Source organism: Mycolicibacterium komossense (assembly GCF_025822605.1).
Lineage (GTDB): Bacteria > Actinomycetota > Actinomycetes > Mycobacteriales > Mycobacteriaceae > Mycobacterium > Mycobacterium komossense.
The window spans coordinates 1-46,779 of sequence record NZ_JACKTY010000016.1; the positions used below are offsets into that span (position 1 = coordinate 1).

Annotated in this window: 44 protein-coding genes and 1 pseudogene; 24 read left to right on the top strand and 21 right to left on the bottom strand. The window is 66.4% G+C overall.

Going from position 1 to position 46,779, the window contains the following annotated elements; all coding sequences use genetic code 11:
• Both H7J73_RS06025 and H7J73_RS06030 read right to left on the bottom strand, forming a co-directional pair.
• Positions 1-2,655 (bottom strand): hypothetical protein (locus tag H7J73_RS06025; protein ID WP_264066359.1); only part of this gene is annotated, 2,655 nt, incomplete at its 3' end.
• Positions 2,656-3,040: 385 nt separating this feature from the next.
• Entirely contained in the window at positions 3,041-3,604 is a 564-nt protein-coding gene (locus H7J73_RS06030) for a hypothetical protein (protein ID WP_264066360.1), read from the bottom strand.
• A gap of 130 nt (positions 3,605-3,734) precedes the next feature.
• On the opposite strand from H7J73_RS06030, the gene H7J73_RS06035 reads away from it, so the two are divergent.
• The gene (locus H7J73_RS06035; RefSeq protein WP_264066397.1) at positions 3,735-4,469 is read left to right on the top strand and encodes a helix-turn-helix transcriptional regulator; all 735 of its coding nucleotides are present in this window, start codon (positions 3,735-3,737) and stop codon (positions 4,467-4,469) included.
• Between the two features lie 5 nt (positions 4,470-4,474).
• Complete coding sequence (locus H7J73_RS06040; protein ID WP_264066361.1) at positions 4,475-4,882, top strand: acyl-CoA thioesterase; 408 nt, start codon at positions 4,475-4,477, stop codon at positions 4,880-4,882.
• On the opposite strand, the gene H7J73_RS06045 is transcribed toward H7J73_RS06040, so the two are convergent.
• Positions 4,879-5,823, bottom strand: a complete 945-nt coding sequence (locus H7J73_RS06045) for a D-2-hydroxyacid dehydrogenase family protein (RefSeq protein ID WP_264066362.1) — start codon at positions 5,821-5,823, stop codon at positions 4,879-4,881. The genes H7J73_RS06040 and H7J73_RS06045 overlap by 4 nt on opposite strands.
• A complete protein-coding gene (locus H7J73_RS06050; protein WP_264066364.1) occupies positions 5,771-6,127 on the bottom strand; it encodes a hypothetical protein in 357 nt (118 codons plus the stop codon). The genes H7J73_RS06045 and H7J73_RS06050 overlap by 53 nt, the downstream gene beginning before the upstream one ends.
• A 170-nt stretch (positions 6,128-6,297) precedes the next feature.
• Here H7J73_RS06050 and speB point away from each other — a divergent pair, with 170 nt between their 5' ends.
• Both speB and H7J73_RS06060 read left to right on the top strand, forming a co-directional pair.
• Positions 6,298-7,296, top strand: coding sequence for an agmatinase (gene speB, locus H7J73_RS06055; protein ID WP_264066398.1), 999 nt, complete (start codon positions 6,298-6,300; stop codon positions 7,294-7,296).
• Entirely contained in the window at positions 7,293-8,069 is a 777-nt protein-coding gene (locus H7J73_RS06060; protein ID WP_264066365.1) for an SDR family NAD(P)-dependent oxidoreductase, read from the top strand. The genes speB and H7J73_RS06060 overlap by 4 nt, the downstream gene beginning before the upstream one ends.
• Here the strand turns inward: H7J73_RS06060 and H7J73_RS06065 are convergent.
• The gene (locus H7J73_RS06065; protein WP_264066366.1) at positions 8,058-9,452 is read right to left on the bottom strand and encodes a purine-cytosine permease family protein; all 1,395 of its coding nucleotides are present in this window, start codon (positions 9,450-9,452) and stop codon (positions 8,058-8,060) included. The two genes, H7J73_RS06060 and H7J73_RS06065, sit on opposite strands and share 12 nt — an antisense overlap.
• Before the next feature lie 175 nt (positions 9,453-9,627).
• Here H7J73_RS06065 and H7J73_RS06070 point away from each other — a divergent pair, with 175 nt between their 5' ends.
• Positions 9,628-11,070: an MFS transporter gene (locus H7J73_RS06070; protein ID WP_264066367.1), complete on the top strand. Its 1,443-nt coding sequence runs from the start codon at positions 9,628-9,630 to the stop codon at positions 11,068-11,070.
• Between the two features lie 323 nt (positions 11,071-11,393).
• A complete protein-coding gene (locus H7J73_RS06075) occupies positions 11,394-12,134 on the top strand; it encodes a tyrosine-protein phosphatase (RefSeq protein ID WP_264066368.1) in 741 nt (246 codons plus the stop codon).
• Positions 12,135-12,149: 15 nt separating this feature from the next.
• Here H7J73_RS06075 and H7J73_RS06080 read toward each other — a convergent pair whose 3' ends face one another.
• The 4 genes from H7J73_RS06080 to H7J73_RS06095 form a co-directional block, all read right to left on the bottom strand.
• Entirely contained in the window at positions 12,150-12,503 is a 354-nt protein-coding gene (locus H7J73_RS06080; protein ID WP_264066399.1) for a VOC family protein, read from the bottom strand.
• 45 nt (positions 12,504-12,548) lie between these two features.
• Positions 12,549-13,388 (bottom strand): acyl-CoA thioesterase domain-containing protein, encoded by an 840-nt coding sequence (locus H7J73_RS06085; RefSeq protein WP_264066369.1) that lies wholly within the window; start codon positions 13,386-13,388, stop codon positions 12,549-12,551.
• Between the two features lie 24 nt (positions 13,389-13,412).
• Complete coding sequence (locus tag H7J73_RS06090) at positions 13,413-14,258, bottom strand: EamA family transporter (RefSeq protein ID WP_264066400.1); 846 nt, start codon at positions 14,256-14,258, stop codon at positions 13,413-13,415.
• Between the two features lie 217 nt (positions 14,259-14,475).
• On the bottom strand, positions 14,476-15,960 hold the full coding sequence (locus H7J73_RS06095; protein ID WP_264066370.1) for a protein adenylyltransferase SelO: 1,485 nt from the start codon (positions 15,958-15,960) through the stop codon (positions 14,476-14,478).
• A gap of 216 nt (positions 15,961-16,176) precedes the next feature.
• Here H7J73_RS06095 and H7J73_RS06100 point away from each other — a divergent pair, with 216 nt between their 5' ends.
• Positions 16,177-16,344: a hypothetical protein gene (locus H7J73_RS06100; protein WP_264066371.1), complete on the top strand. Its 168-nt coding sequence runs from the start codon at positions 16,177-16,179 to the stop codon at positions 16,342-16,344.
• A 60-nt stretch (positions 16,345-16,404) separates the two neighbouring features.
• Here the strand turns inward: H7J73_RS06100 and H7J73_RS06105 are convergent, their stop codons facing one another.
• On the bottom strand, positions 16,405-16,812 hold the full coding sequence (locus tag H7J73_RS06105; RefSeq protein WP_264066372.1) for a VOC family protein: 408 nt from the start codon (positions 16,810-16,812) through the stop codon (positions 16,405-16,407).
• A 77-nt stretch (positions 16,813-16,889) separates the two neighbouring features.
• On the opposite strand from H7J73_RS06105, the gene H7J73_RS06110 reads away from it, so the two are divergent.
• From H7J73_RS06110 to H7J73_RS06135, 6 genes are all read left to right on the top strand, one after another.
• Positions 16,890-17,804 carry a LysR family transcriptional regulator gene (locus H7J73_RS06110; protein WP_264066373.1) on the top strand — a complete coding sequence of 305 codons (915 nt, stop codon included), beginning with the start codon at positions 16,890-16,892 and terminating at the stop codon, positions 17,802-17,804.
• A gap of 273 nt (positions 17,805-18,077) precedes the next feature.
• On the top strand, positions 18,078-19,199 hold the full coding sequence (locus H7J73_RS06115) for an ABC transporter ATP-binding protein (RefSeq protein ID WP_264066401.1): 1,122 nt from the start codon (positions 18,078-18,080) through the stop codon (positions 19,197-19,199).
• 66 nt (positions 19,200-19,265) lie between these two features.
• A complete protein-coding gene (locus H7J73_RS06120) occupies positions 19,266-20,486 on the top strand; it encodes a polyamine ABC transporter substrate-binding protein (RefSeq protein WP_264066374.1) in 1,221 nt (406 codons plus the stop codon).
• 1 nt (position 20,487) lies between these two features.
• Entirely contained in the window at positions 20,488-21,363 is an 876-nt protein-coding gene (locus H7J73_RS06125; RefSeq protein WP_264066375.1) for an ABC transporter permease, read from the top strand.
• Positions 21,360-22,220 carry an ABC transporter permease gene (locus tag H7J73_RS06130; RefSeq protein WP_264066376.1) on the top strand — a complete coding sequence of 287 codons (861 nt, stop codon included), beginning with the start codon at positions 21,360-21,362 and terminating at the stop codon, positions 22,218-22,220. The genes H7J73_RS06125 and H7J73_RS06130 overlap by 4 nt, the downstream gene beginning before the upstream one ends.
• A 105-nt stretch (positions 22,221-22,325) precedes the next feature.
• Positions 22,326-23,144 carry a DUF1206 domain-containing protein gene (locus H7J73_RS06135; RefSeq protein WP_264066377.1) on the top strand — a complete coding sequence of 273 codons (819 nt, stop codon included), beginning with the start codon at positions 22,326-22,328 and terminating at the stop codon, positions 23,142-23,144.
• A 20-nt stretch (positions 23,145-23,164) separates the two neighbouring features.
• Here the strand turns inward: H7J73_RS06135 and H7J73_RS06140 are convergent, their stop codons facing one another.
• Together H7J73_RS06140 and H7J73_RS06145 are read right to left on the bottom strand one after the other, a co-directional pair.
• Positions 23,165-23,953, bottom strand: coding sequence for a nuclear transport factor 2 family protein (locus tag H7J73_RS06140; RefSeq protein ID WP_264066378.1), 789 nt, complete (start codon positions 23,951-23,953; stop codon positions 23,165-23,167).
• An 8-nt stretch (positions 23,954-23,961) separates the two neighbouring features.
• Positions 23,962-24,534 (bottom strand): isochorismatase family protein, encoded by a 573-nt coding sequence (locus tag H7J73_RS06145; protein WP_264066379.1) that lies wholly within the window; start codon positions 24,532-24,534, stop codon positions 23,962-23,964.
• Positions 24,535-24,583: 49 nt separating this feature from the next.
• Between H7J73_RS06145 and H7J73_RS06150 the strand changes: the two genes are divergently transcribed.
• The gene (locus tag H7J73_RS06150; RefSeq protein ID WP_264066380.1) at positions 24,584-27,529 is read left to right on the top strand and encodes an aminotransferase; all 2,946 of its coding nucleotides are present in this window, start codon (positions 24,584-24,586) and stop codon (positions 27,527-27,529) included.
• 27 nt (positions 27,530-27,556) lie between these two features.
• On the opposite strand, the gene H7J73_RS06155 is transcribed toward H7J73_RS06150, so the two are convergent.
• Positions 27,557-28,258 (bottom strand): MBL fold metallo-hydrolase, encoded by a 702-nt coding sequence (locus H7J73_RS06155; protein WP_264066381.1) that lies wholly within the window; start codon positions 28,256-28,258, stop codon positions 27,557-27,559.
• 162 nt (positions 28,259-28,420) lie between these two features.
• Here H7J73_RS06155 and manT point away from each other — a divergent pair, with 162 nt between their 5' ends.
• Genes manT through mmpH form a run of 3 tightly spaced genes read left to right on the top strand, consistent with a single transcriptional unit; the run spans position 28,421 to position 31,471 of the window.
• Complete coding sequence (gene manT, locus H7J73_RS06160; RefSeq protein ID WP_264066382.1) at positions 28,421-29,659, top strand: MMP alpha-(1->4)-mannosyltransferase; 1,239 nt, start codon at positions 28,421-28,423, stop codon at positions 29,657-29,659.
• Entirely contained in the window at positions 29,653-30,414 is a 762-nt protein-coding gene (locus tag H7J73_RS06165) for a class I SAM-dependent methyltransferase (RefSeq protein ID WP_264066383.1), read from the top strand. The genes manT and H7J73_RS06165 overlap by 7 nt, the downstream gene beginning before the upstream one ends.
• On the top strand, positions 30,401-31,471 hold the full coding sequence (gene mmpH, locus H7J73_RS06170) for an MMP endo-(1,4)-3-O-methyl-alpha-D-mannosidase (RefSeq protein WP_264066384.1): 1,071 nt from the start codon (positions 30,401-30,403) through the stop codon (positions 31,469-31,471). Before H7J73_RS06165 ends, mmpH begins: the two co-directional genes overlap by 14 nt.
• A 1-nt stretch (position 31,472) precedes the next feature.
• On the opposite strand, the gene H7J73_RS06175 is transcribed toward mmpH, so the two are convergent.
• On the bottom strand, positions 31,473-32,153 hold the full coding sequence (locus tag H7J73_RS06175; protein ID WP_264066385.1) for a class I SAM-dependent methyltransferase: 681 nt from the start codon (positions 32,151-32,153) through the stop codon (positions 31,473-31,475).
• 83 nt (positions 32,154-32,236) lie between these two features.
• Here H7J73_RS06175 and H7J73_RS06180 point away from each other — a divergent pair, with 83 nt between their 5' ends.
• From H7J73_RS06180 to H7J73_RS06195, 4 genes are all read left to right on the top strand, one after another.
• Positions 32,237-32,809: a TetR/AcrR family transcriptional regulator gene (locus tag H7J73_RS06180; RefSeq protein WP_264066386.1), complete on the top strand. Its 573-nt coding sequence runs from the start codon at positions 32,237-32,239 to the stop codon at positions 32,807-32,809.
• Between the two features lie 9 nt (positions 32,810-32,818).
• Positions 32,819-33,661 (top strand): serine hydrolase, encoded by an 843-nt coding sequence (locus H7J73_RS06185; RefSeq protein ID WP_435405430.1) that lies wholly within the window; start codon positions 32,819-32,821, stop codon positions 33,659-33,661.
• A gap of 65 nt (positions 33,662-33,726) precedes the next feature.
• Positions 33,727-34,647 carry a DoxX family protein gene (locus H7J73_RS06190; protein WP_264066387.1) on the top strand — a complete coding sequence of 307 codons (921 nt, stop codon included), beginning with the start codon at positions 33,727-33,729 and terminating at the stop codon, positions 34,645-34,647.
• 174 nt (positions 34,648-34,821) lie between these two features.
• Positions 34,822-35,475, top strand: coding sequence for an RDD family protein (locus H7J73_RS06195; protein ID WP_264066388.1), 654 nt, complete (start codon positions 34,822-34,824; stop codon positions 35,473-35,475).
• 60 nt (positions 35,476-35,535) lie between these two features.
• Here H7J73_RS06195 and H7J73_RS06200 read toward each other — a convergent pair whose 3' ends face one another.
• Complete coding sequence (locus H7J73_RS06200) at positions 35,536-36,939, bottom strand: GntP family permease (RefSeq protein ID WP_264066389.1); 1,404 nt, start codon at positions 36,937-36,939, stop codon at positions 35,536-35,538.
• Positions 36,940-37,437, bottom strand: a complete 498-nt coding sequence (locus H7J73_RS06205; protein ID WP_264066390.1) for a gluconokinase — start codon at positions 37,435-37,437, stop codon at positions 36,940-36,942.
• Positions 37,438-37,601: 164 nt separating this feature from the next.
• On the opposite strand from H7J73_RS06205, the gene H7J73_RS06210 reads away from it, so the two are divergent.
• Complete coding sequence (locus tag H7J73_RS06210; protein ID WP_264066403.1) at positions 37,602-38,291, top strand: FadR/GntR family transcriptional regulator; 690 nt, start codon at positions 37,602-37,604, stop codon at positions 38,289-38,291.
• A gap of 23 nt (positions 38,292-38,314) precedes the next feature.
• Here H7J73_RS06210 and H7J73_RS06215 read toward each other — a convergent pair whose 3' ends face one another.
• Positions 38,315-38,836, bottom strand: a complete 522-nt coding sequence (locus H7J73_RS06215; protein ID WP_264066391.1) for a DUF4333 domain-containing protein — start codon at positions 38,834-38,836, stop codon at positions 38,315-38,317.
• Positions 38,837-38,949: 113 nt separating this feature from the next.
• On the opposite strand from H7J73_RS06215, the gene H7J73_RS06220 reads away from it, so the two are divergent.
• On the top strand, positions 38,950-39,840 hold the full coding sequence (locus H7J73_RS06220) for an SCO6745 family protein (RefSeq protein WP_264066392.1): 891 nt from the start codon (positions 38,950-38,952) through the stop codon (positions 39,838-39,840).
• Between the two features lie 15 nt (positions 39,841-39,855).
• On the opposite strand, the gene H7J73_RS06225 is transcribed toward H7J73_RS06220, so the two are convergent.
• The 3 genes from H7J73_RS06225 to H7J73_RS06235 all read right to left on the bottom strand — a co-directional run bounded on the left by H7J73_RS06225 (position 39,856) and on the right by H7J73_RS06235 (position 45,522).
• On the bottom strand, positions 39,856-41,874 hold the full coding sequence (locus tag H7J73_RS06225; protein ID WP_264066393.1) for a DUF7064 domain-containing protein: 2,019 nt from the start codon (positions 41,872-41,874) through the stop codon (positions 39,856-39,858).
• Between the two features lie 78 nt (positions 41,875-41,952).
• The gene (locus tag H7J73_RS06230) at positions 41,953-43,908 is read right to left on the bottom strand and encodes a primary-amine oxidase (RefSeq protein WP_264066394.1); all 1,956 of its coding nucleotides are present in this window, start codon (positions 43,906-43,908) and stop codon (positions 41,953-41,955) included.
• Positions 43,909-44,004: 96 nt separating this feature from the next.
• The gene (locus tag H7J73_RS06235; RefSeq protein WP_264066395.1) at positions 44,005-45,522 is read right to left on the bottom strand and encodes a carboxylesterase/lipase family protein; all 1,518 of its coding nucleotides are present in this window, start codon (positions 45,520-45,522) and stop codon (positions 44,005-44,007) included.
• A 59-nt stretch (positions 45,523-45,581) separates the two neighbouring features.
• Here H7J73_RS06235 and H7J73_RS06240 point away from each other — a divergent pair, with 59 nt between their 5' ends.
• Positions 45,582-46,283: a hypothetical protein gene (locus H7J73_RS06240; protein WP_264066396.1), complete on the top strand. Its 702-nt coding sequence runs from the start codon at positions 45,582-45,584 to the stop codon at positions 46,281-46,283.
• 6 nt (positions 46,284-46,289) lie between these two features.
• On the opposite strand, the pseudogene H7J73_RS06245 reads toward H7J73_RS06240, so the two are convergent.
• A pseudogene (locus H7J73_RS06245) lies at positions 46,290-46,779 on the bottom strand (HNH endonuclease signature motif containing protein); the annotation flags it as partial.

Genomic DNA, 46,779 nt, shown 5'->3' on the forward strand with positions numbered 1-46,779 from the left:
GGCGGGACCGACCGGACCCGCCGGAGCGGCCTGGGCCGCAGCATCGGCGATCGGCGCACCGGATCCACCGGGTGCACCGGGTGCACCGGGTGCACCGAGACCTGCTCCGCCCCCGGCACCACCCGGTACGGCTGCACCTGGTTGCGGTCCGGCGCCGGCGAGGGCTGACGCGTCGGCGATCGGCGCCCCAGCCGGACCCGCGGGTGCGGCCTGAGCGGAGGCGTCCGCGATCGGCGCCGCGGGCAGGCCGTCCGGAATGCCCTGCGCAGCAGCATCGATCACCGGTGCACCAGGTGCCGGAGGCAGTGGCGCCGCGAGGTCGGTCACCGTTCCCGGTGCAGGCAGGCCCGGAGCGGGCGGCGTCTCCAGCGGGATTCCGCCTCCCCCGGGGGGCGTCGGAACACCGGGTGCAGGAGGCGTACCACCCGGAACATCGATCCCGCCAGGAGGCGTCGGAACACCCGGCGCAGGAGGCGTACCACCCGGAACATCGATCCCGCCAGGAGGCGTCGGAACACCCGGCGCAGGGGGCGTACCACCCGGAACATCAGTCCCACCGGGAGGCGTCGGAACACCAGGCGCAGGAGGCGTACCACCCGGAACATCGATCCCACCGGGAGGCGTCGGAACACCAGGTCCACCGGGCGTGCCGGCAGAGGTGTCGCTGATCTGCCCGGGCACACCAGGAACCTGTGCCGGCGGTGTGTTGACCGCGATATCGGTCCCACCCGGAGGCGTCGGAACACCCGGCGCGCCAGGCGTCGTCAGCGACAGGTCGGTCACATCACCGGGTGCGCCGGGAACCTCTACCGGTGGCGTGCCACCGGGCACGTCGACGGATGTTCCCGGAGTGGGGGCGCCCGGCACCGGCGGCGTGGTCAGCGACACCTCGCTGGACCCGCCGGGAGTCGGATTCGCCGGCCCAGGCGGCGTAATCACCGAGACATTGCGTTGTCCGGGCGGCGTCATCGAACCCGGCAGAGGCGGCGTCGAGGAATCGATGTTGGTGCCGCCGGGTGGCACGTGCATGCCCGGGAAGCCCGGGGTGTGCAGCGTGGTCCCACCGGAATCGCTGACATTTCCTGGGGGTGGCAGCGGAACACTGCGGTTGTCGATGATCGAGGTGTTGCCGGGCGGCGTGGACAGCAGCTGTGGCGGCCTGGTCACGTTGACCTCGGACGAACCGCCGGGGACGGCAGCCCCGGGTGCGCCGGGGGTACTCACCGGGATCTCGGTGCCACCACCGGGCACCGGGTTGTCCGGCACGGGCGGGATCCGGACCAGGCGCTCGGTCGAGTCGCCGGGTACCGGCGCACCGGGCGCAGGCGGGTTGACCACCGGAATCTCCGTGCCACCACCGGGCACGGGTGCACCGGGGGCGGGCGGAACCTGGACCGGGACTTCGGAAGAGCCGCCGGGAACGGGGGCGCCCGGGGCGGGCGGGTTGACCACCGGAATCTCGGTGCCACCACCGGGCACAGGCCCACCGGGGGCCGGCGGGGTCACAACCGGAACCTCGCCACCGCCGGGAGGCAACGGCGCACCCGGCGCGGGTGGGGTCACAACCGGAATCTCACCACCACCGGGAGGCAACGGCGCACCCGGCGCCGGCGGAGTCACAACCGGAACCTCACCACCACCGGGAGGCAACGGCGCACCCGGCGCCGGCGGAGTGTGAGCAGCCAAATCGGCGACGTCGCCGGGCAGCGGTGCTGCCGGGGCCGGCGGCGCAATGCCCGAATCCTGGGCGATGGCCGCAGCGTCGGGTCCCACCGGCGCAGCGGCCTGGGCCACGTCACCAGCGTCGATCGTCCCCGGTGCGCCAAGACCCTGCACTCCGACCTCGCCCGAGCCGATGGGTGCACCTGCCGGCAGCGCCGTGCCAGGAGCAGCGCCCGAGGCGTCGGATACAGCGGCCGCCGGACCGCCGACCGGAAGACCGGCCGGGCCGTTGGGCAGAGGCGGTGCTGCGAGCGGCGGAGTGCCGGCCGGAACGCCTGCCCCAGCCGGGGGCAACGGTGGCGCTGCCAGTGGCGGAGTGCCGCCGGGGATACCGCCGGCCCCGGGGGGCACCGGCGCGCCTGGCAGCGGTGGCGTGTTGACGGGGATACCGCCACCACCGCCGGGCACCGGCGCACCCGGCACCGGAGGCGTGTTGACAGGGATACCGCCACCACCGCCGGGCACCGGCGCACCCGGCACCGGAGGCGTGTTGACAGGGATACCGCCACCACCCCCAGGCACCGGCGCACCCGGCACCGGAGGCGTGTTGACAGGGATACCGCCACCACCCCCAGGCACCGGCGCACCCGGCCGGGGCGGGGTGTTCACAGGAATCGCGGTGTTTCCACCAGGCAGCGGCGAACCGGGCAGGGGCGGGCTGGCCGCGGGGATCGACGTGTTGCTCCCTGGCACCGGCGGCGTCGAACCCGGCAGAAAATTGGTGAAGGTCTGGGTTGCGCCGGGGCCAACCTGGCTCAGGTCCGGCGGCGATGTCACCAGGTTCTGGAGCATGCCAAGGCACGGCACGCCGGGGCTCGCCGGAGCGGGCGTCGACAGGTCCGCAGACGCAACTGGGCTGAGGGCAGTGACCGACCAGAACATTCCTGCAGTGACAACAGCGCCGATCGCCGATCGGTTCGTTGTGCGTGACATTTAGTTTCCCCACTTATCTCTGCGCCGGTGCCTCATGGGCGAACGTATCGGTTTGCTGTATTTGCTCAAGCGTCAAATGCGGCCTTTATCGAACCGTTGCCGAGGAGAGGCGCTCCAGTTACCCGGCCGAGACCTCCCGGCCAACTTCGGCGGTCCGCGCGGTGAGACAGCGTCGCTGGTAAACGGCCATTTTCAGCCCCAGAAAGAGGCAAAATTCGGCGGTGAACTACACAAATGTGTTTTACGGCGCCCTCAGCGGCCGCGGCGTGTCGCGCGCGGCGCCGGCCAGAGGTATGCCCACGCGTCAGCGAATTTCTGTGTTTGCGCCGAACGGGGCGTCACAGTGACGCATCACCCGCTCGGTCCCCCGAAGACAGGCTCGGGGTTACACGCCCGTCCAGGCGGTGTCGATCATGCCGCCGACATCGATGACTTGGGCCTGCTGCGATTCCGGCGCGTCGATCTGGTCGCACACGTGCTGGGCGATGAACCGACGGATTTCGGCATCCACCCCCGCAAGGAGGCGCAACACTTCACCGCGCAGCGAGTTCGACGACACGTGGACGCTGATATCCGAAGGCCGCGGTTTGGCCACGTCGAGGATCAGCAGCAGCGGTTCGGCGGCCCGCGCGGTAGCGCGCAGGGCAATATCGCCGTCGACCACGAATCGCTGCTTGTCGATCAGCAGGTCGATCAGCAGGTCGATCTCCAGCGGGATGTGGATAGCGAACGTAATGGTGTCCCCGATGGTCCGTCGGGCCTGGGGCTTCTGTATGCGCACCTTGGCCGTGACCTTGGCAATGCGGCCTGGCCCCTGGCTCATCGGGCCCATCTCGAATTCGTCGCCGGCGATATCCGCGAATGCCGCAGCGACACGTTCCTCGGTGACGGCGACCTCGAAGAAATTGCGTCCCCATTCCTGATAGGTGACGTAATCGTGCGTATCCATGGTGTTCCTACGTTCTCACGTCCGCGCAGTGCAACCGCAATCACGCGCCGAAGTCCGGCCGCGCGACACTGGTGTGGTGAGCGCTGACGCTGCTGGATCGGAGGCCTCGACCGCGCCATTCGGAACGCTGATGCGGCAGTGGCGCAAACGCCGGCATCTCAGCCAGCTCGACCTGGCCATCGATGCGCAGGTGTCCTCGCGCCACCTCAGTTTCCTCGAAACCGGACGGGCCACCCCGAGCCGGGCGATGGTGCTACGACTGGCGACGACGCTGCAGGTGCCGCTGCGCGAGCGAAACCAGATGTTGTTCGCGGCAGGCTTCGCTCCTGAATATCTCGAGCGGTCCCTCGATGATCCCGAGATGGCCGCAGTGCGTCACGGCGTCGAGCAGGTCCTGGCCGCCTACGACCCTTACCCCTGTCTGGCCGTGGACCGCGGCTGGAACATCCTGCGCGCGAACTCGGGTGCATCGGTCCTCCTCGACGGCGTCGCGCCGCACCTGCTGGTCCGGCCGAACGCCCTGCGGATTGCTCTGCACCCAGGCGGCCTCGCCCCACGCATCGAGAATCTCGGGCAGTGGCGCAAGCACGTCATCAGCCGTCTGCAGCGCGAAGCGGCGGCCAGTGGCGCTGCCGACTTGATCTCGCTGCTGACCGAAATCGAATCTTTCCCAGGTGATTTCGCTGATATCGACGAGGCCGGCGAGATCGTCGTTCCGCTGCGCCTGCGCACCGCCGCTGGGCCCACGCTGTCGTTTCTGAGCACGGTGACCACGTTCGGTACCGCGCTCGATCTCACCGCGGCCGAATTGAGCATCGAGGCGTTCCTGCCTGCCGACGATGTCACCGCTGTGGCGCTACGGTAACTCCTATGTCCAGCGCCACCCACGTGATGCCGTTGCGGGTCCGATACGTCGAATGCGATATGCAAGGAAGGGTTTTCAACGCCCACTACCTGACCTGGGTGGATATGGCGCACTCCGAGGCCGTGCGCGACATCGCCGGCGGCTACGACGCGATGACCGAGGCCGGTATCGACGTAGTGGTGGCCGCCGCCGAGTTGTCGTTCCGACGCCCAGCCCTTTTCGACGACGAGTTGGTGGTCGAAGTTCGCCTCGCTGCGCCCGGAAACACCTCGCTGCGAAGTGAATTCGCGATCCTTCGGGCTGATGAGCTGATCGCCGAGTGTGTCATGACGCACGTGTGCGTGGATACCGGAACATTCGGGAAAAGTCCCTGGCCGGCCTGGTTGCGGGACCGGCTGGCCGAGCACGCTTAGCTCCCCCGCGTATCTTCCCGGTCCAGCCAGTCCGAGATCGCCGCCACGGTGTCGCCGAAGAAGATCCGGTATGGCCGGTCCGCGACATAACCGATATGCGGAGTCGCCAGCACGTTGTCCAGCGTCCGCAGCGGATGCCCGACCGGCAACGGTTCGGTATCGAAGACGTCGAGAGCGGCGCCGGCGATCTGACGGTTCTGCAGTGCGTCGACCAGCGCGGCTTCCTTCACGATGGGGCCGCGAGAAGTGTTGACCAGCATGGCCGTCGGCTTCATCGCGGCCAACTCGGCCGGGCCGATCAGACCTCGGCTGCGGTCACTGAGCTTCAGGTGGATGGTGAGCACATCGGACGTCGCGAACAGCGCATCCCGCGAGACGTAGCGGACGCCGGCCTTCTCGGCGGCTTCCGGCGTGAGGTTCTGGCTCCACGCGATGACGTCCATTCCGAAGGCGGTGCCGATCGGGGCGACCCGGGCACCGATGCGACCGAGCCCCAACACCCCGAGCACTTTTCCGGACAGTTCCTGGCCCACCGTGGTCTGCCAGCCCCCGTCGCGCACCGAGCGGCTTTCGGCCACCAGCGACCGGGCGCCGGCCAGAATCAGCGCCCAGGTCAGTTCGATGGTGGCGGCAACGGAGCCGCCGGTGGTGCCGACGTGGATACCGAACTCCTCGGCTGCGGCCATGTCGATCGACGCGTTGAAGGGCCCGGTGGAGGCGATCATCTTCAGCTGCGGCAGTCGCTGCAGAATATCGCGAGGCAGCGGGGTGCGCTCGCGCATCACGGCGACAACATCGAAGGGAGCTAGTCGTTCGACCAGGTCATCGGGATCGGCAAGGTGATCGGTGAAGACGGTGATCTCAGCCCGGCGCGCGACCGGCGACCAGTCAGCCATCTGCAGCGCCACGTTCTGGTAGTCGTCGAGGACAGCGACCTTCATTCCTGTAGACGGTAGACCGGTGGTCGAGCACCGAGCGCCAATAGTCCTCCGAGATCTCGCCGCCGGCGCGAAGGACCAGCGCCAGGCCCGTGGCCATCGCGATCCCGAGCAGGCCGAGCCACAGTCCGGCCAGCGCGACGAGCACCCACAGCAGCGTGCGAATCTCGGGCCACGGTGCCAGCACGGCAAGCACCGGCGCGAAGAAGAACCCGGTCCCGACGTACCAGGACGAACCGGCGCGATCCGATTTCAGGACTAAGGCCAGCCACCTGGGAACCGGGGCAGGCAAGGGATCTTCCGTCATGACCCCACGTTGCCGCCGGTGGATCTCCCATGCAATTACCTGGCACGTAGTGTCCGCGCCTGCAACACGTTTCGATTGGGTTCCCCGTCTCCCCGCCGACCAGTAGTGTCAGTCCGATGAGCCACGGACACGATCACGGTCACGGTCACGCACGAGAGCTCCCGCCAGGGATGGCCGAGCAGCTGGACCTGCCGTATGCGGGCCTGGCGTCATTCGGGCACCGGCCGTTCCTGACCGAGACCGAGCAGCTGGACTCCTGGCGACCCGATGTGGCGATCGTCGGCGCGCCGTTCGACATCGCGACAACGAACCGGCCCGGAGCTCGCTTCGGGCCCCGCGCCATCCGCGCCACCGCCTACGAACCCGGCACCTACCACATGGACCTCGGCCTGGAGATCTTCGACTGGCTCGAAGTGGTCGACTTCGGCGACGCCTACTGCCCGCACGGCCAGACCGAGGTCTCCCACAACAACATCCGCGAACGGGTCGCCGCCGTCGCATCCCGCGGCATCGTCCCCGTCGTCCTCGGCGGCGACCACTCGATCACCTGGCCGTCGGCAACGGCCGTCGCCGATGTGCACGGTTACGGCAACGTGGGCATCGTGCACTTCGACGCACACGCCGACACCGCCGACATCATCGAAGGCAACCTCGCCAGCCACGGCACACCGATGCGCCGGCTGATCGAATCGGGCGCCGTTCCCGGCACTCACTTCGTCCAGGTCGGACTGCGCGGGTACTGGCCGCCGCAGGACACCTTCGAGTGGATGCAGGAGCAGGGCATGGTGTGGCACACCATGCAGGAGATCTGGGAGCGCGGCTTCAAGGCGGTCATGAAGGACGCGGTCGGCGAAGCTCTGGCCAAAGCCGAAAAGCTCTATGTGTCAGTCGATATCGACGTCCTAGACCCGGCTCATGCGCCAGGTACCGGTACCCCGGAACCCGGCGGTATCACCAGCGCGGACCTGCTGCGCATGGTGCGCCAGCTCTGTTATGAGCATGACGTCGCAGGCGTCGACGTGGTGGAGGTCGCCCCTGCCTATGACCACGCCGAGTTGACGGTGAACGCCGCCCACCGGGTGGTGTTCGAGGCCCTGGCCGGAATGGCAGCGCGCCGTCGCGACGCGGCAGGCGCGAAAGCCGGTGTGCCGTCCCCGCTGGCCAAATGAGCAGGAATATCGGCTCGACCCGCGTCGACGGGAAACGAGCACTCATCACCGGAGCCGCCCGCGGGATCGGCGCCGAGCTCGCCCACACCTTCGCCGGGGCCGGCGCCCGGTTGGTGCTCAGCGACCGCGAACAAGACGAACTGGAGTCGCTCGCCGCGTCGCTCAACGCCGAATTCGGTACCGAGGTCAGCACCGTCATCGCCGACCTGTCGCGGCTGGAGGCGCCCGGCGAGCTCGCGGAGCAGGCCTTGACCGCATTCGGCGGCCTCGACATCCTGGTGAACAATGCCGGTGTCGCGCTGAACCAGCCGGTGACCGTACTGGAGATCGAAAAGTTCGACGTGACGTTGACGATCAATCTGCGTGCACCCGCTCTGCTGGCTGCCGCCGTCGCGAAGGCGATGGTCGAGGCGGGCACCGGCGGCGCCATCGTCTCCATCGCGTCGGCCGCGGCCCTGTCCCCACTTCCCGAGCACTACGCCTACTGCACGTCCAAGGCCGGCCTGGCGATGGCCACCAAGGTCCTGGCCCGTGAACTGGGCCAGTACGGGATTCGGGCCAACTCGGTCTGCCCGACCGTGGTACTGACCGACATGGGCCGCAAAGCCTGGAGCGACGAGGTCAAGTCCGCGCCGATGCTGGCCCGAATTCCGTTGGGCCGCTTCGCGGAACCGCATGAGGTCGCCGATACGGTGCTGTGGCTGGCATCGGATGCGGCCAGCATGATCAACGGTATCGACGTGCCGGTCGACGGCGGCTATCTAATGGGCTGAGCGGCGCCGCGTCAGTCGATAGCCGCCGTACAGCACGGCGGCCACCAGGAAGTTGACGAAGTAGGCCACATCAGCGCCGTGCCACGCGAGCGCAACCGGCCCCTGGTACAGCGTGGTGTTCATGAACGGAATGGCGGCGGCATACGCCAGCACGAACGCCACCATCGCCGCGACCGCATCACCTCGGACTGTCGTCTCCTCCGCGGGGTTGACATTGCGACGCCCCCGGGTGCGCAGCGCCCAGTCGATTGCGATCACGGCGACGAAGGCCGGAATCCAGTAGCCCACCAGCAGCAGCACACTTTCGAAACGTGACGCCGTGTCATCGGCGTGCAGCCACAGGATGAGCAGGAAGGCCAGCACGGTCACGATCACCGCGGACATCGGCCGACGCACCCGGACGCCGACGGTCTGCAGGGCCAGCGAACCGCTGTAGTCGTTCATCGCGCTCGAGCCGATGGCGGCCAGCGTGATAGCCAGCAGGGCGATGACACCGAGCACCCCGTCGCCCATGACCGTGCGCACTCCGGCAGCGGTCTGATCGGACAACAGGTTCGCACCGGCGATGCCGATGCCCTGAACAAAGATGTAGGCCAACACAATTCCGCCGAAGCTGAATCCGAAGACGCGGCCCCGAGACGAATCGGCGGGCAGGTAGCGGCTGAAGTCGGCGGCATAGCTGGCCCAGGAGATCGCCAGACTCAGCGCGATGGTGACCTCCATGACGAAGGCACCCACCAGATCGGGTCCCGCGACCGTCGCCGGGGTGATCACCTGATGTCCGGCCACCAGTTTGATGGCGAACACCACGAACGTCGCGAACAACACCACCGTCAGCACGGCCTGGACCCGGTGGATCAGTTCGTAGCCGAAGAATCCGACCGCGCCCTGCAGGACCAGGACGATCAGCACTGCCGCCCAGAACGGGATATCGAGCAGAACCGACAGCGCTTCACCGCCGAAGAGACCCACCAGCCCGTCCCAGGCGATCGACGAAAGCCATTGCAGCGCAGCAGGTATCACGACACCGCCACCGAACGCCATCCGGGAGATCGGCAGCTGGCCTGACCCCGTCCGCGGCCCCCAGGTCGACAGATAGGCCACTGCCAACGAACCCAGCACCGTGCCGATGATCATCGCGAGCATGCCCAGCCAGAAACCGAGTCCCAGCGCGACTGCGAGCGTACCGGTGAAGACACCGGTCATGGTGACCTGCGGGGCGAACCAGACCGTGAACAACCGGCCCGGCTTGCCGTACCGCTGATGCTCCCCGATCGGGGCGATTCCATGGGTCTCGACGGCCAGGTCACCCGAGCGGGTTGGCCGTCGGCCATTGAAGGCGGGTGCGTCAAACGCGCCCGGTACCGCAACCTCGTGGGTCATCGGCGACGCCTTTCGTCGAAAGTCCGGGAGATTCCCGTCCGGTCTATTCGATCATGACGCTCCGATCTGTGTTCGTCATGGGAGCGGCTGCCGCGGCGGAGCTCCTGGCTGCGCCACTTGCATAGATAGCCGACATAATCAACGGGATCACCTCCGCCACGAAGGGACCTCGATTGTGTCGCCGCAGGATGCCCGGCCCCGAGTGCTGATCGCGGCCTTGAGCGTGGTCGCGCTGACCGTCGCAGTTCTGCAGACCGCCGTGGTCCCGGTACTCGGTGTCATCGCCGAGCAGTTGAATGCCTCGACGGTCGGGGTCAGTTGGGCGGTGACGGCGAATCTGCTCGCCGCGGCGGCCGCCACCCCGCTGATCGGGCGACTGGCCGACCTGCACAACAAGCGACGGGTGCTGTTCGGGGTGCTGGCGGTGGTGCTCGCCGGCTCGATACTGGCGGCCACGACGGCGTCGTTGCCGCTGTTGATCGTGGCGAGGGTGCTCCAGGGCGTGTCGTACTCGCTGTACCCGATCTGCGTGGCGATCCTGCGCGAGGAACTGCCCGAGGAACGCGTCGTCGGGGCGTTGGCGGTGCTGTCCGGAACGCTCGGTGTCGGCGGCGGCGCCGGACTTGTGGTGACCGGGTTGATGATGGACGGCAACGCCGGCTATCACCGGGTGTTCTGGCTGACCACCGGGTTCACCGTATTCGTGATTCTCGTTGTGCTGCTCTGCGTTCCATCCCGAGACAGGACCTCCGAAGGAACCATCGACTGGTTGGGTGCGGCTGGCCTGGCCGTAGGTCTGACGGCGTTGCTGTTGACGGTCACCCAGGGCAACACCTGGGGCTGGGTATCCCCCGCAACCATCGGGTCCGCTGGGGCCGGTCTCGCGGTGCTGGTCGGCTGGTGGTTCTGGGAGCGACGCTGTACCCATCCACTGGTATCGACGACGACACTGACGCGGCGGGCGATGTTGCTCACCAATCTGGCGACGGTGCTGGTGGGCATGGGCCTGTATTTCGGATTCCTCGGCTTGACCGAATTCGTCCAGATCCCCCGCGACATTGCCGGATATGGCTTCAGCGCAAGCGTTTTGCAGGCCAGCGTCGTTTTCCTGCTGCCGGGCGCATTGGTCGGTTTCGTCACCGCGACGGCCAGCGGCCGGTTCATCGACAGGTTCGGGGCCAGACCGGTGCTGGTCTGTGGCGCGGCCGCGGGCATCGTCGGGTTCGCCTTCCTGGCGATCGCCCATTCCCAACCGTGGCAGGTGATCGTCGCGGGTCTGGCGGCCAACGCCTACATCAGCCTCGCCTACAGCGCGCTGCCCGCCTTGGTGGTCAGCGAAGCCGACCCGGGCGAGACCGGGGTCGCGACCGGTGTCAACGCGATCTCCCGCGCCGTGGGCAGCTCGATAGCCGCGGCGTTGGTGGCGGTTCTGCTACAGCGATCGACAGGTGCGACGGGCGTGCCGGCCGAAGGCGCGTTCGTCACCATTTTCATCATCGGGGCCGTCAGCGCCGCCCTGGCGCTGGTGCTGATCGCGCTGTCTCATACCCGCCGGCGGGCGGTCGAAAGCCTCGAAGACCTGGAGGCGTCGCGAGCCATGAACCACGAGTGGGGCTGAGCCGCGGAGTCCCCCGGCCCTGGTGGAGCCCGCCAAACAGCGGAGCAGCGGTGATAGCCTGCGGGACCTGTCATGGCAACCCGCCTGGCAGGGTACGGCCTTGCAACTCATGCTGTTCAGCATCTGTGTGGGGCGATCACAGCGGCGTGGAGGACGTGAACATGGCAAGGTTTGTCCGAGCTCGATCTGTCTCGATTGCTACGATCGCTGCTGCAGGACTGCTCGTGGGACCGATCGCAGAACCCGGTATCGGCACTATGAGTGCCGTAGCGGTAGCGGAACCGACAACGGAACCAGCGCAAGAGATTTCGAACACTCCGAGGTTGGCCAGCGTCGATAATTTTCGGGATGTCGCCGGTCCGGATGAGGGATATCCCGTCGCGACGGGCCAGCATATGCGCAAAGGAGTGCTCTACCGTTCCAGCGCCGTGCGTCCGGACGACGCCGACATGGCGACGCTGACCAGCCTCAATCTGACCCACGACTACGACCTTCGCACCAGCCCCGAAATCGTCGAAAGCCCCGACATCGTGCCGCCCGGCACCACGTACGTGCACATCAACATCGTCGGCGACCAGAGCCCGATCCCGACCATGGCTGATATGTCCCCGCCCCAGGCACGTCAGTTGCTGATCGACCAATACAAGCTTTTCGTCGCCGATCCCGTTGAGCGGGCCCGGTTCGGTGAGCTGTTCCGGTCCATCGCAGCCAATCCCGGCCCGCAGGTGTACCACTGCACGTCCGGAAAGGATCGCACCGGCTGGGCCAGCGCCGTCCTGCAGACCCTGGTGGGTGTGTCACCCGAGAACGTCATGAGCGATTACCTGCTCACCAACGAGTATTCGCAGCAGTCGATCGATGCCGGTGCGGCGGCCGCGACCGAGGCCTACGGGCCGGAAGCCGGGGCCGGCACGCGGGTGATGCTCAGCGTCTTCCCCGAGGCGTTGCAGGCCAGCCTGGACGAGGTGCAGGCCCGGTACGGCACGATGGAGCGCTATCTCACCGACGGCGTCGGTCTGGATGCCGCCACGATCGCAACACTGAAGACGACGCTCACTGCCTGATTCGACGGGGCGGTGCTAGCCGGCCGCGTCGTCGCTATGGCTGACGATGTTGATCACGGTGCCGTCGGGTGCCCGGACGAAGAACCGGCGCACACCCCACGGCTCCGTGGTCAGCGGATGCACGATCTCGAAGCCGCGTCGCCCGGCTTCTTCGTAGGCCTGCTCGATGCCGTCGCCGATGTGGACCGAGATCGCCGAGTCCACGGGCGAGGTCTCGTCACGGGTGACCAACTGGACCTGCGCGCGACCGTCGGGCGATTGCAGATTGGCAACCCAGCCGAGGTTGAACGGCTCGTTGCTGAGCCCTAGATAGTCTATGTAGAACTCTCGGGCACCAGCGATGTCAGGGACGGAAAGGTTGGCGACGATCCCGGTGGGTTTCGTTGAGTGGCTCCCTTCGACGGTCTCACCACCCTAGATCCGGAGCCCCTGAAAGCCCGTGTTGGCGAAGTCGATCTGCACGGCGGGGTTGGCCACCGCGGTGACGACGCCGGTGCCGAACGGCCCGGAACGATCGAACAGTGTGGCCGTCCCGACCGCGATACCGTCGGCGGCCCAATGGGAATCGGCCTGTACGGCGATCCATTCGTCCTTGGGTAGCCGGGCCAGTGCGACGGTCAGGTCACCGTTGATGTAGCCGATGCCGTGGGTGCCCAGGTTGGTCACCAGGCTCGTCGACTCCGCGACCATCGCCGCTTTCACAAACGGCGTATTGCGTTCGCCTGCAACGACATCGATTCCGCGATCCAGGAAGCGGGTGCGGGAGCCGTTCTGGTGATCGCCGACCTGTCTGGTCCACCCGACGGAATCGCTTCCGGTGTGGGGCAGCACCGATTCGTCCGGCGTCGTATGCACATCGGGCGGAAACGCGAAATCGATTGCCGGGGACCATTGCTCACCGGGCGGTGCGGCCGACCGCCGGTACAAGACGAGGACAGCCCGCGCGACCACTACCTCGTCGTCACCACTGCCACTGCCCTGCAAGACATCGCACTCGACGTTACGCACCCGTCGACCGTCGCGGATCAGTCTGGTTCGCACCTGAGTCGGCTGGTTGCGGGCCGCCTTGAACAGGTCGACAGTCAGTCGCGTCGGCATTAACTCCGGCGCCCCGTACTGCATTTCCAACGTCCGGGCCGCCAGTCCGACGATCGCCGGGCCGTTCAGATGGTCCTCACCCCAGTGGCTGTTGGCGTACTTCTGCGGCAGAAAGTGCCCGTCTTTCGGCAGGAAATGCGCGGGACGATCGGTCATCGGCGCATCATCGCATGCGGCAGTTCAGGCGCAGACCTCGGCAGGCACTGGCGCCGTGCGGGCTCCCGAGCGGGCGGCACCGATCCCGGCCGCCACCACGAAGGCGACACCACCGATCGCCAGCCGGCCAGGCACCTGATGCAGGATGACCAGACCGATCAGCATCGCGCAGGCCGGTTCCAGGCTCATCAGTGTCCCGAACGCCGCGGCGTCGAGTTTGCGCAGCGCAAGAAATTCCAGGGTGAACGGCACGACCGGCAGCAGCACCGCAAGACCGATGCCGAGAAAGATCAGCTCCGGGGTGACGCGGCCGAAGACCGAGGGCCCCACGGTGATGGTGGCCACCAGGCCCGCGACGGGCATCGACACCGCCAGAGCGTTCATCCCGGCGACGTCGTCGCCGACGCGCTGCGTCAACAGGATGTAGGTCGCCCAGCACACCGCGGAGCCGAGCGCGTAGAGCACGCCGATCGGATCCACCGCACCAGCCCACGGCTGCGTCAGGAGCAGCACCCCGACGGCGGCCAACGCCGGCCACAGCACCCTCGGACTCCTCAGCCCGCCGCGGCCCACGGCCACCGCGACAGCCAGCGGGCCCAGGAACTCCAGTGCACTGGCGGTACCCAACGGAATCCGCGCCGCCGCAGCCATGAACAGCAGTGTGATAGCGGCGGTCACCACACCGAGCGCGACGCATGCGGCGAACGTGCGACGGGTGAACGCGCTCGGCCGTGGTCGGACGACGATCAGCAGGATCACTCCTGCCCAGGAGAGCCGCAACCATGCCACGCCTTCGGCGCCGATACGGTCGATCAGGGCCACCGAGATGGCCAGCCCGATCTGCACACACAGCATCGAGCCCACTGCCATCAGGGCGCCGATCCGGGCGGGACGGTTGGTCGCGGCGTTGTCGGTCGCTGCGTTTGTTGACACAGCAGCATTGAACGCGCCCGAAACCGTTCAGGTCCACGTGTTATTCGCGAGCATATTGTTCAGAAAATCCGCACAATTACTCCGACTGCGACGAACTCGCTCTTGCAGCTGCGCCGGACCATCCTCGAACCCTGTAGCCGAACCTCAGACGTGATCAGGTGCCACAGAAGGTGCGGTAGTCGGTGAAGTCGTCAGGAGGCGGTTCGGCGTAGCGCTGCAGGCCGGGGCGTTCGTCATACGGCGCGGACAACACGGGCAGCAGCTGTTGCAGTGGCGTCAGGTCGCCGGCAGTCGCCGCGGCCAATGCCTCCTCGACGAGGTGGTTGCGCGGAATGTAGACCGGATTGACCCGATCCATCAGGTCGGCGGCCGGGTTCAGCGCGCGCCACCGCAGCGTCCACTCGTCGAACGCCGCAAGATCGAGGAAAAGCCGGCGCGCCGGTTCGGCATCCCCACGGGCCGCGTGCGCCAACTGCCGGAAAAACGAGGTGTAGTCGACGCGGCTCTGCGCAAGCAGAGCAAGTAGGTCATCGATCAGCACCGCCGACACGTCGTCGATGCCGTCGGCCGGCAGCCCGATTTTCGCGCGCATCCCGGTCGACCAGGCGTGCTGGTACTGCTCAGGAAAAGTGCGCAGCGACTCCGTGGCCATGGCGACGGCCCGCTCCGCGTCATCGTCGAGCAGGGGCAGCAGGCTCTCGGCGAACCGGGCGAGATTCCACTGCGCCGCGGCCGGCTGATTGCGATAGGCGTAACGCCCGTCGCGGTCTATCGAGCTGAAGACTGTGCCCGGGTCGTAGCCATCCATGAAGGCGCAGGGACCGTAGTCGATGGTCTCGCCGGAAATCGTCATGTTGTCGGTATTCATCACGCCGTGGATGAAGCCGACGAGCATCCACCGAGCCACCAGCGAGGCTTGCGCGGCGAGCACTGCGTCGAACAACGCCAGATAAGGGTTGTCCGCGCCCGCGGCTTCGGGGTAATGGCGCACGATGGCGTGCTCGGCGAGCCGGCGGAGCAGGTCGAGATCGCCGTTGGCCTGCGAGATCTGGGCGGCGTACTGAAAGCTGCCGACCCGAAGATGACTACTCGCCACCCTGACCAGTAGCGCACCCGGCAGTTGCGTCTCGCGCCACACCTCACGGCCGGTCGCGATGACGGCCAGCGAGCGGGTGGTCGGAATGCCGAGCGCTTCCATCGCCGAGCTGATCACATACTCACGCAGCATCGGGCCGACGACCGCCAGACCGTCGCCGCCGCGGGCGAAGGGCGTCCGGCCCGAACCCTTGAGGTGTAGGTCGCGGGTGCGGCCGTCGACGTCGGTCAGCTCGCCGAGAAGCAGGGCACGCCCGTCCCCCAGCCGTGGCACGAAGCCGCCGAACTGATGCCCGGCGTAGCCCTGCGCCACCGGGGTGGCCTCCTCTGGGACCACCGCACCGACCAGCAGGGCCAGCCCGTCGCCGCTTCGCAGCCAGGCCGGGTCGAGGCCCAGCTCGGTGGCCAGCCTGTCATTGAGCATGAGCAGGCGAGGATCGGGGGCGGCCTCGGCCTGCCAAGGAATCGCCAGCTCCGCGAACTCGCGGGCGAAGTGGTCGCCCAAGGCGACGCCGAACGTGCCGGTCGTGGGTGCAACGCTCACGGGTCCAGCCTACGGCCGGGCATCCGACGGGCGCCGGTGTGTTTGCCGTCACTCTGGAGGTCGGCCACCGCCGCAGTGTCGAGCACGTCGAATCCTGCCACCGACCGATCAGATCCTGCCACTGGAATTAAACCGCTGACCTGCCTGTTGACTCGACCAGACCGGCGAAAAGGACCGCCACCACCAGCCGGTAGAAACGCCAAGAGGAGAACGAAAATGAAGAATTTCGGATTTGCCGCCGTCATCGCCTCCGGTTTTGCCGCCGCGATCGTGGGTCTGGCCGCGCCTGCGCAGGCCGACCTCGGACATCACGACTGGGTGAACCAGGTCAGCGGTGGTACGAGCGTCGTCGTCCCGCAGGTCGACACCAGCGTGCACAACTGATCAACCCGATCACCGACGAGGGCACCCGCGCTGCGGGTGCCCTCGTTTGTCGTCGTGCCTCTAGAGCGTCCCGAAGAATTCGATCCAGTTGCCATCCGGATCAGTGACGAACAGCCACCCCATCCCTGGCACCGGCTCGAACTCGGTCAGCGGTTCGGCGAACTCGTATTCAGATTCCGCGATCTTCTCGGCGAGGCCGCTGAGATTCTTGACCCCGAATGTGAGGTACCGAATGCCCGCCTGTGCCCTGCCCCCACCCGGCGCAGCGGGCTGCGGCGGAGGCGGGTCATAGGTAACCAGTTTGATCACGTTGCCGCCCAAGGCATACCGCCGTTGCGAGCCGCCGGGGAACTCCAGTTCGCCCTGCAGCTCCAAGCCGAGGAAGTCGCCGTAGAAGGCGATCATGGCGTCGAGGTTCGTCGTCACGACGGCGACTTCGACATTCGTGGACAACAGCTCCAGTTTCACGGGGCCACCGTATAACGATCCACCGCCGATGCCGCACGATTGTTCACTAATTATGGACGATGGCTGAGAATGGTTGCGTGGACACCCGCCGGCTGCGCCTGCTGCTGGCGTTGTCGCGGCTGGGTTCGATGCGGGAAGTCGCCGACGCCTACCGGCTGACCACGTCCACGGTCTCCCAGCAGATCGCCGCCTTGTCCAAGGAGACCAACGCGCAGCTGATCGAACCCGACGGCCGCCGCGTCCGACTCACCCCGGCGGGTCAACGACTGGCCGATCACGCGGTGACGATTCTCGCGGCGGTCGACGCCGCCCGGCTGGATCTCGATCCGGACGCCGACCCGGCGGGGACGGTCCGGGTCGGCGGTTTCGCCACCGGTATCCGGCTGTCGTTGATGCCGGTGCTGACGGAACTGGCGCTCACCCACCCCAAGGTGGAGGTGGTGATCAGCGAGTACGAACCCGTCGAAGCTTTCGCCCTACTCGCCGAGGACGCCCTCGACCTGGCAATGGCCTACGACTACAACCTCGCGCCGGCAGCCCCGGACGCCGTGTTGGAAGCGGTGCCGCTGTGGTCGACCGTGTGGGGACTGGGCGTGCCGGATAACGCAGCGCAGGGACCCGCCGATCTCACGTCGTATGCGAACCACCGCTGGATCGTCAATTCCCGCAACACAGCGGACGAGGATGCCGTACGCACACTCGCGGCGCTGGCCGGGTTCACCCCACGCATCTGGCATCAGATCGACAGCCTCGACCTAGTCGAGGATCTGATCGCCGCGGGATACGGCGTTGGCCTGCTGCCACTGAGTCGCCCCACCCGGCCGGGCGTCACAGTCCTGCCGATCGTCGACCCCGAGATCGTGCTGACGGCGTACGCGGTGACCCGACGCGGTCGTTCCACCTGGCCTCCGCTGCGACTTTTATTGGACCGGCTGCAACCCCGATCAGCAACCACCCCGTCACAGACGCACTGGCCACGCAACGCCGGCTGAACCGCAGGCACGGTTGAACAATCCGTGACACGTCAATGTCGCGCGCGCAAACCGCCTCCGGCAAGGGAATCCATTGCGAAAATGAAAAAACGTGACGGAATCGGTTGCGGCCACCCCTCCGATGGGTGATTGTTTTACTCACGGCGGTTCGAATCCTGCCCGGGTTCGGCCAACGAAGTACGAGGAGGATCTGTCCTGACGAAGACCGGCGCTGAAGCCACAGACCAGAAACAGGGACAGGACGGCACGCCCCGCGGATCGGGTAAACCGGTCATCGAGATCGACCACGTCACCAAACGCTTCACGGATTACGTTGCCGTGTCCGACGCTGACTTCTCGATCGCATCCGGCGAATTCTTTTCCATGCTGGGCCCGTCCGGCTGCGGTAAGACGACCACACTGCGAATGATCGCGGGATTCGAGACACCGACCGAAGGGGCGATCCGCCTCGAGGGTGAGGATGTGTCCCGGGTGCCGCCGCACAAGCGCAACGTCAACACCGTGTTCCAGCACTACGCACTGTTCCCACACATGTCGGTGTGGGACAACGTCGCCTACGGCCCGCGCAGCCTCAAACACGACAAAGGTGAGGTCAAGCGGCGCGTCGACGAGATGCTCGACGTTGTGCGGCTGACCGATTTCGCCCAGCGCAAGCCCTCTCAGCTCTCCGGCGGCCAACAGCAGCGCGTCGCACTCGCCAGGGCACTGGTGAACTACCCGAGCGCACTGCTGCTCGACGAACCCCTCGGCGCGCTGGATCTCAAGCTGCGGCATGTCATGCAGTTCGAGCTGAAGCGCATCCAGCGCGAGGTCGGCATCACGTTCGTCTACGTGACCCATGACCAGGAAGAAGCGCTGACCATGAGCGACCGCATCGCGGTCATGAACACCGGCAATGTCGAGCAGATCGGTACCCCGACCGAGATCTATGACCGTCCCTCGACGGTGTTCGTCGCCGGCTTCATCGGTCAGGCGAACCTCTGGCACGGCACGCAGACGGGACGGGCCAACCGCGATTTCGTCGAGGTCGAGGTACTCGGATCAAAACTGCAGGCCCGCCCAGGTGACACGACGATCGAATCCGGCGGCCAGGCGACGCTGATGGTGCGCCCGGAACGAGTCCGAGTTTCCATTGACGCGCCGACCAGTGGCATCGTCTCCGTTCCAGCCACAGTGACCGATCTGACGTTCCAAGGCCCGGTCCTGCGGCTGCAGCTGGCCGCGGCCGATGGTTCGGCCATCCTCGCGCACGTCGGCGCCGAGCAGGAACTGCCGATGCTGCGTCCCGGCGATCAGGTCCACGTGGGGTGGCTGCCCGAGGCATCACTGGTGCTCCCCGCCGCCGATATCCCGACCACCGAAGACCTCGAAGAGATGCTCGACGACACCCCGTAACCGGCACCCGCGCCGAACCCCGCCGCACGCCCCTTACCTCCAGGACCAACGAAAGGCACTGCCGCCATGGCCCCCTCCAAAGACAACGACTTCGACAACGCGGACCCCCGACTGCTGGCGCGAATCGCAGCCAACCCGGCCTCCCGCCGGCGCTTCATCGGCGGCGGCGCCGCCGCCGCTGCCGCGCTGGTTCTCGGCCCCTCGTTCCTCGCCGCCTGCGGCTCGAAGAGCAGCTCAGGTGGTGGCAGCACTGCGGCGGCGGCGCCGTCCGACGACGGTTCGCCTGCCACCGGCACGCTGCGAATCTCGAACTGGCCCCTGTACATGGCCGACGGTTTCGTCGCGGCCTTCCAGAAGGCGTCGGGGCTGACAGTGGATTACAAGGAAGACTTCAACGACAACGAGGAGTGGTTCGCCAAGAACAAGGACCCGCTCTCGCGCAAGCAGGACATCGGCGCCGACCTCGTCGTACCGACCCAGTTCATGGCGGCCCGCCTCAATGGACTCGGCTGGCTCAATCCGATCAATCACGACCGGGTGAAGAACTTCACCAACCTGCGTCCCGACCTGCTCAACGCCAGCATCGACCCGGGCCGAAAGTTCTCCGCGCCGTACATGTCGGGCATGACCGCACTGGCCTACAACAAGGCCGCCACCGGCCGGCCGATCACCACGATCGACGATCTGTGGGATCCCGCATTCAAGGGCAAGGTCAGCTTGCTGTCCGATATGCAGGACGGCCTCGGCATGCTGATGCTCTCCCAGGGCAGCTCGCTGGAAGAACCCACCGAGCAGACGGTGCAGAAGGCTGTCGACCTGGTCAAGGAACAGAAGGACAAGGGTCAGATCCGCCGGTTCACCGGCAACGACTACGCAGACGACCTGGCGGCGGGCAATATCGCTATCGCCCAGGCTTATTCGGGTGACGTGGTGCAGTTGAAGGCGGACAACCCCGATCTGGACTTCGTCGTCCCGGAATCCGGTGGCACGTGGTTCATCGACACCCAGGTGATCCCGTACACCACGCAGAACCAGAAGGCCGCCGAAGAGTGGATCAACTATGTCTACGACAAGCCGAACTACGCCAAGCTGGTCGCGTTCACCCAGTACGTCCCGGTGCTGGCGGATATGGTCGATGAGCTCAACAAGATCGACCCGAAGCTCGGGGCGAACCCGTTGATCAGCCCGCCGCAGGCCACGCTGGACAAACTGAAGTCGTGGGCGGCGCTCACCGACGAGCAGACTCAGGCCTTCAACACCGCGTACGCCGCCGTCACCGGCAGCTGAGATGGCAGGTGTAGCCAGCAGCAGCCGTCAGCGGAGCAAGATCGCTCCGTATCTGATGATTCTGCCCGCGCTCGCGTACTTGGCAATCTTCTTCGTCGTCCCGTTCTGGTCGCTGTTCCGCACCTCGCTGTCGTCATCGGGCGGCTCGATCTACATGCCGACACTGACCTTCAACTGGGACTTCGGCAACTACGCCCACGCGTTCTCGGCATATCAGGATCAGATCCTGCGGTCACTGGGGTATGCATTCACGGCAACCGTTGTGTCGCTGCTGATTTCGTATCCGCTGGCCTACGTGATCGCGTTCAAGTCGGGTCGGTACAAGAACCTGCTGCTCGGCCTGGTCATCCTGCCGTTCTTCGTGACGTTCCTGATCCGCACGCTGGCCTGGAAGACGATCCTGGCCGACGACGGATTCGTGGTGCAGACCCTGGACGCGATCGGGGTACTGCCCCACGACGGGCGACTGCTGTCCACGGCCTGGGCGGTGATCGGTGGTCTGATCTACAACTCGATGACGTTCATGATCCTGCCGCTGTATGTCAGCCTGGAGAAGATCGACCCGAGATTGCTCGAGGCGTCAAAAGACCTGTACTCCAGCAATGTCCGGGCGTTCAGCAAGGTGATCCTGCCGCTGTCGCTGCCCGGCGTGCTGGCGGGCAGCCTGCTGGTCTTCATTCCGGCGATGGGCGATTTCATCAACGCCGACTATCTGGGCAGCACACAGACCACCATGATCGGCAACGTCATCCAGAAACAGTTCCTGGTGGTCAAAGACTATCCGGGAGCGGCGGCGCTGAGCTTCGTGCTGATGGCGCTGATCCTCGCCGGCGTGCTGTCCTATACCCGGGCACTGGGCACGGAGGACCTGGTATGACACTGCAAGAGGCCACCGCGGTACTCGACGCGATCGACACCAAGCGTTCGAAGGGCAGGCGCAGTCTTGGCGGCGGCAAGCTCGGCGACATCGTCTTGAAGGCGATCGCCGGCCTGGTGATGCTGTACATCTTCCTACCGATCTTCGTGATCGTCGCCTTCTCGTTCAACCACCCCGCAGGCAAGTTCAACTACACCTGGCAGGGCTTCACGCTGGACAACTGGGCCCATCCGTTCAAGTATCCGGCGTTGACCAAGGCCATGCAGATGAGCCTGTCGGTGGCGGCGCTGTCCACTCTGATCGCGGTGGTTCTCGGCACGCTGCTCGCCATCGCCCTTGTGCGGCAACGTTTCCGGGGTAACAAGGCGGTCGAGACGTTCCTGGTGCTTCCGCTGACCGCTCCTGAGGTCGTGATGGGCGCCTCGCTGCTGACGCTGTTCCTGGATCTGGGCTGGGCGACCGGTTTCGGCACCATCCTGATAGCGCACGTGGCGTTCGAGATCAGTTTCATCGCGATGACGGTGCGGGCCCGGGTCCGCGGCTTCGACTGGACACTCGAGGATGCCTCGATGGACCTGGGCGCCAGTCCGGCCCGGACCTTCTTCAAGGTGACGCTGCCACTGATCGTCCCCGGCATCGTCGCGGCGGCCATGCTGTCGTTCGCTCTCTCGCTCGACGATTTCATCATCACCTATTTCGTCAGCGGCTCCACGGTCACCTACCCGCTGTTCGTCAACGCTGCGGTGAAGGCCGCGGTGCCACCGCAGATCAACGTCATCGCGACCGCGATTCTGGTGGTCAGCCTGGTCCTCCTGGGGGCCGGGACGCTGTATCGCCGCAAGAAGCTCGATGCCTGACCTCACCGGGCCGACCGATGCCGCCGAGGGAACGAGGCGGTTGAGAAGCCAGGCGGGTTAGGCAATCCAGTTTGCGGCCACCCGCATTCGGGTACCGAAATTGACATGGCCGAAAGTCGAGTTCACGGTGCGGTGGAACAGGCGACCAGCACGGCCGCGTTCGAGAAGGCGGCCCGGGCAGGTTATGCAGTAAGCGGAGTGCTACACCTGTTGATCGCCTACATCATTGCCATGCTGGCATTCGGTGTCGGCGGCAACGCCGACCAGTCCGGCGCCCTGGCAGCCCTGGCCAGCAAGAGCGGAGGCGCCGTCGCCCTCTGGGTCGCCGCCGTCGGGTTGTTCGGGCTGGCGCTGTGGCGCGTCGCGGAGGCGGTGGTCGGGTCGCATCCCACCGACCCGACCGACAACGACGAAGGCATGGAGAAGCAGTTCAACCGGATCAAATCGATAGCGCTGGCGATCGTCTACTGTGCGCTGGCGGTCTCGGCGATCAGATTCGCCAGCGGCGGCGGGCAGTCCAGTGGAGCGCAGAACGCCGGGATGTCGGCGCAGTTGATGCAATCCGGTTGGGGTAAAACGGTTCTCATCATCGTGGGGCTGACCGTCATCATCATCGGCGGATACCACGTCTACAAAGGCGCCACCAAGAAGTTCCTCGAGGACCTCACGGTGTCCGGCGGCTCAGTGATCACGCCGCTGGGGATGACCGGGTACATCGCCAAGGGTGCGGCCTTTACCGGTGCGGGCATCCTGGTCGTCGTCGCCACCCTCACCGCCGCCCCGGCCAAAGCCGCCGGTATCGATGCTGCGGTGAAAACGTTGGGGCAGGCACCATTCGGGAAGATACTGCTGCTCATTGCCGCACTCGGGATCGCCGCCTACGGCACCTACTGTTTCGCGATGGCGCGCTTCGCGCGGATGTGATCTGCGGGCCGACCATCTGGTCAGGGAGCGAAGTAGCGCAACCTGCTGATGGACCGGTCGCGGGTGAAATCGGCGATCAGCACACCCCGCTCGTCGCCGTTGACGACGGACACCGCGATTGCCGGCCCCGCGGCGATGTACTTGGCGAAGTGGGCACCACGTAAACGACCGGTCAGCTGTTCGAGCCCGATCGGTGAGGCGTCACCCAGGATGACGGCCGCACTGCCCAGCAGGCGACGGGTGGTCACTTCGTCCCCGCCGGCCACCGCACCCAACAGGCCGTCGAGTGTGCGCCGAGCCGAGGTTCCGACGCGTCGAAGTCCCCGCACGAAGCCGATCGCGCCACCGGGGCCTTGATTGGCCAGTAGCGCACGCGCCAATGCCAGTCCCGGCGCAGCCGCCCGCAGACCGTGCCTGCCGAACTGGAGGATCATCGGCGGCAGCTCCCAATATGCCTGCAGTTCGGCAATTTTGAGCTCGCCCCCGGACTCCCGGACGCTGTAGCGCAGGAACGCGGGGATCGCCATCACCACAGCGGAACCCATCCGTACGTCGAGGGTGAGGTCGCGTAGCACCGTCGAGCCGCTGACGATATCGGCAGTGCTGCGATAGGACAGCTGACGGGGGCCGATGAAGGTGTCGAAGAAGGCGCTGATCTGATCTGGCCCGATATGCGGCCGCGATCCGACCGGATCCTCGACCCGCCCGTCGGGGGTGAACAGTCCGACCCACCCGCTGCGGTCCCCGCGGCCGGCGGCCTGCAGTGACCGCTCGGCCGCGGCGAGAATCTCCCTGTCGTTCTGAGTCATCCGGATGATCAGTCGAAAGTCTTTGCTGAACCGACGATTTCGACGTCGGCTCGGCGGAGTTCGGCAACGGCCCGCGCGGTCGATTCCGGTGCCACTCCCGCGGTCAAGTCGAGCAGCACCCTGGTGCTGAACCCGGCGCGGGCTGCGTCGGCCGCGGTGGCCCGCACGCAGTAATCGGTGGCGATGCCGACCACGTCGACCTCGTCCACCTCGCGGTGGCGCAGCCAGTCCGCCAGCGGCGTCTGGGTGCCGTCAGCACCTTCGAACCCGCTATACGCCGCGGCGTAGGCGCCCTTGCGGAACACCGCTTCGACCGCGCCGGTGTCGAGGTCGGGATGAAACTCCGCGCCGACGGTCTCGGCCACACAGTGACGTGGCCAGGAGTCCGTGTAGTCGGGCTGATCCGAGAAGTGCTCGCCGGGGTCGACGTGGAAATCCTTGGTGGCCACGACGTGGTCATAGCCGTGGTCGCCGGTGAGTCGTTCGCTGATGGCGCGTGCAACGTCGCTACCGCCGGCCACAGCCAGCGAGCCACCCTCGCAGAAATCGTTCTGGACATCGACGATGATCAGCGCTCGCATGATTCCACCGTATCCGCCGATAGGGAAAGCCGATACGGTGAACGACGCCATGACTCTTTTTGATTTCTTCCAGGCCGAACAACTGCCCGCGCCCACGGTGACACCGTCCGATGCGATGGATATCGCGAGAGACCATTTCGGTCTCGACATCCTCGCGGCGGGCGTGACACCGCTGGGCAGTCAGCAGGATGCCAACTTTCTGCTCGCCCGCTCTGACGGCCGGCCGGTCGGCGTCCTGAAGGTCGCCAATCCAGCGTTCAGCCGCATCGAGATCGAAGCGCAGGACGCGGCCGCGGCCTTCATCGCCGACGTCGAACCCGGGGTCCGCACTGCCACGAACATCGCCCTGCCCGGCTTGGCCCCGATCGCCGCGGTGGAGACCGGCGGCGGCACCGTGTACGCGAGGATCATCCGGTACCTCGACGGCGGTCCGATGAGTGGTGACCGCTACGTTTCGCCGGCCCGCTGGGCCGCGCTGGGCACACTGGCGGGCCGGGCCAGTCGCGCGCTCGCCACGTTCGACCACCCCGGTGTGGACCGGGTGCTGCAATGGGACCTGCAGTACGCCGACCGGACGATCGACGTACTGGCCCCTTATGTCGCCGACGCCGGGCGCCGGAGACGAGTCGAAGCGGCGACAAGCCAAGCCTGGGAGGTGGTGTCGAGCCTTGCCGCCGGGCTGCGCAGCCAGGTCGTGCACTGCGATATCACCGACGACAATGTGGTGTGCTCGCCGCGCGATGCCCGACCTGACGGGATCATCGACTTCGGCGACCTGACCAGGTCGTGGGCCATCGGTGAACTGGCGATGGCCGTGTCTTCGCAGCTGCGGCATGCCGACGGCGAACCCGCAGCGACCCTGCCGATCATCACCGCCTTCCACCGTCAGCGTCCGTTGGCGGCCGACGAGATCGCGGCGCTGTGGCCACTGGTGGTGTTGCGCGCAGCCACCCTGATCGTCAGCGGTAACCAACAGACCACCATCGATGCCGACAATGATTACGCCACAGGTGCTTTGGAGCACGAGTGGCGGATCTTCGAACGCTCGCTGGCCGTGCCGTCGATCGTGATGACGGGGCTGATCGCCGATGCGCTCGGCGTCGCGCCCACCCAGCGGCCGGTCGCAGTCGCGTTTCCGCTGTTGAGCGGGGTCGATGCCGCGGGGGTCCACCACCTCGACCTGACCACGGAATCTGAGCACCTCGACGCCGGCAGATGGTTACATACCGACGCCGAGGACACCCTGGCGGTCGCAGCACTGGGCGGCGGTGCGGCGGCGGTGATCAGCGGCTACGGGCAGGCGCGGCTGACCAGATCCGTAGCGCTGCGCAGTGAATCACCCGCCACCGTAGCCACTGGTGTCGATGTCTGGCTGGCGCGGGAGACCACGGTGGTGGCACCGTTGAGCGCTCTGGTGGCCAATGTCACCGACCACGAGATCACCCTGACCACCGACTCCGGTGAGGTGGGCACACTGCACCTGCGGGGGGCGCTGCGCGCCGGCGACGCGGTCCGGGTCGGGCACGCCGTCGCCGAGGGCGCCCCGCTCGGGACCGCCGGGCCGGGCCGGGTGTGGCTGCAACTCGACAACGCCGGCGAGACAACCGAGGTGCCCGCATTCGTCCGGCCCGAGTACGCGCCGGGCTGGCTGGCCCTGACCCGCGATCCGCTGCCGCTGTTCGGGGCCGCGGCGGCGGTCCACAGCCCACCGGACTCGGAGGCCTTGGCGCAACGCCGCGGCCAGACGTTCGCAGCCGTGCAGGAGCAGTACTACCGCCACCCGCCGCGGATCGAGCGGGGCTGGCGCGAATACCTGTGCGATACCGACGGACGCAGCTATCTCGATATGGTGAACAACGTCGCCGCCATCGGCCACGGCCATCCCGATCTGGCTGATGCCGTTGCGCGACAATGGCGTCGGCTCAACACCAATTCGCGCTTCCACTACCGGGCCGTCGTGGAATTCTCCGAGCGGCTGGCCGCGACCTTGCCCGATCCACTGGACACCGTGTTCCTGGTGAACTCCGGTTCGGAGGCGGTCGACCTGGCGTTGCGGTTGGCGTTCGCCACCACCGGCCGCCAGGATGTGGTCGCGGTCGCGGAGGCCTATCACGGCTGGACCTATGCCACCGACGCGATCTCGACGTCGGTGGCGGACAACCCCAACGCCCTGGCGACCCGGCCGTCGTGGGTACACACCGTGCCCTCCCCCAACAGTTTCCGTGGCGATCATCCGGGTGCCTCGGCGTCCGAGTACGGCCCCGAGGCCGCCAAGATCATCGAAGTGCTTGCCGCACAGGGCCATCCGCCCGCAGCCTTCATCTGCGAGCCGTTCTACGGCAACGCAGGCGGAGTGGAGCTGCCGGCGGGATATCTCGCCGCGGTGTACGCCGCCGTACGAGCAGCGGGTGGTCTGGCGATCGCCGACGAGGTCCAGGTGGGTTACGGCCGATTGGGCCGGTGGTTCTGGGGATTTCAGCAGCAGGGCGTACTGCCCGATATCGTCACGGTCGCCAAGGCGATGGGTAACGGTCAACCCCTTGGCGCGGTCATCACCACCAAGGCGATCGCCGACGCCTACCGCACCCAGGGTTACTTCTTCTCCTCAGCCGGTGGCAGCCCGGTGTCCAGTGTGGTGGGACTGACGGTGCTCGACATCATCGAACGCGAAGGCCTGCAGGCGAACGCCCTGACAGTCGGTGATCATCTGCGGTCACGGCTGACCGAACTCGCGACTCGGCACCCGATCATCGGTGCCGTCCACGGCAGCGGGCTCTACATGGGCGTGGAACTGGTCAGGGACCGAGCGACACTGGAGCCCGCCGACACCGAGACCGCCGCGATCTGCGAGCGCATGCGTGAGCTGGGCGTGATCGTGCAACCGACGGGCGATCACGTGAACGTGTTGAAGATGAAGCCCCCGATGTGCATATCGGTCACCTCGGCCGATTTCTTCGTCGACATGCTGGACCGGGTACTGAGCACGGGCTGGTGACATAGCTCACACTCGCCGGCAGCGCCATCACAGCTCGCGCAACCACTGCTGCTGACGTCGGACGAAATCGGCGTCGACCACCGCGCCGTGGCCCGGCACGTAGACCCCATCGGCACCGCCGAGGGCGAGAAGTCGCTCCATCGTCGTCACCCACTGCGCCGGGTCGGAGTCGTCGCCGACCGCCGGATCAGCGGATTCTTCGACCAGGTCGCCGCAGAACAGCACCGTCGGATCGGTGTCGCGCAGGCCCGGCACCCGCACCACCAGGTCGTGATCGGTGTGGCCGACACCGGGATGGACCAGCTCGACCGTGCGGTCGCCCAAGTCGATCAGGGCCCGCTCGACGAGGTGCTGCGGCAGCCGGATCGCAGCGATCACCGCGTCGATATCGGCTGGTGCGGCCCCGTAGCCGAGCGCATGCGTGCGGAGGTAGTCGGTCCGGTGCGCCATCGTCTCGGCTACCGCGGTCATCGCGTAGACCCCGGCGTCGACGAACACCGCGGAGCCGAGAACATGGTCGAAATGGTCATGAGTCAGCACCAGATGGCTGACACCGCGGTCGTCGAACGTCCGCACATCGGCATCGATGCCGCGGGCCTCGTCCAAGGTTGTCCCACTGTCGATCAGCACCGCCCCGTCCCGGCCGAGCACCATACCCACGGTGACGTCGAGAAAGGCCAGCCTGCAGCGGTAGACCCCGGTGGCCAACGGCTCCCATGACTGATTCATCGAGTCAGTGTCACCGGTTTCGGCCGGGGGTGCCGGCTGCCGACGCTGCGACCCGGCGCGTTGCATCCCCTAGCTATGCGAATTAAGGTCCAGACACATGTCCAGAAAAATCGGTGGGATGCCCTGCTCCGCCTTTGCCTCGGTTCCGGGAAAGGTCTAGGTATGCGGATCGCACTGCTGTCCTACCGCAGCAAGACACACTGCGGCGGGCAGGGCGTCTACGTCCGGCATCTCAGCCGCGGCCTCGTCGAGCTGGGTCACCACGTGGAAGTCTTTTCCGGCCCGCCCTACCCGGGCGGCCTGGACCCCCGCGTCCACCTGGTGGAAGTTCCCAGTCTGGACCTCTACCGCGAACCCGACCCATTCCGGGTGCCGCACCCCAGCGAGATCAAGGACCGGATCGATCTGCTCGAACTGGCCACCATGTGGACGGCCGGTTTCCCCGAACCCCGCACCTTCGGGCTCCGCGCCGCCCGCCTGCTGTCGGTTCGCCCGGACGATTTCGACGTCGTGCACGACAACCAGAGCCTGGGTACCGGCCTGCTGAAGGTCGCCGCGTCGGGTCTGCCGGTGGTGGCCACCGTGCATCACCCCATCACCCGTGACCGCGTGCTGGACCTGGCCGCCGCGCAGTGGTGGCGCAAGCCGCTGGTGCGCCGCTGGTACGGCTTCGCCGAGATGCAGAAGAAAGTGGCCCGCACCATCCCCGACCTGCTCACCGTCTCGAGTACCTCGGCCACCGATATCGCCGACGATTTCGGGGTCAGCCCCGATCAGCTGCATATCGTCCCCCTGGGCGTGGATACCGCGGTGTTCGCCCCGACCGAGGCCCCCCGCGTGGCCGGCCGGATCATCGCGATCGCCAGCGCCGACGTTCCGTTGAAGGGCGTCGCGAACCTGCTGCAGGCGGTGGCCAAACTTCGCACCGAACGCGACGTCGAGCTGCAACTGGTGGCCAGGCTGGAAAGCAATGGGCCCACCGAGAAGTTGATCGCCGAACTCGGCATCTCCGATATCGTGCATATTTCCAGCGGCGTCACCGACGCCGAGCTTGCGAGGCTGCTGGCTTCGTCTGAGGTCGCTTGCATCCCTTCGCTTTACGAGGGCTTCTCCCTACCGGCGGTAGAGGCAATGGCCTCAGGCACCCCGGTTGTCGCCAGCCGGGCCGGTGCGCTTCCCGAGGTGCTCGGTGACGACGGTGCCTGCGCAGAGTTGGTCGAGCCGGGCAATGTGGAAGAGCTGACCGCGGCGCTCGGCGAGTTGTTGGACTCCCCCGACCAGCGGCGGCGCCTCGGTGCCGCGGGCCGACGGCGGGCATTGGATGTGTACAGCTGGGAATCCGTTGCGGCACAGACGGTCAACGTCTACCAACGGGCAATCGATCGGATGGCATCATGCTGACAGTGGACTTCGACCGGCTCGGTATCGGGCCGGATACCAAGGTGATCGACGTCGGTTGCGGCGCGGGACGGCACAGTTTCGAGGCCTATCGGCGCGGCGCGGACATCATCGCGTTCGACCAGGACGTCACCGAATTGGCCGACGTGGCCAAGATGTTCGAGGCAATGGCCGACGCGGGTGAGGCGCCTGCTTCGGCACGCGCCGAGGCACGCGTCGGGGATGCGCTGGCCCTACCCTTCCCCGATGGCACCTTCGATGTGGTGATCGCCTCGGAGATCCTCGAACACGTTCCCGCCGACGAGGCCGCCATCGCCGAGCTCGTTCGGGTGCTCAAACCCGGCGGTGCCCTGGCGGTCACCGTGCCCCGCTGGCTTCCCGAGAAGGTGTGCTGGATCCTCTCGGACGAGTACCACGCCAACGAGGGCGGCCACATTCGTATCTACCAAGCCAGTGCGCTGCGCGAGAAAGTCGAAAAGCGCGGGATGCGGTTCACCCATACTCATTTCGCACACGCGTTGCACTCGCCGTTCTGGTGGCTGAAATGCGCTGTCGGCATGGAGAACACGAAGAATCCGCTGGTGGCCGGGTACCACAAGCTGCTGGTGTGGGACATGATGTCGCGGCCGCTGGTCACCAAGGCCGCCGAGGCGGCGCTCAACCCGGTGATCGGAAAGAGCGTCGCTCTGTATTTCGAAAAACCGGCGGATGTCGAGAAGCCGCGGAATCCGAAGAGCCCGTCTGATGCCTCAGGCTGATATCCCCGTGGTGCCGGGGATTCTCACCGCACAGCAGTGTCTGGATACGGCGACGTCGATCGCCCGCACCCAGCAGCCCTCTGGTGCGATTCCCTGGTCTGCCTTGGGCCATACCGATCCGTGGGACCACATCGAATGTGCGATGGCCCTGACCGCCGCCGGCCTGATCGAACCCGCTCGCGCGGCCTTCGCCTGGTCGCGGCGTGAGCAGCGGGCCGACGGGTCGTGGCCGATCCAATTCCGCGGCGGCACTGTCGAAGACGCCAACAGCGACAGCAATTTCTGCGCCTACATCGCCACCGGCGTCTGGCATCATGTCCTCGTCACCGGGGACGACGCATTCGCCGAACTGATGTGGCCGACCGTCACCGCGGCCATCGAGTTCGTTCTCGACCTGCAACTCGGCAGTGGCGAAATATGCTGGGGCGCAGGGCCTTCCGGTCGCATCGAAGAGGCACTGGTCACCGGTTCGTCCAGCATCTACCAGAGCATCCGGTGTGCCTTGGCATTGGCCAACCATCTGGGCGAACCGCAGCCCGAATGGGAGGTCGCCGTCGGTCGCCTGGGCCACGCGCTGGCCACCCATTCCGGGGCCTTCACCGAGAAACCGCACCATTCGATGGACTGGTACTACCCGATCATGTGCGGGGCGTTACGCGGGGACGCCGCAGAAAGCCGTATCGATCTGCGCTGGCACGATTTCGTGGTCGACGGTATCGGCATCCGGTGCGTCGATGACCGACCCTGGGTGACCGGCGCCGAAACCTGCGAGCTGGTCTGCGCCCTGGACGCGCTGGGTCGGGGCGACGAGGCCCACGAGCAGTTCGCCAACATGCAGCACCTGCGGGAGCGCGACGGTTCGTACTGGACCGGTCTGGTCTTCGCCGACGGCAAACGCTGGCCCGTCGAGCGCACCACGTGGACGGGGGCAGCGGTCATTCTGGCCGCCGACGCATTGTCCAACGCCACCGGGGGCAGCGGGATATTCCGTGGCACCGACCTGCCCCGCGGCCTCGAAGGCGATTACGACTGTGAATGCCTCACGAGCGAGCGGTAAGTCAGGAGACTGTGCCTCCGGCGTCGCCGGCCACCCGCTCCAGCACCCGCAGCGTGCCCGTCACCGACACCTCCGTGAACGTGCCACCGTCGATCGCGCGCCGGTAGATCTGGTAGGGCGCCTGCCCACCGTCGGCGGGGTTCGGGAACACGTCGTGGATCACCAGGGCTCCACCGGACTTCACCCATTTCGCCCAGCCGTCGAAATCACGGTGAGCGGCGGCCTCGGTGTGCCCGCCGTCGATGAACAACAGGTTCAGCGGAGTGTGCCAGTCCCTGGCCACCACGGTCGAGCGGCCAACCACCGCAACGACATTGTCCGCCAGGTCCGCCGCGTCCAAGGTGTGTCGGAAGGTCGGCAGGGTGTCGAACAGGCCGGTCTGCGGATCGACCATCGAGGTGTCGTGGTACTCCCAGCCAGGTTGGTGTTCCTCGGAGCCGTGATGATGGTCGATGGTGTAGAGCACGCTGTCGGTGTTCAATGCCGCAGCTCCGAGCAGCACGCTGGATTTGCCGCAGTACGTGCCGATCTCGACGCCGACGCCACCGCCGAGATATTTCAGCGCCGCTTCGTAGAGCGCCCGGCCCTCGTCGGCGGGCATGAACCCGATCACCTGGTCCGCCAGAGCGAACAGCCGTTCGGTCTGGGTTTGCGCGACGTGTGCTGCCTCGGTGTCGGTCATCCAGGCAACCTAACCTGTCCATACCACCGATGGCCAGCGCGCATGCTTGCCGACCACAATCCGGTGTAGTAGCGTCCGGACATGTGTCCGATCTGGTAGCTCGGGAGTCGACTCGACGTCGACTGACGGCTAAGCAGGCCGATACGGTCGACCGGCTGGGCAGGTGCGCCGTGGACATCCTGAGCCGCGAGGGATACTCCGGGCTGACCATCCGGATGGTCGCCGCCGAAGCCGGTGTCGGCGCCGCCACCGCCTACACGTATTTTTCCTCCAAGGAGCATCTGGTCGCCGAGGTTTTCTGGCGCCGCCTCGCGAGTTCCCCTGAGCCGCAGAATGATTCACCCGACTCGACAGCCAGGGTGGTGGCCGTGCTGCGGCACATCGCACTCCTGGTCGCCGACGAACCCGAACTGGCCGGCGCCGTGACGAACGCGCTGCTCGGCAAGGATCCTGATGTCGAGCACCTCCGGTTGCGGATCGGACTGGAGATCCAACACCGGCTGTCGGTCGCACTCGGCAGCGAAAGCGATCCGGATGTCATCGCCGGTCTCGAACTGATCTACGTCGGTGCGCTGGTCCGGGCAGGCATGGGCTACGCCTCCTATCAGCAGATAGCCGACCTGTTGGAGAAATCGGCCCGGCTGCTGTTGACGTAGCGTGAGCGGGTGACTCGCCGCCTCGCCGCCCTCGTGGGCACGGCTGTCGTACTGCTGTCCGGGGTCATCACACCGGCCACCACGCCGCTGGCATCGGCGGTGTGCAGCGTCGCGTCGGACTGCGAACTCCAGCAACGGATCGCGGCGGCCGACACCTACCTGGCCACCCGGCCCGGCGTGGTCGGATACGTGCTTCGCGACCGCAGCACGGGCGCGACCTACCGCAACAGCAATGCCGGTGCGCTGATCTGGACGGCGTCGACGATCAAGCTGGCCATGGTGGTCGACCTGCTCAGCAGGCACTACGCCGGCAACCTGAACCTGAGTGCGAGCGATCAGCATCTGATCGCGGCGATGCTGCATTCCTCTGACGACGATGCCGCCGATTCCCTGTGGTCGCGCTACGGCGGACCCGACCACACCGCCTTCAACGCCAACTTTCCCCGCTACGGGTTCTCCGACTTTGCGCCCCAGCGCGGCTTTTCCGACATCTACCCCTATTGGGGATTCCAAAAGACGACGGCCAATGACCTGGACAGGGTGATCAATTACACGCTGACCCGGCTGGATCCCGCGGACACCGCGAGCATCGTGCACCAAATGCAGAACGTCGACCCCAACCAGCAGTGGGGCGTCTGGGGCGCCGGGCCTGCGATGGCACCGGGCAACAAGGACGGCTGGTCACAGGAGCAGGGCGGGTGGGTGACCAACTCGGTGGGATTCGCCGGTCCCGGCCAGCGCTACACCTTGGCGATCATGAATTCGCTGGGCGGCCAGGGCGGATACGACGACGGTGTCGCGACCACCACCCACCTGAGTGCACTACTTCTCGGCGGCCTGAGCACCCCCTGACCTCTCGTCGATGACGCCCCTTGACCGGTGGTTTGCGGTCCAGAATCGGGGGGAACACCCCCGGCATGTTGTTACGCAGAATCGCCAGGCCCATGTTGTCCGCAGCGTTCATCGGTCAGGGCATCGCTGCCCTGCGCAGCCCCAAGCCGGCGGCCGATATCGCCCGACCCACCCTCGAAGGTCTGCAGAAGCTTCCTGACCCGGTGGGCGGGAACGTCCCGACCAACGCGGAGACCTTCGCGAAAGTCAACGCCGCCATCCAGATCGGCGGCGGTGTCCTTCTTGCGACGGGCAAGGTTCCGCGGCTGGCATCGGCGGCCCTGGCAGCCACCGTCATTCCGGGCAACCTGGGTGCACACATGTTCTGGTCGGAGACCGATCCCGTGGTGAAGGCGCAGAAGCGCCAGGATTTCCTTATCGACCTGAGCCTGCTCGGCGGATTGATCATCGCGTCCGCGGATACGGCAGGGAAGCCGTCGCTGGGCTGGCGCGGCAAGCGCGCCGCCAGGAAGCTGGGCGACACCGTCACATCCGCGTTGCCGAGCGGATCAAACGTGGCGCTGATCGATCCCGAGCTGGTCGAAAAGGCGGGCCACACCTTGCATGCCGGCGCCGAACGCGGACGGGATTTGGTGCTCGAGGCGGGCGAGCGCAGCGCACCGCTGGTGGAAGCGGCTCGCAAGCGTGCCGAGGAACTCGCCGAGGTGGCGGCAGAGCGCAGCGCTCCCCTGGCGAAGAAAGCCCGTAAGCGCGGAGCCGAGCTCGCCGACGTGGCCAGCAAGCGCGCCGAGGAATTGGCCGACGTGGCCAGCAAGCGTGGTGAAAAATTCGCCGATGTCGCGAGCAAACGAAGTGCCGAATGGGCCGAACTGGCCAGAGAACGTGGCGTGGAATTGGCGCAGGCGACCAGGGACCAGAGCGAAGAGCTGGCTTCGGTTGCCGGCAAGAAGGCCCGCAAGAAAGCCAAGGCGCTGAAGAACCGCTGATTTCGCGGAAGCGGCGCAATCTTAAGCTTTTCGGAAAAGTTGCAGGTCACCGCCCGGGTGAACAGGTAGATACCCCGGCGGTGGCTTTAGCTCTCGACGCGGTGAACGCCGTTGTGCCATTGACCGGCGCGGTAGATTACGGCAATCGACAACCGCGATAGGGAGCTCAATAAGATGACCACGGGTGATTACGATCCGAATAACCCGCCTCAGCCTGGCGGATACCCGCCACCGCCACCGCCGCAGTACGGCCAGCAGGGCGGATATGCCCCGCCGCCCCCACCGCCGTCCTATGGCCCGGCCGGCGGTTATCCCCCGCCCCCGCCCGGCGGCTATCCTCCGCCACCCCCGCAGTACGGCGGCGCGCCTGGCTACGGCTATCCTCCCCCGCCGGGCCCGGTGGGGGGTCAGCAACCGGGCAGCCTGGGAATTCGCTTCGGCGCCCGGCTGATCGACGGCATCCTCGTCGGAATCGTCGCGTTTGTTCTGGCTCTGGTGATCAGCATGGAGAGCAACATCCTGGTCACCGGCCTCTTTTCCGGGGTGCTCACCTTCGTGTACTTCGTGGCATTTGAAGTGACGCAGGGTTGGACGCCCGGTAAGAAGATCCTCGGACTGAGCGTTCACGGACCGGGTGGCGCACCCAAGCCTGACGTCAAGCAGTCCGCGATCCGCAACTCGTTCACCTTGCTGTCGGTGATCCCGTACGTCGGTGGCCTACTCGCCCTGATCGCCTACATCGTGATCGCGGTGACCATCAACAGCAGCCCCACCAAGCAGGGCAAGCACGATGAGCTCGCCGGCGGCACCCAGGTCGTCAAGGGCTAGTACCCATCAGCGACGAAAAGAGACCCCCGACATGTCGGGGGTCTCTTTTCGTCCGTCTGCTTAGACCACCAGGTCCAGCAGCAGGACCACACCGAGACCGCTGACCGAGAGCACGGTCTCCATGATCGACCAGGTCTTGATGGTCTGTCCCACCGTGATCCGGAAGTATTGGTTCACCAGCCAGAACCCGGCATCGTTCACGTGGGAGAAGAACAGTGATCCGGCGCCGACCGCGAGCACGACCAGCGACACCTGGGCGGTGGGCAGGCCCTCCACGAGCCCGAGGATGAGCGAGGACGCGGTGATGGTCGCGACGGTCGCCGAACCGGTCGCCAGGCGAATCAGCACCGCGAGGATCCAGGCCAGCAGGATGACGGAGAAGTGTGCCCCCTCGGCCCAGCGCGCCAGCAACGTGCCGATACCGCTGTCGACCAACACCTGTTTGAATCCGCCACCTGCGGCGACGATCAGGATGATCCCGGCCACCGGGGGTAGGCCCGATTCGATGCACTTGGTGAGCTGATCGCGCGTCATCGCTGCACCACGGCCCAGCGTGACCATGCCCACGATGACGGCGATCAGCAGGGCGACCAACGGGGTGCCCAGGATGTCGAACACCTGCCGGACCAGTTGCTTCTTGTCGTCGACGAAAATGTCCACCAACGCCTTGCCCAGCATCAGCACCACGGGCAACAGCACACTGAACAGCGTGACGCCGAACGACGGACGACGCCTCTCAGCACCGTCCTCGGCGAACCGGTCGGCGTCGAATGTGTCGGGCGCTGCGACGACCACCCACTTTCCGGCCAGCTTTCCGAACAGCGGACCCGCCAGGACGATGGTCGGGATCGCAACGACGACACCGAGGGCCAGTGTGATACCCAGATCGGCGTGGAGCAGGCCGATCGCCGTCAGCGGACCGGGGTGGGGCGGGACGAATCCGTGCATCGCGGAAAGACCTGCCAGCGCAGGGATTCCGACGGTGATCAGCGACAGCTGCGATCGTCGCGACACCAGGTAGATGACGGGCATCAGCAGGACCAGCCCGATCTCGAAGAACATCGGCAGGCCGATGATCGCGCCGACCAGAGCCATCGCCCAGGGCAACATGCGCGGCGACGCGTGCCCGACGATGGTGTCGACGATCTCGTCGGCGCCTCCGGAGTCGGCCAGCAGTTTGGCGAACATCGCGCCGAGGGCGATCAGGATCCCGACGCTGGCCGCAGTGTCACCGAATCCCTTTGCGAAAGAAGTCAATACGGTCTGCAGGTTGACACCCGCCACGATTCCGACGGTCAGCGCACCGAAGATCAGGGCCAGGAACGGGTGCAATTTCACGATGGTGATCAGCACGACGATCACCGCAATCCCGGCTACGAACGCCGCGACCAACTGCCAGCCGGAGGCCACCGGCTCGGTGAGCTTCGGGGCGTCATCGGCCAGAAAGGTAATGCCGGAGATCATCTAGTGCTCCTGTCGCGTGCTGGCGAGGTAGTTCTCGACGATGGCGTCAATGCCCTGGTCGACGTCCACGGCGACGCCGTGCTCATCGGGTCCGAGCGGTTCCAGGGTGTCGAATTGCGACTTCAGCAGTGACGCGGGCATGAAATGACCCGGCCGGCTCGCCTGCCTGCGACCGATGACGTCGGGCGTGCCTTCCAGATGCAGGAACTCGACCTGCGGGCAGTGCCGGCGAAGTTGATCGCGATAGGTGCGTTTGAGCGCCGAACAGCTCATCACCCCGCCGCCGGAATGTTCGGCGAGCCAGTCGCCGATGGATTCCAGCCAAGGCCGACGGTCATCGTCGTCGAGTGGATGACCGGCGGTCATCTTGGCGATGTTGGCCGGCGGATGGAAGTCGTCCGCGTCGGCGAACGGAACGCGGAGACGTTGTGCGAGCGCGGCGCCGACGGTGGACTTACCCGACCCCGAGACCCCCATGACGACAATCGGTGACCCCATAACCTTCACTCCCCTGTTGTTACCCCGCTGTGCCTCTCGTCACACAGCATGCATTAATGATCATACGATTTCAAGATTACTGTGAATACATCTGTTTTAAGGGCGATATCACGCGCATATGACAGGATGTAACCGTGACGGGTGAGCCGAATGCCGAGCCCAAAATGGTCGGCGAGCTGCACGCGAATTTGCTCGATGCGCTGGGCTCCGGCATCGCGTCGGGCCGACTCGCGATCGGTCAGGTCCTCACCCTCGAGGGGGTCAGCACCGATCACGGCGTGTCCCGCAGTGTCGCACGGGAGGCCATCCGCGTGCTGGAATCGATGGGAATGGTCGCATCGCGCCGGCGCGTCGGCATCACGATTCAGGCTGCCGACAAGTGGAATGTCTTCGACCCCACACTGATTCGCTGGCGGCTCGATGCCGGCGACCGTGCGGCCCAACTGCTGTCGCTGTCCGAGCTACGCCGCGGATTCGAGCCCGCCGCCGCCGCCCTGGCCGCGCGGCGCGCCGACCCACACCAGTGCCGAATCATGGCGGCTGCCGTCTCCGACATGGTGGTGCACGGCCGATCTGGCGATCTGGACTCATACCTGTTGGCCGACAAGGTCTTTCACCGGACACTCTTGGAAGCCAGCGGAAACGAGATGTTCCGCGCCCTCAATGCCGTCGTCGCCGAAGTCCTCACCGGCCGCACCCAGCACGGACTGATGCCCGAACGCCCCAACGCCTCGGCGATCGCCCTGCACGACGAGGTGGCTCGCGCGATCCGGTTACGCGACGAAGCCACCGCCGAGGCCTCGATGCGGGCGATCATCGACGAGGCCGCATCCGCAGTCACCGAAGACGGGTGAGCCGACCCCCGATCATTGCCAGATCAGCCGGCAGTGACACTGAAATTCATCAGCAGGCCGTCGACCTTGGTGACCGTCACGGTGTCCGTCATCGTCCGACCGCCCGCGACGACCTCGCAACTGGCCTTGTTGCCGACTGTGCCTTCGAGCGCGGACCCACACGTCACCGACTCGACTGCCTTTCCACCGTGTCTGGCGACGATGTCCTTGACCGATTTCTCCAGCTGGGCCTTCGACAGAGCGGGCGACATCTCGTAGGACACCGTGGTGCCCTCGACCTTGGTCACCGTGACGATCGGTTCGAAGGCATTGATCGGGCTCAGCACGACCTCGCACGTGGTGGTCTTGCCCACGACACCCTCGAGGTCGGCGCTGCAGGTCACCGACTGCGGCTTCTGGCCCGCCTTGTGCAGGCGGTCGGTGATATCGCTCTGCAGATCGGCCTTCGTGACCGTCGGTGCACCCCCGCCCGTGGTCAAGCTGCAGCCTGACAGTGGCGCACAAACCAGTGCGGCGGCGCAGGCAGCCGTGACGAACGTCCTCATTTCGATCCTCTCGAAATTTGCCAAATCTGCATGCTGGGTAGGTTTAGTCGAAAAATAGTAGGTTGATGGTAACGGACGAGGTTAACTGAAGCCCATGGTGTTTTACTGGTCGGATGGAAAGAACACCCTCACTGGCTCGTCGCCTCTTCGACCGGTTCGAGCCCGTACACGGCGTCGTGTACTTCGCCCCCGAGGTCAGGGCGGCGCTCGACGGGCTCGGCTACCGGGGCTACTGGATGGGCTATTTTGCTGCGCGGTCCGCTCCACTGGGTGAGGTACCTGCAGAAGTGGTCACTGCACTGTTCTACAACTTCTCTCCCGCCAGAGTCGCCAAGGCACTACCTACGGCGTGGGAGATCGCACCGCCGGCAGAGGCCCTGCGCGTGCGCTGCCAAACCGCCGTCGCAGCCTTGCACAGATACGGCGTCGCCGACTCGCGTCACGACGAGGACGTCTCGACCACTGCCGATCTCCTCGCGAAGGCCGCAACGACCACCCCGGTGGCGGGCCGACCGCTGTTCGCCGCCAACAGTGCGCTGCCGTGGCCGTCGACACCGGTCGAAAAGCTCTGGCACGCCGCAACTCTGCTACGCGAACACCGCGGCGACGGGCATATCGCCGCGCTGGTCGCCGCAGGTGTCAGTGGCCGCGAGTCCAACGTGCTGCACGCCGCCGCGGGGGCAGTCGACCCGGAGTACATCAAGCGCACCAGGGACTACGACGATGACGAGTGGCAGCAATGCTGCGCCGGCCTGGCTCGGCGCGGCCTGATCGACGCCGCCGATCTGACGGTGACCGCGCAGGGCCGCGACCTCAAGCAGCAGATCGAAGCGGTGACGAACACCGTCGCGCTGTCCGCATTCGACGCCCTCGACGATTCGGAGATCGAGGCCTTGTTCGCCGCACTGACTCCGATCACTCGCACGGTGATCGCCGGCGGCGACCTGCCGGAGATGACACCGATGGGACTGCGCCGCGACGAACTGCACGACGACCAGCCCTGAGCTGCCCCGGCCACGTCACTGGTTGCGGTTCCACTCCAACCAGCCGACACCGGTGCGCCCGTCTGCGGTGGTCACAGTCGCCCAGGCCCGCGGGAAAAAGCTGACCCGGCCGTCGGGAGCGGTCAGCCGCACCGGCGCGTGCCCGACGATCTGGGCGGTCGCCACCACGTCAGCCGACCCGTCAGCTGTCAGCGTCAGCTCGGTGCTCACCGGTAACTCGTTGGGCGAGAAAACCTCCCGCGCGCTCACTCCCTGCAGCTCGACAAGCGGACCAGTGGCGTCCTCCGATGCGGTCTGGACATAGCCGATCCCGAAGGGCGGGATTCCCGGGATGCGCATATCGACGCCGTGCAGGTGTGTGCCGTCATCGAGGTGCAAGGCACTCCACACCCACTCCATGCTCCACCAGTCGCGCACACCCCACGAGTGGTCACGCTGACCGGGCACGCCGGCGAAGGTGTAGGTGTGGCCGTCGGCGGTAGCAACACCGCTGACGGCGCACGGGATCTCGTAGCGCGGGGTGATCCGGTATCGATAGGGCGTGCCGTCGCTGGTCCACTGCAGGTCCATCATCACCTCGACCGGCCGGCCGGCTTCGCCGCGCAACAGCGCCGCCGGGTCGTCGAACGCCTCGCCCCTGCCGCGCACCGTCACGGTGTAACGCTGCAGCGGTGTCGTTGCGGCGTGGGCGAATTCGAAGGTATCGGTGTTGAGCGTCGCCGGATTCCCCGGCAGGGGCGCGGCGAACTCGGAGACGGCGATGGTGGGCATGTCCGGGCCGCACAGCAGCGCCTGCAGCCAGGCGGTCTGCTGATTCGGGATCAACCCGAGCCGTAACCAACCGCCGACCCCCTGCGTCGGGTCGACGAAATCCCAGTACCAGCTTTCGCTCCACAGCGGTTCGTCGGTCGACGGGTGCGCGCCCTCGTCGGCGGCCTCCGGACGCAACGGCACCGTCGGCGCGGCGCTGGGCAACGCAGCCAGGGCGTCGGTATCGAGGACATGGCTGCAGTGCCGGTCGAGCATCGTCATGAACATCTCGTCGCCGCGGGCGGTGCGTTCCACCAACATCGAGGACACGATCGCCATCATCACGCCGAAGAAACTCTGTCTGCGAACGCCATCGCGGACGTCATCGAGGCTCAGTGCGGTAGCTGAACCCAGGGCATCGTGATACGCGCGCAGCAGCACGTCGTAATGCTGGCGACGCTCCGCCACCGGCAGCGCGGAGCCGATGAAGTAAGCCAGGTCGGTCAGGGCGGGTCCCCAGGTGACGGTCTGCCAGTCGACGACCGTCAGCGGCCGATCCGAGCCGGCTGCACCGAACAGCATGTTGTCCAGCCGGTAGTCACCGTGCACCAGGCCCATCGGCCGGCCCTCGGCGCCCTCCGCGACCAGGTAGTCGTCGAAGCCCGCCACCAGGCGCTCGCAGACAGTGCGCTGGTCGTCGGTCATCACCTCGGCATACCGGTCGGCGAAGGCGGCGTAGAGCTGACCGATCAACAGCTGGTTGATCGGTGCGTCCCGGTTGAGCCAGTCGGTGCCCGCCAGCACGTCGTCGCCGAGCAACTGGGTGTGCAGACCGCCGAGCTGACTGACCGCGAGCACTGCCTGATCGACTGTCGCGCCGCGGATTTCGTCACCGACTCCTGCGAGAGCGGCATCCCCCAGCACCAGGTCGAAGATGCCGGTCGCCGGGTCGAAGGCGCTGTGCAGACACGGCGCCACCGGACTTGCCGCGCCGGCCGCCAACCGCGGCGCGATATCGGTGTAGAACCGGACCTCGCGCTCGTACAGCCCCAAGGCCAGGCCGGTCTGGCGACTGGTCGGGTCCCCCGCAGCCACCTTCAACACGACGGAATCAGGCCCCGCGTCGGCCTCGTACCTCGGGGTGATCCGGTAGCACTCGCTCATCTGGCCGGTGCCGATGCGTTCGACGGTGAAATCGCTGACGGTCGCGCCGAGGACGGCGGTCAACCATTCGGCCGTGACATCGCCGGGCTTTTCGATGACGAGTTCAGTGTGGGCTGGCACGTGACCAACCTAGAACACGGGGCCACGACTCCAACGCGTTTCGCCGGGATTAGTTGACGGGTGTCAAATCCGGCCTGGTCACCCGGCCGGGTGGCATTGCGATTGCGGTGTCGGCGCCACGTCCAGCGCCGGATTGCGATCGAAGAACCCGTACGGCTTGAGCCAGAAGGACACCGTGTCCACGGGCATGATCGGCCAGTCCTCGGGCCGGGTCATGTGATGCAATCCGAAGACGTACCACAGCACGACATCGGTGTTCTCGATCGACCGGTTCGCTTTGGTCCACGTCCCGATACCCAAGTCTTCTGCCGACTGGTTGACGAATTCGCCTGCGGGCCAACGCTCGTCCGGGTGGTTCGGCGTCACCCACAGCGTGTGCCCGATCACCGTGGCGCGCTGGAAGACCGGTGACTCCGGATCGAACATCGGCGGAAATGCACCGCCGGGCACCAGCTTGTACGACGGGTGGGTGCCGAGTGAGTTGGTGACGTTGGGGTTCACCACCTTCCACGCCCGCTGGGTGGCGTAGTTCGGATCCTGGATACCCTCGCTCTCGGTGCGCAACGGCACCGTGCGCTGCACCACCGACAGCCCGTACGGGTTGTCCGGCCCCATCGGCTCGGCGTACGACTCCGTCATGCAGACGGTGTTCTCGCTGCCGTCGATGTCCATATCGAGCCGCGCCACCAGGAAGTGCTGATGGAACGGCGCATACGTCCGTTCGTCGACCAGCGTGCCGTTCGGATTCGGCGCCCCTGGCGCCAGCGGTGTGGTCACCATGATCCCGGTGGCGCGGACCTCGCACTCGATGTTGCCGTCCTGATACAGCCGCCAGTAAACCAGGTACTCGTAGTTGGCGACGGTCACATGCGAGGAGATGGTGAGCCTGCGCATGCGGCGCACCTCGGCGCCGGCCTCGTGGTCGACGTGCTTCCACAGCACCGCGTTGTCTTCTTCGTGGATGCAGATCGCATTGCGAATGGTGTACGGCTCGCCCTTGCTGTTGTGCAGCGTCGCGTCGAGGTAGCGGATCTCGCCCAGACAGTCACAGCCCAGTTCCAAAGAGACCGTCATGAAGCCCAGCCCCCACTCGCCGATATCGAATGCCGTACGGCGGTAATGATCTTCAGAGGGATCGCGGTACGGCACCATCATCTCGGCGAAGCTCATCCGGTGCGCAATCGGACGGATCCGGTCACCGTCGCGGTAGCCCACGGTATGCAGCGTCATACCTTCGCGATGGTTGAATCCGACACGCAGCGACCAGTTCTGCCACTGCAACAGATTGCCGTCCAGGGTGAATGACGGCCCATCAGGCTGGGTGATCGTCAGCGGTGCGAGTGGCTCGCGAGTCCAGTTCGCCTTGATCCGCTCCGGAATATGTTTGGGCACATACTCGCCCATCACATTCGGTGGTTCAAACCCTCCCCCGGAAGAGAAGGAGTCCTCGATCCGCAGCAATTCCATGGTGTTGAGGTCGACGACGCAGTGCAGTCCACTGACGGGGTTCGCGTACGGGTTCGCGCCCGGTCCGTTCTTGCGCCAGGTGTCCGACCAGCCGATCCGGCGGTCGCGGTACTCCGGCGGTGCGACGGCCGCACCGTAGGTCCAGGTGTCCATGAAGACGTTGTCGATATCGGTGATGCCGCGCTTGGCCAGCGCCGCGACGACGTCGGGGTGTGTGCGCAGCATCGCATCGCATTCCACGAACTCGTCGACGGTGAAGTTGGCTTGCACACCGGGCACATGGTCGAACGACTCCACCCGGTCCTCGGTCAACGACACCACACTCCTGTAAGTGGCGTTCGCGGCGCGCTCGAGGCACAGCACCATCGCGCGGCGGGCGGGCCTCGTCCCGGACTGCTCGAACTCGGCAAGCTCGGCCTTGGCCGGTTCCACCATCTCGATGCAGGCGATGCGCCAGCCGCCGCCGACCCCGCGCTCACGGCTCAGGATCGCAGCCACCGAGCTGAATTCGTCGGACGAGAGCGGATCCAGTGGGTGATCAGGCGCTGGGCTGACGGTGTGAGTCATCGCTCCATCCTCGGTCGACGGCTTCGGTCGTGGGCCCATTACGCAACCACATCGACTGATACCGCGCACGGAATCCCGGCGAAATCGGCAGTCGGGTCACTGCGCCAGTGTGAAGCCCTCCCAGGCGGTGCGACGGTCGGGATCAGGATCGAGTTCGACGCGGGAGCGCCGGTCGAACACCATCACCGCCCGTTCGGCGGTGTCATAGGCCGGCCAATCGTCGCCGGGCACTCCGGTGCGGCTGAACGCCCGCCACCGCGACTGGATATCGCGGCTGACGCGGCGCGCCGAACGCCGGTCGCCGGCGGCGGTGAGCACCGATCCGAACCTGCTGCGGTACACGTCGAAAACAGCCAGCATCTCGGTGCCATGAGTGGCGCCAAGACCCGACCAGTTCAGCGTCCTCGGGGCGTAGTCGTAGCGGTACAGGTAAGTCGGGGCATGACGGCTGTGGGCGTCTCCGATCTGCCAGGCCGCCGAACTGAACGCGAAGTCGCCGCCGAGCCGGATACATGCCGCCGCGTCCGGATAGCCCGGGTAGGCGGAGGTGATCCGGTCGCGGGTGTCGGTGCCCGCGGTGGACAGCAGGGCTTCGATCATCGGTTCGGTGGTCGGCAGCAGTTTGAGGAACCGGGTGAACAGTTTGGCCTCTTCGGCATTGTTGCCGACGATCAACGGCACGGGGTGGGCAACGCCGGTGGCCATGGCTTCAACAGGGTCCAACGGCAGGTAATCGTCACCGTAGGACGGGCCGGCGGGAAACGCGCCGAGCATTTCCCGGCTGCCGTGGGAGATCAGTTCATCCAGTGCATCGACGAGCTGCGCCGGCGAGGCCTGCATCACCGCGGCCGCGGCGTCCTGCCTGCGGGCGCCGAGGATGCCGGCGAACCGTACCGCCAGCTGTTCGGCGACGTCAGCAGAGCGGACCATACCCGCGGCCGGGCTCTCCGAGATGACTTGGTGAAAAAGACCTTTCGCGGCCGGAACGGCCAGCAGGGTGGCCACCGCCTGGGCACCCGCACTCTCTCCGAAGATCGTGACATTGTCGGGATCGCCGCCGAAGACCCCGATGTTGTCGCGGACCCACTGCAGCGCCATCACCAGATCGCGCAAGAACAGATTGCTGTCGATCGTGGTCTGCGGTGTCGACAGCGACGACAGGTCAAGACAGCCCAGCGGGCCGAGCCGGTAATTCACCGACACATAGACACAGCCGCGCCGCGCAAGCGCCGCCCCGTCGTACAGCACCGTGGCCGAGCTGCCGAGTATGTAGGCGCCGCCGTGTACGAAAACCATCACCGGCAGCGGGTCCTGTTCCTGCCCGGAGGCGGGCTCGGCGGGGGCGACGACGTTGAGTGTGAGGCAGTCCTCGCCCATCGGCTGATACTTACCGAGTCCGGTGATGGTGTATTTGCGTTGCTGTGGCGCGCAATTGGCGAAACCGTGGCAGTAGCGCACCCCGCGCCACGGCTCGGCGGGCCGCGGGGCGCGGTATCGCAGCGGACCCACCGGCGGCCTGGCGTACGGAATGGAGCGCCAACGGTTTACGCCGTCACGGGTGAACCCCTCCACGATGCCGGTCGAGATGGTGGCGCGGACGATATGTTCGTGCATAACCCTCGACGGTAGCGAAGAGGTGTCAACTCCACCCCGGTGGCACTACCGTTGCCGACATGCGGATTGTCCTGCCGATCACGGCCTTGCTGCTGGTCGCGGGCTGCTCCGGTGCGGACGGCGGCCAGGCCGACCGGAGCGCGACACCGTCGCAATCGTCATCGTCGAGCAGTTCGGCGCCGCCTAAAACGTCCACCACCTCCCCTGTTGCGGTCTCCGCACCGCCGCAGGGTACCCCGATCGGGGCAGTGATCGGCTGGGTCGAAGCGGGCAAACCGGCCGATCTGGCGGGCTTTCACACCGCCAACCGGGATGGCGCCACGACCCAGCTGAACCACGGTGTCGCCTTCACCACGCCGTCGGGGAGAACGACCTGCATGTCCGGTATGACGGCATTCGACGACGGCGAACTCGCCTGCCTGACCCAGATGAGCGAGGGGCCGGCCAAACCCGCCGCCGTCGGTCCGGACGGGCAATGGATTCCCGGCTGGATCGACTATCCCGGCGACACCCTGACCGTCGGCGGACTGCACGGCGACCCCGGGCAGTTCGGCTACGGCACGGGCGCGGAGCTGTCATACGGGCAGCGCCTGCGGTTCGGCGACTATCAATGCCGCACCGACCAGATCGGCTTGTTCTGCGTCAACTATGCCCATCAGAGCGGCGTCCGGATCAGCGACGCCGGCGTGCAGCCGTTCGGCTGCCTGCGCGCGGTCGACCCGGGCGCCGACGAGCTGGTCGGACTCAAGTTCGGCTGCTGATTTCCCCTATTGCGCCCCGTCGCCGCGTGGGTCATCGTCCCGGCGCAGGAGCTCTTCTGGGTGGTGGTGTTTGTTGATGCGGCCGTGGCCGGTGTCGAGCTGTGGTGGTGGGATCCATTCGGTGCGGCCGTCTTTGCGTTTGCGGGTCCGCCAGCCGCCGGGTGTGACGAGGCGGTTGTGGGGGCCGCAGGCCAGGGTGAGGTCGTTGATGTTGGTGTGGCCGTCATCAGCCCAGTCGCATTCGGCGTGATGCACCTCAGTCAAAACCCCGGGACGGTGCAGCCGGGGAATGTGCAGCCGCGGTCTTTGGCGTGCAGGACGATCCGCTGATCGGCCGAGGCGATCCGCTTGCTGCGACCCAGATCCAGTACCCGCCCCATGTGGTCGAAGATCACCAGGTAATGAAACGCGTGCGACGCCAACCGGACCACGTCGGTCATCGGCATCCGGGTCCCACCCGAGGTGACCGCCAGCCCAGCCCCGGACTCGCGTTCTG

What these genes read in the sequence shown, in the direction of transcription:
- H7J73_RS06235 (WP_264066395.1), bottom strand. Translation starts at nt 45,522, where the DNA reads ATGCACGAACATATCGTCCGCGCCACCATCTCGACCGGCATCGTGGAG.
- H7J73_RS06210 (WP_264066403.1), top strand. Translation starts at nt 37,602, where the DNA reads ATGGTCGGCGAGCTGCACGCGAATTTGCTCGATGCGCTGGGCTCCGGC.
- H7J73_RS06030 (WP_264066360.1), bottom strand. Translation starts at nt 3,604, where the DNA reads ATGGATACGCACGATTACGTCACCTATCAGGAATGGGGACGCAATTTC.
- H7J73_RS06065 (WP_264066366.1), bottom strand. Translation starts at nt 9,452, where the DNA reads ATGACCCACGAGGTTGCGGTACCGGGCGCGTTTGACGCACCCGCCTTC.
- H7J73_RS06135 (WP_264066377.1), top strand. Translation starts at nt 22,326, where the DNA reads ATGGCCGAAAGTCGAGTTCACGGTGCGGTGGAACAGGCGACCAGCACG.
- H7J73_RS06165 (WP_264066383.1), top strand. Translation starts at nt 29,653, where the DNA reads ATGCTGACAGTGGACTTCGACCGGCTCGGTATCGGGCCGGATACCAAG.
- H7J73_RS06125 (WP_264066375.1), top strand. Translation starts at nt 20,488, where the DNA reads ATGGCAGGTGTAGCCAGCAGCAGCCGTCAGCGGAGCAAGATCGCTCCG.
- H7J73_RS06215 (WP_264066391.1), bottom strand. Translation starts at nt 38,836, where the DNA reads ATGAGGACGTTCGTCACGGCTGCCTGCGCCGCCGCACTGGTTTGTGCG.
- H7J73_RS06190 (WP_264066387.1), top strand. Translation starts at nt 33,727, where the DNA reads ATGTTGTTACGCAGAATCGCCAGGCCCATGTTGTCCGCAGCGTTCATC.
- H7J73_RS06085 (WP_264066369.1), bottom strand. Translation starts at nt 13,388, where the DNA reads ATGACCGATCGTCCCGCGCATTTCCTGCCGAAAGACGGGCACTTTCTG.
- H7J73_RS06045 (WP_264066362.1), bottom strand. Translation starts at nt 5,823, where the DNA reads ATGAAGGTCGCTGTCCTCGACGACTACCAGAACGTGGCGCTGCAGATG.
- H7J73_RS06175 (WP_264066385.1), bottom strand. Translation starts at nt 32,153, where the DNA reads ATGACCGACACCGAGGCAGCACACGTCGCGCAAACCCAGACCGAACGG.
- H7J73_RS06100 (WP_264066371.1), top strand. Translation starts at nt 16,177, where the DNA reads ATGAAGAATTTCGGATTTGCCGCCGTCATCGCCTCCGGTTTTGCCGCC.
- H7J73_RS06090 (WP_264066400.1), bottom strand. Translation starts at nt 14,258, where the DNA reads ATGGCAGTGGGCTCGATGCTGTGTGTGCAGATCGGGCTGGCCATCTCG.
- H7J73_RS06205 (WP_264066390.1), bottom strand. Translation starts at nt 37,437, where the DNA reads ATGGGGTCACCGATTGTCGTCATGGGGGTCTCGGGGTCGGGTAAGTCC.
- H7J73_RS06220 (WP_264066392.1), top strand. Translation starts at nt 38,950, where the DNA reads ATGGAAAGAACACCCTCACTGGCTCGTCGCCTCTTCGACCGGTTCGAG.
- H7J73_RS06040 (WP_264066361.1), top strand. Translation starts at nt 4,475, where the DNA reads ATGTCCAGCGCCACCCACGTGATGCCGTTGCGGGTCCGATACGTCGAA.
- H7J73_RS06150 (WP_264066380.1), top strand. Translation starts at nt 24,584, where the DNA reads ATGACTCTTTTTGATTTCTTCCAGGCCGAACAACTGCCCGCGCCCACG.
- H7J73_RS06050 (WP_264066364.1), bottom strand. Translation starts at nt 6,127, where the DNA reads ATGACGGAAGATCCCTTGCCTGCCCCGGTTCCCAGGTGGCTGGCCTTA.
- manT (WP_264066382.1), top strand. Translation starts at nt 28,421, where the DNA reads ATGCGGATCGCACTGCTGTCCTACCGCAGCAAGACACACTGCGGCGGG.
- H7J73_RS06230 (WP_264066394.1), bottom strand. Translation starts at nt 43,908, where the DNA reads ATGACTCACACCGTCAGCCCAGCGCCTGATCACCCACTGGATCCGCTC.
- H7J73_RS06240 (WP_264066396.1), top strand. Translation starts at nt 45,582, where the DNA reads ATGCGGATTGTCCTGCCGATCACGGCCTTGCTGCTGGTCGCGGGCTGC.
- mmpH (WP_264066384.1), top strand. Translation starts at nt 30,401, where the DNA reads ATGCCTCAGGCTGATATCCCCGTGGTGCCGGGGATTCTCACCGCACAG.
- speB (WP_264066398.1), top strand. Translation starts at nt 6,298, where the DNA reads ATGGCCGAGCAGCTGGACCTGCCGTATGCGGGCCTGGCGTCATTCGGG.
- H7J73_RS06035 (WP_264066397.1), top strand. Translation starts at nt 3,735, where the DNA reads ATGCGGCAGTGGCGCAAACGCCGGCATCTCAGCCAGCTCGACCTGGCC.
- H7J73_RS06060 (WP_264066365.1), top strand. Translation starts at nt 7,293, where the DNA reads ATGAGCAGGAATATCGGCTCGACCCGCGTCGACGGGAAACGAGCACTC.
- H7J73_RS06145 (WP_264066379.1), bottom strand. Translation starts at nt 24,534, where the DNA reads ATGCGAGCGCTGATCATCGTCGATGTCCAGAACGATTTCTGCGAGGGT.
- H7J73_RS06130 (WP_264066376.1), top strand. Translation starts at nt 21,360, where the DNA reads ATGACACTGCAAGAGGCCACCGCGGTACTCGACGCGATCGACACCAAG.
- H7J73_RS06120 (WP_264066374.1), top strand. Translation starts at nt 19,266, where the DNA reads ATGGCCCCCTCCAAAGACAACGACTTCGACAACGCGGACCCCCGACTG.
- H7J73_RS06155 (WP_264066381.1), bottom strand. Translation starts at nt 28,258, where the DNA reads ATGAATCAGTCATGGGAGCCGTTGGCCACCGGGGTCTACCGCTGCAGG.
- H7J73_RS06140 (WP_264066378.1), bottom strand. Translation starts at nt 23,953, where the DNA reads ATGACTCAGAACGACAGGGAGATTCTCGCCGCGGCCGAGCGGTCACTG.
- H7J73_RS06200 (WP_264066389.1), bottom strand. Translation starts at nt 36,939, where the DNA reads ATGATCTCCGGCATTACCTTTCTGGCCGATGACGCCCCGAAGCTCACC.
- H7J73_RS06195 (WP_264066388.1), top strand. Translation starts at nt 34,822, where the DNA reads ATGACCACGGGTGATTACGATCCGAATAACCCGCCTCAGCCTGGCGGA.